This is a genomic window from Brachybacterium paraconglomeratum (assembly GCF_039541415.1).
In the GTDB taxonomy this organism is placed as follows: domain Bacteria; phylum Actinomycetota; class Actinomycetes; order Actinomycetales; family Dermabacteraceae; genus Brachybacterium; species Brachybacterium paraconglomeratum_A.
Genome location: NZ_BAABGE010000007.1, coordinates 454,087 through 510,627, shown reverse-complemented (window position 1 = coordinate 510,627; position 56,541 = coordinate 454,087). Strand labels below are relative to the sequence as shown.

The following is a 56,541-nucleotide window of genomic DNA, read 5'->3' as shown; positions in this document are numbered from 1 at the left end:
CGCGAAGCTGGTCTCGAGGGTCTCCCGTGCCCGGGCCAGATCGAATCGCTCCAGCAGGTTCACGGCCATATTCGGGGTGGGTCGGAAGGCCGAGCGCAAGGGATAGGTGCGCTTCGAGGCGAGAGAGGCCACGGCGGGAGCGTCGAACCGCGGGCCTGCCACGACCACCGCATGGCCCTCGGTGTCGATGCCACGCCGCCCTGCGCGCCCGGTGAGCTGCGTGAACTCCCCCGGCGTGAGGTCCGCATGATCGACTCCGTTGAACTTCACGAGCTTCTCGAGCACCACCGAGCGGGCAGGCATGTTGATGCCCAGGGCGAGGGTCTCGGTGGCGAAGACGACTTTGATCAGGCCCCGTGCGAAGAGCAACTCGACCACCGTCTTCAGCAGCGGCAGCATCCCTGCGTGGTGGGCGGCGAAGCCGTCGAGCACCGCGCGGCGGAAGGAAGCGATGCCGAGGACCTCTTCATCCTCGACTCCGATTCCGGCCAGCTGCTCGTCGAGCACCGCTCGGATCTCGCGCCGCTCCTGGTCGTCCGTGAGGTGCAGACGAGCTCGCGCGCACTGCTGCACCGCACCCTCGCAGCCGGCGCGGGAGAAGATGAACATGATCGCGGGCAGCAGCGCTGCCTGCTCCAGCAGCTCTACGACCTCGGGGCGCCGCATCGTGCGCTGGGGCATCCCGGGCCCGTGAGCCCCCTGGTTCCTGCTGTGCGTGCCCTCGCGCCCATCGTGGCGGCGGCTGTCGGCGCCGTGCTGGCCGCTTCCGCTGCTCCTGCCGTCGTGTCGACCGCCGTCGTTCCGTCCGTCTCGGCTGCCGCTGCCGCTGCCGCTGTAGCCGCTGCCGTCATAGGCGCTGGGGCCGCGCCCTCTGCGCTTGTGGGGAGGGCGATGCTGGCCGGAGCCGCGGGGGCGGTGGCGGCCGCCAGTGCCCTTCCTTCCTCGGTAGTCCTTGCCGCGGGCGCCTCCGGTGCGCTCGTCGATCGGCAGCGAGAACGAGGTGATGCGTTCGATCTCGGGGTTCACCTGGCGGTCGCTGCGGGCGCCGGGTCCCTGGGACACCACAGCTTCGCCATCGGCGTCGACGAAGAGGTCCAGGAGCTCGTCCCCGGCGATCACGTGCTGCCACAGCGGCACCGGGCGCGTCTCGGAGACGATGATCTCGGTGCTCCCCCGCACCTCCTGCAGCCAGGCGCCGAACTCCTCGGCATTGGAGACCGTCGCCGAGAGCGAGACCAGCTGCACCGAGCGGTCGAGGTGGATGATGACCTCTTCCCACACCGGTCCGCGCAGGCGATCAGCGAGATAGTGCACCTCATCCATCACCACGAATCCCAGTCCCTGCAGGAGGTCGGAGTCGGCGTAGAGCATGTTGCGCAGCACCTCGGTGGTCATCACGACCACGTCGGCATCGGGGCGGATCGACGTGTCGCCGGTCAGCAGGCCCACGCGTTCAGTGCCCAGCCAGTCCACCAGTTCACCGAACTTCTGGTTGGACAGCGCCTTGATCGGTGCGGTGTAGAAGACCTTGTGGCCGCGGGCCTGAGCGAGATGCACCGCGAACTCTCCGACCACGGTCTTCCCGGCGCCGGTGGGGGCGGCGACCAGGACCGAGGAGCCGCTCTCGAGTGCCCGCCCGCCGGCCAGCTGGAATTCATCGAGCTCGAAGGGGTAGCGGGCGGTGAAGGCGGTGAGCTCTCGGGAGGACTGTTCCTGCTGCTGTTCCAGCTTCCACTGGGCGTAGCGCTCGGAGGGAGAGGGAGAGGTCACTGAGCTCCTTCGTTGCTGTCGGCTTCGCTGCTGCCGTCGTCGTTGCTGTCGACGGCTTCCGTGGTGCCCGGCAGCTCGGCGAGCAGCCGTACCGCTCCGGGCAGCACTCGAGCCGTCAAGGGCAGCAGCGAGCGGGGTTCGCCGTCGGCGTAGGCGCGCAGCGATCGGCCATGGCGCAGGCCGAAGGTCACCTCGCGCACGGGCTGGATCTTCACGGCGTCCAAAGCCGTGTGGGTGCCCTGGTAGACACGGGGGAAGAAACGCAGCAGCTGGCTGCGGCCGATCCCGGCGACGGTGACCAGCTCGAGCATGCCGTCATCGATCCGCGACCCGGGGGCGATCCGCATCCCGCCGCCGAAGATGCCCGAGCTGCAGAGCGTCAGGATCGTCGCATCCAGCTCGATCCGCTCACCGCCGTCGATCTCCATCCAATATGGCAGGGGGGTGAAGGCAGGCAGCTCGCGCATCAGCGCGGCCGCATAGCGGATGGTGTGTCGGGCCCGCGAACTGTTGGCACGAGCGTTGACCAGGGCATCGAAGCCGAGATTGACATTGCCCAGAGCGAGCGAACGGTGCGGCAGCGCATGTTCACCGGCGGCGATGATCTCGATCGCGTCGATCGTCACCACCGGGCGGGACAGGGCATGCAGGAGTGCCCTGGTGGACTCCTCCGGGTCGTTGATCGACAGGCCGAGGGCGCGTGCGAAGTCATTCCCGCTGCCGGCCGGGACGATCCCGAGCCGCACCGGAGAGCCGGCCACGATCTCGGCGCCGAGTGAGACGGTGCCATCCCCGCCCACCACCACCAGCGCGGTCAGCGAGTCGCGGACCTCCTCGGCGCGGGCTCGCGCGAGGTGAGCGGAGGGGGCCGAGAGGTCGACCACGGAGATCCCGGCCAGCCGCAGCAGGTGACCGACCTGGCGGCCGACTCGATGCGCGGCTCCCTGCGCGGCGGTGGGATTGGCGAGCAGACCCACACGGAGTCTGCTCACCGCCCGTCCTCGTCGGCGGCATCGAGGCGGGACGGTCCGTCGACCTTCTCCACCTCGTCGTCGATGCTGCTGGCCTGGTCGTCATCGAGATCCTCGTCGCCCGAGGCTCGTCCCTTGCGACGATCATGGATCAGCGAGATCACGATCGCCCCGAAGAAGAGGCTGGCGATCGCTGCGGACATCGCGATCAGGGTGATCGGCTCCGGGGTGGGAACCATGACGGCGGTGAACGCGAAGCTCAGGAAGATGATCCAGCGCCACGCCTTGAGCATCGCCTTGCCGCTGACCAGCCCCATGAAGTTCAGCAGCACCATCACCACCGGCATCACGAAGGCGACGCCGAAGGCGAGCATCGTCTTGATCAGCAGGGCGAGATACTGGTCGTACGGAATGATCTGCGAGACCGAGCCCTCGGTGGGCGTGAAGCTCATCAGCACCGGCACCAGCTGGCTCACGGCCCAATAGCCGGCCACGCAGCCGATGAAGAACAGCGGGATCGCGGAGCCGAAGAACCCGATCGCGTACTTGCGCTCGTTCTTGTGCAGCCCAGGCATCACGAACAGCCAGATCTGCGCGATGAGCATCGGTGAGGACAGGATCAGGCCGATGTACGCGGCCATCTGCAGCTTGACATTCAGGCCCTGGCCCACGCCCTGGAAGTTGATCAGGGACTGGAGGTCGGAGTCCTCGCTGGCGGCCTCGATCGGCGCCTTGACGGCGTCGAAGACCCACGGGAACAGGAACCAGCCCAGGATGGAGAGCAGCAGCACGGTGATCGCACTGATCACCAACCTGTTGCGCAGCTCGACGAGATGCTCGCCGAGCGACATCCGCCCCTCGGGGTCCCTGCGTGACTTCTCCCCTGACTTCTCCGCGGGCTCCGATTCGGTCTGCCCGCGTCCCTGCGTATCACTCGCCACGGATCTGCTTCCTCCCAGCGCTCCGGGCCCGGACGGTCTCCCGCCCGGACCCGCTGTCGACGGCGCGTTCTGCGCCGAGATGCTCAGTCGCGACGGTAGGAATCGTCGTCATCGCGGGCGCGGATCGGCTCGCGATCGCGATCCGCGTCATCGCGGGGGTTGTACTCGCGGTCATCACGGGGTGCACGGTCGCGGTCGTCGCGGGGTGCCCGGTCACGATCCTCACGGGGGCGGGAAGCGCGGACGGGGCGGTCATCCTCGTCCTCGTCGTCGGAGGGCTTCTCCTCGCCGCGGAGCTCCTCGACCTCGCTCTTGAAGATGCGCATCGACTTGCCCATGTTTCGGGCCAGACCCGGGAGCTTGTTCGCTCCGAACAGAAGGATCACCAGCACGATCAGCAGAACGATCGCCCAGGGGTTGCGGAAGAAGTTCATGGAAGTCCCTTTCAACAGCGCCACGAGATAGCGCGGGCGCACCTATCATCCCACAGCGGACTGGGCGCCGGACGGGTCGCCACGGTGGCGGCTCGGCCCACCGCACGGCGGGTCGTCCCAGAGTAACGGCTTCTACGAGGTGTGACGTACCGCGCCGTCGCGCGCAACGGTCACGATCGTGTCTCTGAGGTCACGTGGCGCGAGCACCTCGGCCGCGCCGGCAGATTCCAGCACCGCATCCACCAGTGGTGCCAGCAGTGGCGCGTCCAGCCGGGCGAAGGCCTCACCGTCACCGCCGTCGCGCATCTCGGCGGCGCCGAACGATTCGGCGATCCACTGACCGGCGGGGGCGAGCCGCAGCCAGACCTCCCCCTCGACGCGTCCGGCCAGGGCCGGCTGCTCCCCTGCCTCGGCGCGCCCCATCTCGGTGTCGGGGGGCAGGATCTCGACCACCCGGTCCAGGCGGAATCGGCGCTCAGCGCCAGCGAGCTCGCAGTCCGCGAGCAGGTAGGAGCGCACTCCATCGCTCTCGATGCGCAGCGGCCGGATCCGGCGCACGCTGGTGCCCGGCCGGTCCGAGGAGGAGTAGCGGATGACGAGCTGCCCGCTGTCTGCGCCGCTCTCTGTCCCAGGGTCGGCGCGCAGCGCAACGTGCACTGCGGCCAGGACCGACTCCGCACGGTCCGCGGTGCGGGCGGCCATCTCATCGGCGGAGATCGCGTCAGCCAGGTCTGAGCGGGTGGGCACCGGCACGGACGCGGCGGGGTCCCCTGTCGCGCCGGCCAGCAGTTTGGCGCGCGCCGAGGCCACGGTCCGCTCGGCCTGGCCGGCGACGGGCTCGAGGGCCGCGAGGCCCGCCAGCAGCGCGGTGATCTCGACCGCGCTGAGGCTCAGTGCACGCCGCAGGGGCTCGGCGTTGCGCACCCGTACCGTGCCGTGCTCCCATTCCGCCTCGATGAGATCTTCCCAGCCATCCCCCATATCGCCGCAGACGAACAGCACCTGCAGATCTGTCACCAGCTGCTTCTCGGTGATGGCGAGGGCCTCGGCGAGCTCCGCCAGATCGGCTTCGCCACGGCTGAGCACATAGGAGGCCGCGGAGATCAGCCGCGAGAGATGGTCACCGCTCTGAGGGGTGAGCCTGATCCTGGGCGTCGGGCGACCGGTCGCCGCTTCCAGTCCCGAAAGCTGAGGCTCCTGGGCGTGCAGGTCAGCGATCGAGCTCAGCACCTGGGCGAGCTCCTCCCGCCATGCGGTCGGCTCGAGCAGCTGGACCCAGCGGATGTCTCCCAGCAGCAGGCGCCGCGCAGCAGGACGCGGGAGGCTCGGCAGGGTGAGGAGTTCAGCGTCGAGCGCTGCTCCCGCCCGGTCGCGCAGCGACAGCGCCTTGTAGGGCACCGCGCGCAGCACGGCGGAGTCCCGCTCGTCGCTGTCGAGCATCCGCTCGAGCACGCCCGAGAGATCCGTGTCCTCAGGCCGAGGCTGCTGGGCCGCAGCGATATCCGCTGGGAAGGACTCGATGCGGGAGGCGCGGAAGAGGCGCGGCGCCGCACGATCCAGGTCCCAGCCATAGACGTACCAGTGCCCTTCGTGCACCCCGACCACCCAGGGCTCGACCCGACGCTCCGACGGTGCGCCGTGAGTGGCGCGATAGGTGAACCGGACGGTCCTGCCGCCCACCACCGCATCCAGCAGCGGCGAGAGCACGGGCAGGGATTCCACCGCGCCGCGCGGGGTGCGTCGCAGCAGATCGGGGTCCGCGTCATGGCCGAGGCTCAGCAGCTTGGAGCGCACCCGGCGGGCCGCTCCTCCGGCCGCCGCCGCGTCCCAGGCACGGCTCGCCGCGAGCAGCACCGTGTACTCCTCGGTGGTGAGATCCAGCACCGCTCCGGAGCGCGCCGTCTCGATCCGGTAGTACACCGTGTTCTCGTCGAGCAGATCGCGCTCGGTCGCCAGAGGCAGGCCGAGCTCGAGGATCGCTGCCTTGTCCCGCTCGAACATCCGCTCCGCGGCCTGGTCGGAGACCGCATTCGCATAATCGGGGATGACGGAGAAGAGCTTGGCGCGATCGATCCGGCGCCGGGAGCCGATGGTCATGATGACGTTGAGGAGTCTCTCCACATTCTTCGAAGCCACCCGGTCAGACTATCCGGCCGAGCAGGCTGAAGGGGCCGCTTCCCCGCGACGGCTCTAGGCTGTGCTCATGCTGCGATGGGAACGGGGAACCGTGAAGGACGCGCTGAGCTCCTGGCACGGTGTGGATCGGCTCGAGATCGAGCTCGATGACGATGCGGGGACGGTCACCGCCATCGCCTATCGAGAGCTGACCGGCACGCCCCGGCCGGGCGAGCGGGTGCTGCTGAACACCAATGCGCTGCGCCGCGAGCTGGGCACCGGCGGGGACGCCATGGTGGTGGCCCGCCTGGACGTGCTGCCCGAGGCGACGGAGAGCAGCGGGCACATGGTCAAGGCTCGCTACACCCCGATGCAGACGATGGTGGATGCGCTCGATGATCCCGAAGGGGAGCACTACGAGACGGTGCGCGCCGCGAAGGACATCGCGGGAATGCCGGTCGTGGTCGCCGATCTCCACTCCTCGCTGCCCGCGATCATCGCGGGCATCCGTGCCGAGCGGCGCACTGCGAAGATCGCTTACGTGCATACCGACGCCGCCGCGCTGCCTGCCGCGTACTCCCGGATCGCCGCGCGGCTGCGGGAGGCTGATCTGCTGGCCTCCGTGATCAGCGCCGGGCAGTCCTTCGGCGGGGATCTCGAGGCGGTGACCGTGCATTCGGCACTGCTCGGTGCGAAGCACGTGGTCGGCGCCGACGTCGCGATCGTGATCCAGGGTCCCGGCAACCTGGGCACCGGCACCGGCTGGGGCTTCTCCGGGTTGCAGGCGGCCGAGGTGGTCCACGCGGCCGCAGTCCTCGGCGGCCGCCCGGTGGCGACGCTGCGGGTTTCCGGGGCTGATGAGCGGAAGCGGCATCGCGGTCTGTCTCATCACTCCTCGACCACCTTCGGTCGAGCCCTGCTCGCTCCGGTGCACCTGCCTGTGCTCCCCCGCAACGACAGTCGTTACAATGCTTTTCATGAGTCAGTCCGTAAACAGGTGAAGACGACGATCCTCAAGCCTGCGGAGAAGCGGGGGGTGCGCCATCAGCTCATCGAGGTCGATGCCAAGGGGCTGCGCGATGCGCTCGAGGAGATGCCGGTGCGGATGACCACGATGGGCCGCACCCTGGCCGAGGACCCCTCCGCCTTCCAGTACGCGGCGCTCGCGGGACGCTGCGCTGCATCCCTCGCACCGCGGGACTGACCGCAGCACCCGCGCACCGAGCGTCACCGCCTGCGGGCTGCGGCCCCGTGCGGCGAAGCGGGCTCAGTCTCCGACAGCCTCGCCCCGCTCCTGCACCAGCCTCCGCAGCAGATGCGCGGCGGCGATCGCACGGTCACCGTCGTAGCGCTGAATCGCCTGCAGGGCGAGGGTCGAACCGTCGGCCAGGTCCAGATGCGCCCAGGGATCGCCCATCGGGAAGCTGATTCCGATCACCTCGGCCCATTCCAGGGTGCGTGTGCTCATCAGATTCCGCACCACCAGCGCCTCGGGTCGCGCAGTGACCATGACCGAGGCCTCGAGATGGCAGAAGAGGAAGACCAGCACGCCGACGGCGACCAGACCGAGCCGACCGCCCCACTGGAAGCTCGTGATCAGCACCGCGCCCGCGATCATCCCCGCCATGACGATGACTGCGCTGAGGTAGGCGGCCACCCGTACCGCGCGGGGCCGCAGCACGATCGAGGCGCGGGCCTCCCCCGGCTGCGGGTCCGCTGCGGGGGTGCTCATCGCTCTCTGAGAGTCAGCAGATCAGATGCGGCAGGCCTGGATCGCGGTGACCAGGATCGCGCGGGCGCCGGCGTCGTAGAGGTCATCCATCATGCGGTGGGCGGAGCGGGTGTCCACCATGGCCCGCACCGCGGACCACTCGCCGCCGTGGAGCGGCGAGACCGTCGGGGACTGCAGCCCCGGGGTGATCTCGACGGCGCGCTCGAGCAGCGCTGAGGGGATGTCGTAGTCGAGCATCACGTATTCGCGGGCCACCAGCACGCCGCGGATGCGCCGCGCGAGGACCTCGAGGGCGTGGGTGCCGATCTCGTCGAGCTCCAATCCGGGGCGGGAGAAGAGCACCGCCTCGCTGGTCATGATCGCTTCGCCGAAGGGCTCGAGCCCTGCCTGGCGCAGCGTGCTGCCGGTCTCGACCACGTCGGCGATCACGTCGGCGACGCCGAGCCGGATCGAGGACTCCACTGCCCCGTCGAGGTGCACGACCTCGGCGGTGACGCCGCGTTCGGCGAGGTAGTCCTCGACGAGGTTCTCGTAGCTGGTGGCGATGCGGGCACCCTGCAACTCGGTGACATCGTGGCGGGTCCCCGCGGGTGCTGCGAAGCGGAATGTCGAGCGGGCGAAGCCCAGCGGGAGGATCTCGTCGGCCGGGGTGCGGGAGTCCAGCAGCATGTCCTGGCCGGTGATGCCGACGTCGACGGTGCCGGAGCCCACGTACACCGCGATGTCGCGGGGGCGCAGGTGGAACAGCTCGACGCCGTTCTCCTCGTCGACCACGACGAGCTCCTTGGCCGTGCCGCGGCGCCGGTAGCCGGCCTCCTGGAGTAGGTCGGCGGCGGGTTCGGACAGGGCGCCCTTGTTGGGGACGGCGATGCGGAGCACGGATCCTCCTCGGCCGCCGGAGCGGCCACGAGTGGGGGTGGGAGACGGGAGGGACAGGAATGAGGGGCCCGCTCACGGGGGAGATCGCGGCAGGCCGGTTCGATGCGGAGACCGGGGGCCAGCCCCGAGCGCAGACCGAGACCGGTCAGAGCTGTCGGTACACGTCCTCGAGCGAGATGCCCTTGGCGATCATCATCACCTGCACGTGATAGAGCAGCTGGCTGATCTCCATGGCGGCATCCTCGTCGGACTCGTACTCGCAGGCCATCCACACCTCGGCGGCCTCTTCGACGATCTTCTTCCCGATCTGATGGACTCCGCCATCGAGTTCGCGGACGGTGCCCGACCCCTCAGGTCGGGTCTGGGCCTTCTCAGTCAGTTCGGCGAACAGCGCCTCGAAATCCTTCACATCGACAGGATACGCGGTCCCGCAGGTGGCCCGTTCAGAGGACCACCTGCTGGAAGCCGCCTCACTCCCGGCGCACGGTGGGATCCAGATGCGCGGTCTCCACCGTCACCCGGGTCTCCTCGACCTGGCGCCGGCTGCGCACGCCCCACCAGACGAAGAACCCGATCAGGGTGAAGGCACCGTAGAAGACATACATGAAAGCGCTCGCGTAGTACCCGGCGTCGAGCAGCAGCGGGACACCGACGATGTCGACCGCGACCCAGATCAGCCAGAACTCGACCCAGCCCTTGGCCATGCCGAAGGTCGCCAGCAGGCTGCCCATGAAGATCCAGGCGTCGGCCCAGACCGGCTCGTAGGAGCCCAGCACCCGGAACAGCGGAGTCAGCGCGGCGGTCCCGCCCACCAGGGCGACCAGCAGCAGCACACGCGTCCCCCAGGAGGCCCACTCAGGCTCCACGGCGGTGCCGCCGTCGTGCTTGGCCTGCCGCCACCGCTGCCAGCCGTAGACGCTGGTGGCGATGAACATCACCTGCCGGCCGGCCTGGCCGAGCAGGTCCACGGAGTTCGGGTTGCCGAACACCGAGCCCATGAACACCGTCAGCAGCAGCACATTGCCGACGATGCCGATGGGCCAGGCCCAAACCTTTCGCCGCATGCCGCCCAGAGCGCTGAGCAGACCGAAGACGTTGCCGAGCACCTCGCGCAGAAGAAGGAACTGTCCGCCCGCGAAATCGATTCGCGCGTCGAAGAGCCACTGCAGAAAATCCATGTCGGTCCTTTCACCGTCGGATGCAGTGGCTCCGGGGGAAAAAGGTTCCGGCATGGCGCCGGGGAGCGCTGAGGGCGCCCGGCGACATGCAGGACGTGCGCCTCTCATCCAGGCTGTACTGTCGGTGCCGGAATTTCACCGGCTCCACCGCCGAAGCGGGTCGCGGACTGTCACCGCCGGCTCGGAATTTCACCGACCCCGGAGCACGTCACTGGTCGTGACTGGACCATCGTAGACCGTCGGCGCCGTCACCGGGCGATGCATGAACGCAGGTGACAGCCCCGGGAGCCGCCGCAGAAGAGGTTCCTGCTGATCAGTGCGCGGCGTGGCCCCGAGCGAGTTCGCGCAGGGCGGAGATCTCCTCGGCCGCATCCTGAGCGCGATAGATCGCCGAGCCCGCGACGAAGACGTTCGCACCGGCCTCGGCGCAGCGTTCGATGGTCTCGCGGCTGACCCCACCGTCGACCTGGATCGACACCTCGAGGTTGGACTCGCTGATCGCTGCACGCGCCCGACGGATCTTGGGGAGCATCGTCTCCAGGAAGCTCTGGCCGCCGAAACCGGGCTCGACGGTCATGATCAGCAGCATGTCGAACTCGCCGATGATGTCCAGGAGCGGCTCGACCGCGGAGGCGGGCCGGAGGCCGACACCCACCTGGACGTTCTTCTTGCGCAGGTCGCGGGCGAGCTTGACCGGGGCGCGGGCGGCCTCCAGGTGGAAGGTGACCGATGCGGCGCCGGCTTCGGCGTAGGCGGGTGCCTCGGTGTCGGCGTCAGCGATCATCAGGTGCGCATCGATCGGGATGGTGCTGCGCCGGACGATCTGCTCGACCATGGAGGGGCCGAAGGTCAGGTTCGGGACGAAGTGGTTGTCCATCACGTCGACGTGGACGCTGTCAGCGCTGGAGATCTTGTCCAGCTCGCTGCCGATGCTCATGAAGTCGGCGTTGAGGATGCTGGGGTGGATGTAGTGGCCGTCGGTCGAGTACGGGGTGATCATGCCGTCGGGTGTCCTTCCTCGGTGGGGGCGGGCTGCTTGCGCAGCAGGTGGATATACATCGCATCGGTGCCGTGGATGTGGGGCCACAGCTGGACCGCGGGGCCCTCGCCCAGCTCGACGTCCTGCTGAGCCGCGGGGAGCATCCCGGCGCGCACCGGGTCGCGCGCATCGAGCTGCTCGATGTCGTCGCGGCGCTTGAGCACGTCGGCGACGATCAACCGGGTCTCGGCAAGGTGCGGGGAGCAGGTCACATAGGCCACCACTCCCCCGGGGGCAACGGCGTCCAGGGCAGAGCTGAGCAGACCGCGCTGGATCCCACCGAGCTGACCGATGTCAGCGGGCGTGCGACGCCAGCGAGCCTCAGGGCGGCGGCGCAGTGCGCCGAGTCCGGAGCAGGGGACGTCGGCGAGGACGCGGGAGAAGCGGCCGGGCAGCTCCTCGCCGATGGTGGTGCCGTCGGCGGTGCGGGTGGTGATCTCGCAGCCAGCATCCTGCAGGGTCGCCACGGCGCGATCGACGAGCTCGGTGCGATGCTGCTGCAGCTCGACCGCCAGCAGGTCCGCATCGTGGCCGACGGTCAGCCCGCCCATCAGGGCGGCCTTCCCGCCGGGGCCTGCACAGAGGTCCAGCCAGTGGTGGTCCTCGGCGAGGACCAGGTCATCCGCGCCGAGCGCGAGGGCGAGGGCTGCGAGCTGGCTGCCCTCGTCCTGCACCGCGACGCGTCCCTCCTTGACCGGGTCCATGCCACCGGGATCCCCGGAGGGCCAGGACGCCGCGAAGATGCTCAGCCGGCCCTGGCTCGCGCCGTGGTCGATCAGCTCGTCGAGGTCGGTCAGGCCCGGTCGCATCACGAGGGAGACCGCCGGGGCAGCATTCTGGGCGGCCAGCAGATCCTCGATCTCGTCACGGGAGCGGCCGTGGCCAGCCAGCGCGTCACTCAGGGCACGCACCACCCAGCGCGGGTGGGAGTACACCACGGCGAGGTAGCCGGTCGGGTCCTGGTCACGGTCGGGGGCGACCTCGAGCAGCCACTGCTCGCGGTCCTTCTCCCCCACTCGGCGCAGTACGGCGTTGGCGAATCCGGCGGCTCCGGCGCCCACCACCGAGCGGGCCAGCGCCACGGTCTCGGAGGTCGCGGCGTGCCGGGCGACGGACATGTCCAGCAGCTGGTACGCGCCCAGTCGCAGGACGTCCAGCAGCGGGGGGTCGATCTTCTCCAGCGGGCGATCCACGCAGGCGGCGATGATCGCATCGAGCCGGCCCTGGGCACGCAGCGAGCCGTAGAACAGCTCGGTGGTGAAGGCGGCGTCACGGCCGGAGACCTGGTGGCTGCGCAGCAGCTTCGGCAGCACCAGGTTCGCATAGGAGTCCTCCTCGCGCACCATCCGCAGTCCCTCGAAGGCGACCTGCCGGGAGGGCGTGGAGCGGCGTGTGCGCTCGGCAGGACGGGACTCGGAGTAGCCGCGCCGAGGGCCTCCCTGCCCGCGCGATCCCGAACGGGAGCGGCCCTGATGGTCGCGCTGGGGGGTCTCGTCGCGTCGGCCGCGGTCCTGGTTGCTGCGTCGGTCCTGGTTCATGCGCTGGCTCCGTCCTGCGGCTGGCTGGTGAATCGGGCTTCGGGGGCGAGGTTCGCACCACGGGCCCAGTCCGCGGCGCGCATCGGCCTTTTCCCGGCCGGGGCGAGGGTGGCGAGGGCGACCGACTCGGTGCCGGTGCCCACGAGCATCTGACGCTTGGTCGCCATGATCTGTCCGGGCGCCAGCGGAGTCTGCTCCGAGCTCGGTTCCGGGGCCTGCTCGACGCCGAGGATCTTCGTGCGGGCGCCATCCAGCAGCGTCCACGCCCCCGGCTGCGGGCTCATCCCGCGGATATGGGCTTCGACCTGCTCCGCGGGGAGCCTCCAGTCGATCATCGCTTCGGCTGTGGTGAGCTTCGCAGCGTGGGTGGCGAGGGAATGCTCCTGCTGCGTGAACACGGCGGTGCCATCCTCGAGCGCGTTCAGCGCGTCCAGCAGCACCGGGGCGCCGTCGATCGCCATCCGCTCCAGCAGCTCGCCGGAGGTCTCGAACTCGCCGATCAGGGTGGGTGCCGTGGCGATCAGGTCCCCGGTGTCCAGCCCCTTCTCGAGGCGGAACACGCTCATGCCGGTCTCGCGGCGCCCGGACAGGACCGCCCGCTGTGCGGGCGCTGCGCCGCGCCAGGCGGGCAGCAGCGAGAAGTGGAGGTTCACCCAGCCGTGGCGGGGGATGTCGAGCGCGGCCTGCGGGATCAGGCTCCCGTAGGCGACCACCGGCGCCGCATCCGGAGCGAGCTCTCGGATCTGCTGCTGCACCGTCTCGTCCCGCAGCGTGGTCGGGTCCAGCACCGGGATGCCCGCCTCGAGGGCGAGGGTCTTCACCGGTGACGGCGTGAGCTTGCGCCCGCGCCCCGCGGGCGCGTCAGGCCGGGTGAGCACGCCGACGATCTCGTGGTGGGAGTCGAGCAGAGTGCGCAGGGAGGGAAGGGCGGCCTCGGGGGTGCCGGCGAAGAGCAGTCGCATGATGCGTCGAGTCTACGGTGGCGCCGCGGGGGTCTGGTCGCGGGTGATCTCTGCAACGAGGACGTCAGTAGACGAGACCGAACACCCATACCGCCAGACTCATCGTGGTAGCGGTGACCAGTACGATCCCGATCAGGTTCAGCCCCACTCCGGCCTTGGCCATCTGCGGGATCGTCACATAGCCGGAGCCGTAGGCGATCGCATTCGGAGGGGTCGCGACCGGGAGCATGAAGGCGCAGGTGGCCGCGATCGCGACCGGGACCGCGAGCAGCATCGGGTCGATCCCGATCCCCACGGCGACGGCCGTCGCGACCGGCAGGAAGGTCGCGGCGGTGGCGGTGTTCGAGGTCAGCTCGGTGAGGAAGAGGACGCCGGCGGCGACGATCGCCACGATCAGCACGACGGGCAGGCCGCCGACGCCTTCGGTGACCTCACCGATCCATGCGGTCAGGCCCGAGGAGCTGAACTGCGCGGAGAGGGCGAGGCCGCCACCGAACAGCAGCAGCACACCCCAGGGGAGCTTCACCGCAGATTCCCAGTCCATCAGTCGTACGCCCTTGGCGGCCCCGGCCGGCAGCAGGAACAGCAGCAGCCCCACCACCATGGCGATGCCGGCATCGGAGATCCACGGGTCCTCCCGCCCGAGCGCGTCGGAGATCAAGGGTATGAACACCCAGGACACTGCGGCGAGCACGAAGATCACTGCCACCCGAGTCTCTCCGGAGGAGATCCGGCCGAGCTTGCTGCGCTCCTCGCGGATCAACTCCTTGCCGCCGGGAATCTCGGTGATCTCGGGCTTGTAGAGCACCTTCGTCAGCAGCAGCCAAGCGATGATCATGAACACGATCGCGAGCGGTGCGCCCACCAGCATCCAGCGACCGAAGCCGATCGTGACCCCGAAGTCCTGGCTCATGTGCGCGGCGAGCAGCGCGTTGGGCGGGGTGCCGATGATGGTCGCGAGGGAGCCGATCGAGGCGGCGTAGGCGATGCCGAGCATCAATGCGGTGCCGAACTTCGAGGTGACTGGGGTGACGGCGCCGTCCCGCGCGCCACCCTCGGGATCAGGGTCCACACCCTCGCCGGGCTCCTCCCCCTTCGCGACGGCGTCCTCGAGCCGCAGCTTGTTCACGAGCATCAGCACCGACAGGCCGATCGGCAGCATCATCACCGCCGTCGCAGTATTGGAGACCCACATGGAGATGAATCCGGTGGCGACCATGAAGCCGAGGATCAGCAGCGAGGGGCTGGTGCCGATCGCCCCGACGATCGCGAGGGCGATTCGCTTGTGCAGGTTCCAGCGCTGCATGCCCAGCGCCAGCATGAATCCGCCCATGAACAGGAAGATGATGTTGTTGCCGTAGGACGCGCCGATGTCGTCGACGCCGACTTCGCTGTTCAGCACCGGGAACACGATCAGCGGCACCAGGGCGGTGGCGGGGATCGGCAGCGCCTCGGTCATCCACCACGTCGCCATCAGCACTGCCGTGGCGGCCGTGAGCTTCGCGGCATGGGGGACGTCGGCGGGCATCATGACGTAGATGAGCACAGCGACGACGAGCCCGAGCACCAGTCCGAGCAGGCGCACCCGCAGCGTGCGGGGGCTGCTGGCGGGGGCGCGTTCGCCCTCTGAGAGGTCCGGCCGGTCCTCCTCTGCGGTGGTGGTCGAGGCCTGATCGGGGGCGGAGGTCATCGGTGTTCCTTCCGTCGCAGCGGTGCAGTGACGTCGATCACCTTACGGTAAACGTGTTCTCCGCCAGGGAGGAATGCTCAGAACACGTCGGGCGGATCCAGTCGCACGCGCAGCGAGCCCCGCGCCTTGCGGGCGCTGCGGGCGGCGACACCGGCGCGCAGGGCGGCGGCGAGCTCTCGGGAACGAGCCGGTTCGATACGCACCACAGCGCGAGCGCGGTCAGCGGCGTCGGGCCCCTCGAGGTCGACCGGACCGAAGACGTCGGTGGCGTCGGGGAGCTCGACGCTCTCCAAGAATGCTCGGCAGGCTTCCCTGTCGCCCACGATCTCGGCGACCCGTCGGAACGGGGGCAGGTCCAGCTCCTGACGGTCCGCGAGCACCCGGTCCAGGAAGAACGAGGAGCGGTGGGCGACCAGGTCGCGGATCGCGGGGAGGGTGGAGGTGCCGACGATCAGCACCTCTCCCCCCTCGTCGGCACTGGCCACCAAGGAGATCGCGCCACGCCAGCGCCGCACCGCCTCGACATCCGCATCGAAGGCGGCGCGGCCCAGCAGCGCGTCCGCATCCAGCAGCAGGCAGGCGGCGTAGCGGGTGCGCGGGGCGGGCTCGGCGCCGGGGGTGGCGACGATGATCGCCCGGTCCGGGACCGCGTCGTCCTCGAGCGCTCCATGAGCGCCGCCGGCGACCTTCAAGGTGGCCTCGGGGAAGGCACGGTGCAGCTCCTCGGCGGTGCGGGTCGAGCCGATGACCATCGCGCGCACCTCGGTGCGATCGCATTCGGGGCAGCGGTAGCCGTCCTCCCGCCGGCCGCAGACCCGGCAGTGCAGGGGCCCGCCGCGACCGTTCTGCGACAGCGGCGCCGAGCAGTGCGGGCATTGGGCGCGGGTGCGGCAGAAGGTGCAGGCGATCGCCGGTGAATAGCCGGAGCGCGGCACCTGGACCAGCACCGAGCCTCTCTCCAGGCCACGCCGGATCACGCGCATCGCCTCCTGCGGGAGACGGGAGCGGCCGGAGGCTCCTTCACGCTCGCGCAGGTACTCATCCATCGCGACGATCCGCGGGCGGACGGCGGTGCCCGATGCGGGCAGCGGCTCGAGGCGCGCAAGATAGCCGAGGTCGCTGAGCGCGCGGAGCGTGACGGAGTCGCTCGCAGACAGGAACAGCAGCGCGCAGCGTTCTTCGGCGGAGCGGCACTGGAGGACGGTGCGGGTGTGAGGGTAGGGAGCGCGCGGTTCCTCGAGCAGGTCATCCGCCTCGTCCCAGCAGATCACCAGGGCGAGATCCTGGACCGGGGCGAACGCCGCCGAGCGATTGCCGAGCACCACCCTGGTGGAGCCCCTCAGAATGCGCCGGAAGGTGCGGTAGCGCTTCTCCGGTCCTTCGGTGCCGGCGAGGATCTCGTGGTCGATGCCGCGCTCGGTGAGCACCCGGGAAAGCCGGGCGACGTCGCGCTGGTCGGGGGCGATCGCGAGCGCTCCCTTCCCCGCGGCCAGATCGCCGATCGCATCGGCGGCGACCTCGGTCCAGCTGTCGGCGGCATCGAGGGTGATGCTCGCGCGGGGCACGGGGCCCTCCGAAATCCCAGCCCGGGTGATCAGCGCAGCCAGTCCCGGGTAGCGATCGCCGGGTCGGGGGTGGGCTGGCTGCTCGGCCCCGACCTCAGGCACAGCCGGCGCAGACTCTCCAGCGTCGAGCTCGACAGCCTCAGGCACGCCGGACTCGTCAGCGTCAGACGTGTCGGGCTCTGCGCCCCCGGGCTCCGCCTCCGCGAGCGATGCGGCCTCGCGCTCCTTCACCTCCACAGCACGATCGGCCTTCTCGGCGCGGGCGTGGCGCGGCGGCAGGGCCAGGCGCAGCACATCGCCGACGGTCCCGGCGGAGCGTTCGGCGACCTCCTCGCACACGCGCATCAGCGCGGGCGGGACCACGACGTCCTCGGAGACCAGGCGGTGCAGCGGGGCCAGCGCCCGATCGGTGGTCGGTGCGGCGTGCCGGCCGAGCACGATCCCCTCGGTGTCCTTGCCGGAGAACCGCACCCGCACCCGCATCCCCGGCCCGGCGGCGGCGGTCGCGGGAGTGACCGCGTATTCGAAGGGCCGATCCAGGTGGGGCAGCACCCCGACCAGGCGCACGCTCGCCACCGGGAGCTCCTCGACCACCTCGAATCCGGCCGTGGTGCGCAGGCCGGAGGCCCGGGCGGCGGCAGGGCGGCCCGGGTGGCTCGGCGCGGCGGCCGGCGGGGAGTGATCGGGAACAGGAACGGCGGGGGCCGCGAAGAGGGACTCCTGCCCTCCTGCGTGCTCCCCCGCCGCTCCTTCGGCGGTGCTGCTCAGCGCTTGTGCACCGCGACCAGGTCGCAGACGAAGATGAGCGACTCGTTCGGAGCGATCACCGGCGGGGCGCCCTGGGCGCCGTAGCCGAGGGACGCGGGGATGTCGAGACGGCGGCGGCCGCCGACCTTCATGCCCTGGACGCCCTGGTCCCAGCCGGAGATGACCTGTCCCACGCCGAGCTGGAAGCGCAGCGGCTCGCCGCGGTCCCAGGAGGCGTCGAACTGCTCGCCGGTGGAGTGGGAGACGCCCACGTAGTGCACATCCACGACGTCGCCGCGGCCTGCCTCCTCGCCGTCACCGACGATCTCGTCGGTGCTGATCAGCTCGGTGGGGGCGTCGCCCTCGGGGAACTCGACCTCGGGCTTGGTGCGATCGGTCATGCGGATTCCTCCTGTGGTGATGAATGGTCAGGAACGGTCAGAATGGTCGGGACGAGCGCGCAGGTCAAGCGTTGGTGTGGGCGGCGTCGAGGATGTCGACCACGAAGATCAGGGTCTCACCGGCGAGCTCGCCCTGGTCGCCGTAGGCCTCGGCGGCGGGGATCACCAGCATCACCTGCGAGCCGACCTTCAGGTCCAGGAGGTTCTCGTCCCAGCCCTGGATCACCTGACCCTGGCCCTGCGCGAAGGCGAAAGGAGCCCCGCGGTCCCAGGAGGAGTCGAACTGGGAGCCGTCGGACCACTTCCAGCCGGTGTAGTGCATGGTGAGGTAGTCACCGGCGCGGGTGGTGTCCGCGGTGCCGACGATGAGCTCTTCGCGGGTGGTCTGTGCGGGCGGCTCACCCTCGGGCGGGGCGTCCAGCGTGGGAGCCCCGTTCTCGGCGAGGGTGACGGTGGGGAAGCTGCCGGAGGGGTCTCCGGGCTCGCCCTCGGCGCGCAGCGGGGAGACGACGCGGTCGACGTCGGCGACCTGGAGCAGCGAGTAGGCCTGGCCGTCCCTCCCCTGCTGCCAGCCGGCCATCACGAAGCGGGAGCCGACGGGGACGGTGGTGAGGAACGAGAAGGCGACCTCTCCCGCACCGTCGGGGGTGACCTGCATGCCCCCGGCGGGCGCGCCCTGCCACCAGGACGAGAGCGTCTCCCCGGTGCTGGCGTCGACGAAGTGGCTGCGCCAGATGGCCGTGTCCCCCTCGGCGATCAGGGCGCCGTCTCCGGGGGTGATGATCTTCGCGTCGGCGGCGGTGATCTCGAGCGGGGCGGTGAATTCGACGGTGGGCTCAGCGCCCAGGTCATCGCTCACGGTGACTCCGGCCAGGACGTCGCCGCCGCCGTCGGAGCCGCCACCGTCGGATGGACCGGTGGAGCCCTCGTCGGTGCAGGCGGCGAGGCCGATGGCGGCGGTCGCGGCGAGGGCGGTGGTGAGCAACGTACGGCGGCGGATCAAGTCAGGGCCTTTCGGATCGGCGGCCCCGCAGGCGGGGGCAGGCACCAGGGTACGGGCAGGGGGATGACAGCGAGCTGGGGTGTGGTCCAGCGCTCAGGCGAAGGGAGCCGAATCGGCGCCGGTGCTGGTGCCCAGCTCCCGGATCTGTGCGAGCAGCTCGTCGACCGCGGGCAGCTCGGTGGCGAAGGGGTCCAGGACCTGCACCGGCATCGAGCCCGGGCGCGTGAGCCGCATCGTGGTCCAATCCACCACATGGTCCACGCCGTGCTGCGTGGCGGTGGTGACCACCTGGCCGCGCAGGTGCGCGCGGGTGGTGGTGGGGGCGGTGGTCCTGGCCGCCTCGATCCGTTCCTCGGGCAGGGATGACGGGGCCAGGCCCCGGCGCTGCAGGGTGGGGAAGATCCCCTGGGCCGGGTCGATGTCGTGATAAGCGAGATCCAGCCGTTCGATGGCGGGGTCCCCGAGGTCGATCCCGCGACGTTCCGTGACCTGCTGGAACAGTCGCTCCTTGATCGCCCAGTCCAGGTGTGTGGCGGCCCAGCTGCGGTCCCCGGTGCGGACGGCGTCGATCCCCTTCTGCCAGGTCTCGAGCACCTGCTGCTCGCTCTCGTCGGCCAGCGGCGTGACGTGGTCGAGCCAGCGCTGCTGCACCTCGATCGCGGTGGTGGTGCCGCCGTGGGCGAGCGGGATCGGGGCGCAGCCGCTGAGATCCCGGGCAACGGATCGGATGGCGGTGATGTCGTCGTGGAGGCTGAGCTCGGGCAGCGCGCGCCCGGTCTCGATCGCCCGCAGCACCAGGTCGGTGGTGGCGAAGCGGAGGTGGGTGGAGACCTCGCTCATCGTGGAATCACCGACGATGACATGCAGGCGCCGGAACCGGGTGGGGTCGCCGTGGGGCTCATCGCGGGTGTTGATGATGGGCCGGGTGCGGGTGGTGGCCGAGGAGACGGCCTCCCACATGTGGTCGCTGCGGCGCGAGAAGACGAACTGCGCCGGCTCCGGTGCGGTCCCGGCAGCGGCAGGTGCGGCGCCGGCCGGCGGCTGCGGGCGCACCACTCCCCCGGCGCCGGTGATGATCTGGCGGGTGACCAGGAAGGGCAGCAGGTAGCGGGGCAGACGGGTGAACTCGCCGCGGCGGTCCACCAGGAAGTTCTCGTGGGAGCCGAAGGCGTTGCCTGCGGAGTCCACGTTGTTCTTCAGCAGGTGGATGCGGGCGTCCTGCCCCTCAGCGGCCAGGCGCTCGTTGGCCTGGGCGGTGAGGTCGGCGAAGATCCGCTCGCCGGCGCGATCCTGGGCGACCAGCTCCCACCAGTCGTCGCATTCTGCGGTGGCGTACTCCGGGTGCGAGCCGACGTCCAGGTAGAGGCGTGCGGCGTTGCTGAGGAATACGTTCGAGGAACGACCCATCGCCACCACCGGGCGGAACAGCTCGCGCGCGGCGGCCTCGGGCTCGAGTGCCCGGGAGCCGTCGGCCCGCACGCACACCAGTCCGAACTCGGTCTCCAGACCTCCGACTCGGCGCTTCATCGGGTCACTGGCCGCCCTTCTGGACGAAGGAGCGGACGAAGGTCTCGGCGTTGGACTCGAGCACCGAATCGATCTCGTCGAGCAGGTCGTCGGCCGCCTGGGCGGAGGCGAAGACCTGGCCGCCGGTGACGTTCTCGGCGCCGTCGCCGGATTCCTCGGGGCCGTTGCCGGGGGCGTTCAGGGACTGCTGGGACATGGGTGCTCCTTCGTGGTCGGTTCAGTCGGTGACGGCTCGGCGCAGGGCGTCGAGGATCGTCGTGGTGTCGTCGGTGGGGTCGATGCCGTGCAGCGCGCACCAGGCGGCGGAGCCCAGGTGCGGATCGGCCAGGCGCAGCCGGTGGCCGCCCTCGGGGCCGGCCAGGGTGATCGCGTCCCAGCCGGCGGAGGGCACATTGCCGCGGTGGGCGGTGATCAGTCCGCCGCGCAGGTGCGCGCGGGTGCTGGTGGGCGCGGTGGTCATCGCGGCGTCGACCTCGTCCTGGCTCACCAGTGCGGGCACCGCACCGGCGGCGCGGAGCTTGCCGAACAGTCCCCGGCCCGGGCGCAGATCGGAGTACTGCAGGTCGATCATGAACAGTCGCGCATCGTCCCACTCCAGGCCGTGCCGGGCCCGATAGCGCTCCAGCAGCTGGAGCTTGGCGACCCATTCCACACGCTCGGCGGCGAGCATCGGATCCTGCTCGAGCAGGTCGAGGATCTCACCCCACGAGCGCAGCAACGTCGCCGTCTCCTCATCGGCCCGGTCGGCGACCGCGACGAGGGCGTCCAGGTGGGCACGCTGGATCTGCAGCGCGGTGAGCTCCCTGCCATCGGCCATCGGCACGGTGGCGGTCAGCGACGGGTCATGGCTGATGGTGCGCACCGCCGCCACGGGGTCGGCCAGGCGGAGGTCCGGCAGGATCGCGGTGCCGGTGCGGTGTTCCGCCTCGAGCGCGGCGAGCACCAGGGAGGTGGAGCCGAGCTTGAGGAAGGTGGACTCCTCGAGCAGGTTCGCATCACCGATGATCACATGCAGGCGCCGGAACCGGCTGGGGTCGGAGTGCGGTTCGTCGCGGGTGTTGACGATGGGCCGGTTCAGGGTGGTCTCGAGCCCCACCTCCGCCTCCATGAAGTCGGCTCGGGAGGAGAGCTGGTAGCCAGGACGCTCTCCGCGAGTGCCGCGTCCCACTCGTCCTGCGCCGACCATCACCTGGCGCGTCGCCAGGAACGGGAGCATCGCGGCGACCACGCGCTCGAAGGGGACCGCACGGTCCACCAGGAAGTTCTCATGGGTGCCGTAGGAGGCGCCCTTCCCGTCGGTGTTGTTCTTGTAGAGCGCGACCTCGGGGACGCCGTCGGCCGCGGCCAGCAGCGCCATGGCACGGCGCGCGATCTCTTCACCGGCCCGGTCGGCGACCACGGCCTCCCGGGCGCGCAGCACCTCGGGGGCGGCGTATTCGGGATGGGCATGGTCCACATACCAGCGGGCGCCGTTGCTGAGCACCGCGTTCCCGATCGAGCGCTGGGTCGCCCAGGTGAGCACCTCGGTGTCGTCCCCCTCCGGGGCGACCTCGGGCCCGCTGAGCGGGATGTCCAGCTCAACGCTGGGCACGTGGGCATCACGCACCTCATCGGTGAGCTGGGAGGGGTGGGCTGCGGCACGCTGGAGCTCGAAGCCGCGGGCATCTCGCAGCGGGGTCTCGTCTCCGTAGTCCCAGCGCACTCGACGTCCGCGCTCACCCTCCTGGGGGTCGAGCAGGGCATAGGCGCCGACCACGAGGTGGGAGAGCAGGATCGAGCTGCCGGCGCCGGCGCGGGTGCGGTCCTCGAGATCGGCGTGGGTCACCCCGAACTCGGTCTCGATGCCCATCACCCGCTCGGTGGTCAGGGCGACCGGGGGCTGCTGACCGGCGGTCTCGCTCATGAGGGGATCTCCTCCCTGGTCGCGGCGGCTGCAGCGGCGGCGTGGGTGCGTCCCTGCAGCGGGATGATCGCCTCGACGCGGCGGCGGCCGCTGCCGGGAAGGCCCGAGACCCGGGCCCAGTCCTCGGGGTGCGCGGCGGAGGGCATGTCCTCGTTCTCCACGAACTCCGCGGTGATCGCGTCCTGCAGGTGCTGCGCGCCGACGCCGATCTGCCCAGTGGCGAGCTGGTCCTTCACGGCGAGCTTCTTCGCGCGGTCCACGATGTTGCGCAGGGTCGCGCCGGAGACGAAGTCGCGGAAATGGAGCGTGTCCTCACCGCCGTCGGAGTATTCGACCCGGACGAAGGCGGAGGCCGGGCTGTCGTCGTAGATCTCGTGCATCGCGAGGTCCAGCAGCGTCTCGCGGTCCTCGCGCAGGGGCACCGACTCGTCGAGGTAGAGGCCGAGGATCTCGCGGCCTGCCCGCGCTCCGGGGCGGCGCACCCGGATCTTGACGTCCAGGCGGCCGGGGCGCAGGATCGCGGGGTCGATCATGTCCTCGCGGTTCGAGGCACCGATGACGATCACGTTGTCCAGGCCCTCGACGCCGTCGATCTCGGCGAGCAGCTGCGGCACGATCGTGGTCTCCACGTCACTGGACATGCCGGTGCCGCGAGTGCGGAACAGCGCCTCCATCTCATCGAAGAAGATGATGACCGGGTGGTCTGCGGCGGCCTTCTCGCGGGCCCGCTCGAAGACCAGGCGGATCGAGCGCTCCGTCTCGCCGACGTACTTGTTCAGCAGCTCCGGGCCCTTCACGTTGAGGAAGGCGGAGTTCTCCAGCGCCTCTTTCACGCTCACCCCGCGCACTTCGGCGCTGCGCAGCACGAGCTCGTGAGCGACTGCTTTGGCGATCATCGTCTTGCCGCAGCCGGGCGGGCCGTAGAGCAGCACGCCCTGCGGGGGCCGCAGTCCGTAGGTGCGGTAGAGATCCTGCTGGAGGAAGGGCAGCTCGACGGCGTCGCGGATCGCCTCGATCTGCTCGCCCAGCCCGCCGATCTGCTCGAAGGACACCTCCGGCACCTGCTCCAGCACCAGGTCCGTGATCTCCGCGCGGTCGATGCGCTCGAGCACCAGCTGGCTCTTCAGATCCACCAGCACGTGGTCGCCGGGGTGCAGCTGTTCGTCGGTGAGGGTGCCGGCGCGGCGCAGCACCCGGGTGTCATCGGGGGCGACGGCGACGAGGATGCGGGAATCGGCCAGGGACTCCACGACCGGCACCACATTGCCGGCATCGCTCGCGGGCACCGCGTCGACGGCGGCGAGAGCTTCGTTCAGCCGCAGCTCGGTGCCCGGGCGCAGAGCCTCCAGGTCGAGGCTCGCCGCGGTCGCGACCCGCAGCCGGCGGCCGTTGTGCAGCACGTCGATGGTGCTCCCCTCGCTGCGGCGCAGGAAGGTGGCGTAGGAGTTCGGCGGATCACCGACGCGCTCCAGATCGCTCTTGAGCTGGACGATCTGCTCCCGGGCGGCGCGGAGCCCGCCGACCAGGCGCTCGTTATGGGTCGCGAGCTGCTCGAGCTCAGCGGTCATCTCGGCGTACGTCTTCATCGTCATCGTCCCCTTTCCAGGCGGGATCAGCGATCGCGGCCCTGTCGGATATCGCGCAGGGCCCGCTTGAGCTTGCGGGGTGCCACCCCGCGCTCTCCCACGTCCTGCGGTCCCCACTCGCCGTCGGAGCCGCCGAAGCCCTCGTTATCGGGGTGGTTCAGCTCCTCTTCCAGCCGGGATCCGGGCGCCGGTCGGGTGACGCGGGTCAGCGCCGGCTGGCCATGCGCGGTGCGGCGGGCGGTGAGCAGGAATCCGGTGTGGGCGTTCATCCGGTGCTCCGGGCGCACGGCCAGGCCTTCGAGATGCCAGGGCCGCACGAAGGACTCCCAGGCATAGGGCTCGGTGAACTCGCCGTGGGCACGCAGGGCTTCGGCGGTGCGGGAGAGCTGTGTGACGGTGGCGACGTAGCAGAGGAAGACTCCGCCGGAGACGAGCACCTCCGCCGCCGAGTCCACGCACTCCCAGGGGGCGAGCATGTCCAGCACCACGCGGTCCACGGCGGGCTCGTCGGGCGCGAGAGTCGGGGCGACGTCCTGGAAGTCGCCGATCGACAGCTGCCAGGCCGGGTGCGGGCCGCCGAAGAACGTCTCCACGTTCTCGCGGGCGACCTCGGCGAAGTCCTCACGGCGCTCGATCGAGTGCACGGAGCCCTCAGCGCCCACGGCACGCAGCAGCGCCGTGGTCAGGCCGCCGGAGCCGACGCCGGCCTCGAGCACCCGGGCACCGGGGAAGATGTCGCCCCACATCAGGATCTGGGCGGAATCCTTGGGATAGATGATCGCGGCACCGCGCGGCATCGCGAGCATGTAGTCGGCGTACAGCGGCCGCAGCGCCTGGTACCGGATGCCGTGGGTGTTCTCCACGACCGTGCCGTCCTCCGCGCCGATCAGCTGGTCGTGGTGGAGCACGCCGCGGTGGGAGTGGAACTCTCCACCGGGCTTGAGGGTGATGGTGTGCAGGCGGTTCTTCGAATCCGCGAGCTGCACCTTGTCTCCCAGGGCGAAGGGTCCGGTGCGGTCCAGGCCGCGCTGCGGGGCCCGGGGGGCGGGCTCCTGCGCCCCGGGCTGGGCGGCGGGCTGCGGCTGTTCAGTCATGGGTTCCAGCATATGGCTCGCGCGCGCGCCCTGGCCGTGATGTTCACCGCCGGCGCAGGGGCGCGGTGCTGTTCACTGCTGGCGCAGGAGTGCCGTGATGCTCACCGCTGGCGCAGGACTGCGTTGACCTCCGCGCTCAGGAGCACCCCGTGGACGGCGCCGTCCTCGGCCAGGACCAGGTAGGCGGGGGCCGGGTGGGCCAGCATCGCCTCGATCAGCGCGTCGCCCTGCAGAGCGAGAGGAAGGCTGCCGAGGGGACCCACGGAGCCGGCCACGGCGCTTGCCGGCGTGGACGCCCGGTGCTCGGGAGGGACCGCTGCGGCGGCCTCGGAGTCGATCCGGTATCCCCGACCGATACCGCCCGGGAGGCTGGCGTCACGGTCGAGGAGCAGCACCTGGCCGAACTGATCAGGCGTGCCGAGCGCGGAGAGCGGAGTGTGCGCGGGGACGATCCGGAGGGGGACGGCGAGCGAGGCGGCGGCGAGGGTGTGGATGCGGCTCTGCAGGGTCGCTTCCTGCAAGGCACGGGTGGCGCCCTGCCAGAGCATCCCCGCGATCAGCATCGCCCACACCAGGGTGAGCAGGGAGAGGCTCCCGGCCCCTCCCGTGCGCATGATCTGCACCAGGGGGTAGGCCACCACCGCGACGGCGATGGCCCGGCCCAGCCAGGCGGTGATCTGCGTGGCGAGGACGGGCTTCTTCAGCACGGCGGCCAGCAGCGACTCGAGCGCCCTCCCGCCGTCCATGGGCAGCCCCGGCAGCAGGTTGAACAGGGCGAGGACGAGGTTCAGCCAGGCGCTGACGGAGAAGAAGACCGAGAGCGAGGTGCCCTCGCCCGCGACCTGCGTCGCGGCGGCCATCAGCGCGGCCAGCACGCCGTTCGCCGCCGGGCCGGAGAGAGAGACGAGCACCGAGCCGAGCGACGACATCTGCCGGGCGCGATACTGCGTGTGCCCTCCCCAGAGGGTCAGGGCGATGTGATCGACGGTGGCACCGAAAGCGCGCGCGGTCACGGCATGCGCGGCTTCATGCGCGAGCACCGAGACGATCATGAACAGCCCGATCCCGATGGCCAGAAGCACCACGAGACCCGTGTCCGCACTGCCCCGGCTCAGAGCCGGATACATCAGGACGGCCAGCAGCAGCACGGTGATGAGAGTCCCGGGGCTCACCTTGATCGGTGGCAGCGCGCCGAGGCGCAGCGTGGGGCTTCTCATGATCCATCTCCTCCGCCACCGGGGTGGCGGCTCCCTCTGGGCAGGCTGAGGATATCCGCTCACCCTGCGCCCCAGCTCGGAGTCCTGCGGTGCCTATGATGGAGGGATGAGTCGAATCGCCATCACGGCTTTCAGCGGATGGAACGATGCCGGCGAAGCCGCCACCGGGGTGATCGAGCATCTGCTCGAGGTCTGGCCCTCACGGCCCGTCGGCGCGGTCGATGCGGAGGAGTTCATCGACTTCCAGGTCAATCGTCCCGAGATCCGCACGGACGAGAGCGGGTTGCGGGTCATCGACTGGCCGGATACCCAGCTGCGACTGGTGACGCCACCGAACGGTCCCGAGCTGGTCACGGTCATCGGGCCGGAACCTTCCCTGCACTGGAAGCGGTTCTGCGACGAGGTGCTCGAGCAGCTCCAGACCCTGGATGTCACCGCGGTGGTGTCGCTCGGCGCGCTGCTCGCGGATTCCCCGCACAGCCGTCCGCTGCCGGTCACCGCCGAGGTCGAGACGCTTCCCGCCCAGGCGGCTGAGGGTGCCGAGCACTACTCGGGACCGATCGGCGTTCCCACGGTCCTCGCTCGCCGGACCGCGGCCGCCGGGCTCCGCACCACCAGCGCGTGGGTGCAGGTCCCCCACTACGTCTCCCAGAACTCCTCCCCCAAGGCGGTGCTGGGGCTGATGCGCGAGGTGCAGAAGGTGGTCGACGCCACGATCCCGCTGGATGAGCTGGTCGAGGATGCCGAGGCCTGGGAGCGGGGCGTGGATGAGCTCGCCCGCACCGATGAGGATGTGGCGGACTACGTGGCCAGGCTGGAGCGTGCCCAGGATGCCGCCGGTCTGCCGGAGGCCAGCGGCGAGGCCATCGCTGAGGAGTTCGAGCAGTTCCTGCGGCGTCGGCGCGAGCAGGGCTGAGCCGGTTTCCGAACCGCTCAGCCCTGCTCAGCGCGCTCAGACCAGCCCAGCGCACTCAGCCCAGCGCGAGGCCGTTCAGGCCTGCAGCGTGATCCCGAACAGGGCGTCCACCGCGGCCGCAACATCTCCGGGCCCGGCGGCCAGGTCGTCGGAGCGCGCAGAGATCCTTCCTTCGGCCCAGCTGTCCAGGGCGTCGAGCGCGCTCGCGGTGTCGAGGTCATCGCGCAGCGCGGCGCGCAGCGCCTCGACTGTCCCCGGATAGTGCCCTCCGCGCAGGGCCGCGGTGCGATAGCTCGCGAGGCGCGAGGCAGACAGCTCGAGCTCCTGCGCTGACCATTCCCAGTCGGAGCGGTAGTGATGCGCCATCAGCACCAGCCGGATCGCCATCGGATCCACGCCGTCGCGCACCAGGCGGTGCACGAAGACTAGGTTTCCGAGCGACTTGCTCATCTTCTCGCCCTCATAGCCGACCATCCCGCTGTGCGCGTAGGTGGTGGCGAACGGACGGCCGAGGGCGACCGAGTGGGCGGCGCTGAGGTCGTGGTGGGGGAAGATCAGGTCGCTGCCCCCGGCCTGGATGTCGAAGGGCAGATCCAGCGCGTCCTGCGCGATGCAGACGCACTCGACATGCCAGCCGGGACGGCCGCGACCGAGGACGCCTGCCTCCCAGGCAGGTTCGCCCGGACGCTCAGCACGCCAGAGCAGCGGATCGAAAGGACCGCGCTTGCCTTCCCGCTCAGGGTCGCCTCCGCGGTCGGCGAACACGTCGAGCATCTGCTGCTCGGACCAGCCTGAGACGTCGCCCAGTGCGCCGTCCATCGCGAGGTCGAGGTACCAATCCGGCCCCTCGGCATCGCTCGCGTCCACCGGATAGGCGCGGCCGCGCGCGTGCAGTGTGAGCACCATCGCGATGATTCCGTCCATCGCCTCGCTCACCGAGCGGAAGGTCTCCGGGGCAAGGATCCGCAGCGCGGCCATGTCTCCGGTGAACAGCTCGACCTGGGACGCGGCAAGCTCCTGCCAGTCCACTCCATCCCGGTCCGCCCGCTCCAGCAACGGATCGTCGACGTCGGTGATGTTCTGCGCCATCTCCACCTCGAGCCCGGAATCGTGCAGGGCGCGGCGCATCAGATCTGCGGCGTGATAGGTCGAGGCATGGCCGAGGTGAGTGGAGTCATAGGGCGTGATTCCGCAGACGTAGAGCCGGGCCCGTCCGGGGGTCAGCGGGGTGATCGGCGCGACCCTGCCGATGCGCGAGTCGAACAGGCGTAACGGCCTGCCGGAGGCAGGAAGCGGGTCGAGTGAGGGAGAAGTCCAGGATTGCACCAATCGATCATACGATCCGTCGGCGTCGGGTGGTTCAGGACCCGCCCAGCGGGTCGACCAGCCCCGTGCCGAGCAGTCCCAGCAGCACCAGCCCGGCGACGATCCGGTAGACGACGAAGATCAGATACGAGCGGTTCTCGATCAGACGCATGAACCAGACGATCACCGCATAGCCCACGGCGAAGGCCACCACGGTCGCGACCACGATCGCCACCAGCGACGGCTCCCCAGCCGCGGCGGCCGCAGCCCGACCGTCGGCCGTCAGCAGCACCGGGACCTCCTTGGCCGCCTTGTAAAGGCCGGAGGCGAAGACGGCGGGGATCGCGAGCAGGAAGGCGTAGCGGGCCGCGGCCTGACGGGTGTAGCCCATCAGCAGACCGGCGGTGATGGTGCCGCCGGAGCGGGAGACCCCCGGGATCAGGGCGAGGGCCTGGGCCAAGCCGAAGAGGATGCCGTCGCGAAGGGTGAGCTCCTTGAGCTCCTTGCGCTGCGGGGCGATGCGGTCCGCGATCCCCAGCAGCACGCCGAAGACGATCAGCATCGTCGCGGTGATGTAGAGGTTGCGCAGGCTGTGGTCGATCTGCGACTCGAAGAGCAGGCCCAGCACCCCGATCGGGATGGAGCCGAGGATGACCAGCCAGCCCATGCGCACATCGGGGTCCGAGTGCGGGATCTTGCCCGCGAGTGCCTTGAACCACTTGCCGATGATGCGGGTGATGTCGTTCCAGAAGTAGATGAGCACGGCAGCCTCGGTGCCCAGCTGGATGATCGCGGTGAACGCGGCGCCCGGATCCTCGCCGGGGTTCATCAGCTCCCCGACCACGCGCACATGGGCGCTCGAGGAGACGGGGAGGAACTCGGTCAATGCCTGGACCAGGCCCAGGACCACCGCCTCGATGAACGACATGGACACTCCTCGATGGATTCAGCGGATCTCCGGTGCCGCCTCGCAGCAGCACCGGACCCCGGACAGAGTACGCGGCGCCGGGCGGTGAGCCCGGCGCCGCGCAGCGGAGCAGTGGTGAAGACTGCGTAGAGGTTCTGAGACGTGTCCTCGAGGAGCTCAGCGCTCAGCGCGGAGCGTCCTCTTCGTCCTCTCCGTCGTCATCCTCATAGTCGTCGTCCTCGTCGTCCTCGTCGTCTTCGAAGTCGTCGAGATCGTCGAAGTCGTCATCGTCGTCCTCGTCGTCATCATCATCGTCGAAGACGATCAGAGGAGTCGCGACGTCGTACGCGTCGAAGAGCGCGTCGTCGTAGGTGTCGAAGGCGTTGGCGAGCCGCTCGGTGGCGGATTCCAGCGCGGGATCATCATCACCCCGCGAGCCGGCGGCGGCTTCATAGTGACGTTCAAGGGCAGCGATCAGCGCAGCAAGAGCGGAGCGAGGATCCGTGTTCATGGTTGGACCGTACATCCTCGAACAGCAGAATGAACAGTGGAAGCGTGCACACATTGGTCACGAATCCGCCGCAGTCCCTGCAGCTCCCCCGAGCGCTACTGTTGCAGGTCATCGACCACAGGAGGAAAACCGTTGATCCGACCCCGCACACCTCTCGTCGCCGGCGTCCAGCGCGTGAGCGATCCGCGCGGATGGCGAGACCTGCCCGTCGAGCGCGGACGCCGCGCAGCGGACTACGAATTCCAGATCATCACCGTGCCGCGGGGCACCTCCTTCGGCCAGGTGCGCGCCGAGCTGACCGAGCAGGCGGAGTACGGCCGGTGGGAGCACGCCCGCACCCGGCTGTACATCGGAGGCGGGCAGAAGGTGTGGATGCGCCGACGGATCATCCGGGTGGAGTCGACGCTCTAGCAGGGAAGGTCTGGCCAGCGGCGGTCTGGGGGTTGATGACGCGAGCGGTGTCGGCCCGAGCGGTGTGGGCTGGAGCAGGTCCTCTGTCCACAATCGGCGGGAGCGAGCAGCAGAGCCCCCACGGATCTGGTGCAATGGCCTGGTGTCCCTGAGCCTCCTGCTGCTGTGCGCTGTGCTGCTGGTCGTCTACCTGCCGCCTGCGCTCGTGCTGGCCTGGGTCGATGGCCGGGAGCAGCGGCTGCCGAATCACTGGGTCGCCCTGCTGACCGGCGCGGTCGGCCTGGCGCTGGCGTTGCTCGCCCTGGCGGTGCCCGCGCTGCGTCCGGGCATGAGCACCGCCGCACTCCTCGCGCTGGTGCTGGGGCTCGGCGCGATCGTGGTGGCCCTGCTGGCTCCGCCGCTGCTGGGGATGGGAGATGCCAAGACGTTTCCGGTGGTGGTCCTGATGTCCGCCGCCCTCGGCGGCGAGGTGCTGATCGCGGCACTGCTCGGGATCGCAGTGGTGGGAGGCGTGATCGGGATGCTGGTGCTCGGGGTGACCCGCCGTGCCGGGGTGCGTTTCGCGCTGGGTCCTGTGCTGCTGGCCGGGCCCTTCCTGGGGCTGCTGGGCGCGCCGCTGGTGCGTGCTGCGCTCGGCATGGGCTGACTTCGCGGGCCGGGGCGGCACTTAGTCCGACAGCACGTGCGTGACCTCAGCCGGCGACTGCGGCGCGGCGCTGACGCCGAGACTCATACAGCGCGATCGATCCCGCGACGGAGGCGTTCAGGGAGGAAGCGCTGCCGGTCATCGGAATCTCGGCGACCACATCGCAGGCCTCGCGCCAGCCGGCGCTCATCCCGATCGTCTCGTTCCCGACCACCAGCAGCGTGGGCCCGGTGAGATCTGTGTCTGCCAGCTGGTGACCGCCGGCCTCGTCGAGTCCGACCACGGTCCAGGGCTCCCCCTGGCTCCGACGCTCCTCGATCCACGCCATCACCTCGCGATGGGAGGGCAGGCGCAGCACCGGCATCGAGAACAGACTGCCGGTGCTGGCACGGATCGCAGCCGGGTCCCAGGCATCGGCGGAGTGCCCGGTGATCAGCAGCCCCGTCCCGCCGAGCGCGTCCACGGAACGGGCCAGCGAGCCGATGTTGCCCGGACCCGAAGGGCGATCGAAGACGACCAGCACGTCGTCGCGCTCGGGGAGCAGCCGCTCCAGGTCATCGGCGGGAAGCGTGGCGATCGCCAACAGCTCCGGGGTGCCTTCCTCGCGCTCCCCCAGTTCGGCCATCAGCTCCGGGGCGAGCACCACGACGGGTGCCGGGCTGCTGTGCAGCAGCTCCCGTGCCCACTGCGAGGGCTGCTCCCGCCCGTCGGTCAGCAGCGCCCGGATCTCGATGCCATGGGCGATCGCCTGCGAGATCGGACGCACGCCCTGGATGATCATCTCGCCTGCACGGGAACGTTTGGTGCGGTTGGTCAGCAGCGCCTGCCACTGCTGGAACAGGGCGTTGCGCCGGTCCAGCCGGGACGGCAGGCGCGAGCTGCCTCCTCGGACGGCGGGTGCTGCGGCAGCTGCGGAGCCGGGGGCAGGGCGACGGCTCATGCTCCGGCTCCGTCGTAGCCGAGCTGTCGCCAGGCCTCGTAGACCGCGATCGAGACCGCGTTGGCCAGGTTCAGCGAGCGCCGGGCAGGGAGCATCGGGATCCGCACCCGGGAGGTGATGCGCGGATGCGCCATGACCTCTTCGGGCAGGCCGGTCGGCTCGGTCCCGAACAGGAGCACGTCCTCCCTGGTGTACTCGATGCTCTCGAAGCTCACGTCGGTGCTCGAGGTGAAGGCGAAGACCCGTGCGCCGGGGACCGCGGTGAAGGCCTGCTCGATGCCGGGATGGATGCTGACATCGGCGAGGTCGTGATAGTCGAGTCCGGCCCGGCGCAGCTTCGCGTCCTCCAGATCGAAGCCGAGCGGCTCGATCAGGTGCAGGTGCGCGCCGGTGACGGCGGACAGCCGGATCGCATTGCCGGTGTTCCCGGCGATCGCCGGTTCGTGGAGGAAGACGTGGACCATGCTGCAGATTCTTCCACGCCGCGGTGCCTTCCCCGCCACCGCTCACGGCGAGATCGCAAGCAGCTCACCGGCGGGGGTCTCGAGCCGGTAGGGCCCGTGGCCGGTGGCGGGGATCACCACGCGGCGACCATGCAGGAGCTGGGACCGGCCCTCGAGGTCCTTCAGCACGGTCCCGTCGGCGTCGAGAGCGATCAGTTCGTCCTCCCGCCGCACCAGTGCCGGGGCATCCTGCGTGGGCAGCATGGTCAGTGCGGTGCGCCCGGCCCGTGCCGCCTCGAGGATGGCGCGGGGAGAGTTCTCCTCCGCCGCCACCCAGGTGGTGGGGGTGCCGGGGAGATAGCCGTGCCGAGGATGGTGGTAGTCGCTGCCGCCCAGCAGGACGGTCTGCTGCGGCCACTGCGCCATGAGCGCCCAGGGTGCGGTGTCCGTGCGGTGGAGGAACCAGCTGACGTGCCAGAGCTCCAGAGCAGGCGGCAGCGGGTCCAGCAGGTGCCCCCAGGAGGTGTCCTCGACCAGCGGGTGGTTGATGCTGAGCAGTCCGCCCTGGCGTGCCACGTCGGTGCGCCAGTGGGAGGGTTCGCGCCGGAAGTCGACCCAGGGGATCTCGCCGAAGGCATTGGCGTGGCCCTGGGGTGTGGTGACCTCCTGGCCGGGGAGCAGCGAGATCCCGTGGCGGGCCCCGACACCGGCGAGGTGCGGGAGATGGGAGACCGTGTTGTGCTCGGTGACGGCGAGGAAGTCGAGCCCGTGACCGGCCGCGAGCCCGGCCAGCTCGTCGAGGGACTGCTCGCCATCGGAGTGCGTGGAATGGCTGTGGAAGTCCCCGGCCAGCCAGACCAGGCCCGGCGCCGCCGGCAGCCCGCGAGCGCTCGCCCGGAGTCTGGAGCGGTGGGGGCGGGCGAGCAGCTCAGGCGGGAGCGGGGAGCGGGAGGGAAGATGGATCTCGACCGAGACGGGCAGTGGACGCTCGGGCATCCGGTACAGGCCGAGCTGGACGTCCCAGCGGCCCGGCTCTGGAGCACCGGGCAGATATCCGGGGGTGGCGTCCCCAGGCTGGATCACGAAGCTCTCGCGCGCCCCTCCGGACCAGCCGCGCCAGCCGGCGGGACCTTCGAGCCCGAGATCGATCGTGGCCGCCTTCCGGTCATGGACCAGGCGCACCTCCAGGCTCGTCGCGCCCGCCGGCACCTCGAAGGGGACCGTGAGCAGTGGCGTGGCCTGCTGGTGCTCGCGCCCAAGCACGAGACGGTGGACGATCCGCTGCCCGCTCACCACTCCTCCACCAGTTCGATGTGCTCGGTGCGCAGGGCTTCCAGCCAGTGCGGGTCGCGCAGCAGCCGCGCCTCCCAGACGCGGAGGGGTGGGACCCCCGGCCCGCCCGCCGACGGGTGCAGGAAGAGCTCGCTGGTGCCTGCGGGGAGGCGGCGCAGCCCGTGGATCAGCTCGCTGCGCAGGGCCTCATAGCCGCCGGAGGTGGTGACGGTGCGCCGAGTGGTGAGGATCGCTGCCGGGAGCCGCACGCCGAGCGAGTCGGCGAGCTCGACCGCCTGTCGATGGCGCATCTGCGTCTCCGTGCGCAGATCTGCTCCCAGGTACAGCTGGGGATCGCGAGGAAACCGGAAGCCGAGCCGGTGCTCGGCGCACCACTCCAGGGCCAGCGGAAGCAGCGTCTCTCCCCCACGCAGGCCATAGAGCACTCCCGCGTGGGAGTCCGCCGAGCGCGGGGTCAGACCGGCCTCGTACATCCAGGCCAGCTGTGCATCCAGCTCTGCGCGAGCCTGACCGAGGTCGAGCAGGCGCTCCACCCGCCAGGCATCGACGAGCAGGGTCCCGCGCTCATCGCGGAGCGTCCTGCCCGCGCTGAGCGGCCGCCACTGGGAGGACATCTCGTCACTGTTGAGCGTGAGATGAAGCTGCACGGCGAACCCGCTGCGACGAAACCTGGCAGCGGCCCGCTCCGACTCTGCGGAGACCGGCATCAGCGTGCACCGGGTGATCGCCCCCTCCGCACGCAGGGCGTGGATCATCTCGGTCCCCGCCGCATCACGACCCAGATCATCCGCCGTGATCACCAGGCGCCGCGTCATGAGGTGCGCCCGGGGCGATCCTGACGCCGCGAGGCGGATCCCAGCGGTGCTGCCGAGTCGGGGCCCGGCTCCGGGACGTGGATGAAGCGCGAGGCGATGGCGCCGACCGCGCAGAGCAGCAGCGGGTACAGGCACAGGTACACCCGGAAGGCCTGTCCCGGCTGGGATCCTGGGGTCTCACCGGAGTAATACCCGAACAGGAGCCCGAGCGAGGCCAGAGTCACACCGGTGACTGCACCGTTGAGCCTGCCGAATGCTCCGAAGGCAGAGAGGAACAGTCCCTCTCGGTGGACCCCATGCCGGGCGGCGTCGAGGTCCAGCACTCTGGCGATGACCAGGTCGTTGGTCGCCATCATGCCGGACCATCCCAGGCCCAGCACGGCGCCTGCACCGAGCGCGGTCGGCAGCGAGCCGGCGAAGTACAGCAGCCCGAAGGAGGCCCCCAGCACCAGGAACGCGACCCGCCAGGCGCGCAGGGCACCGATCCGGGCGATCAGACGCAGCCAGAGCGGGAGCCCGCCTGCCGCCACCAGGATGACGATCCCCTGCAGCACGAAGGCGTAGGCGACGGGCAGCGCGAGGGTGTAGCGGACGTAGAGCTGCACGCCGGAGAGCAGTATGGCGAGGGCGATGCCGTAGCAGGCGCTGGTCAGCCCCACCGCCCAGAACAGCGGGCTCCTCAGGATCTCGAGAACGCCGGGGAGCAGCCGCGGTCGCTGCTGGCGAGCATGATCGGGGTTCTCTTTCACCCCGAGCGCCATCACGGAGATGACTGCCACGGCGAGCAGGCCATAGAGCAGCGCGGTGAGCTGGAAACCGCCGGTGGTCTCCTCGGTCCCCAGGATCGAGGTGGTCAGCACCGGGGTGAGCGCGAGGGAGATGATCATCGCGATCAGCTGGAAACCCTGCCGCAGCGCGTTGGCGAGGCCGCGCCGCCGCTCGGTCGGGAAGAGCTCGGGCAGCAATGCACCGTAGTTCGCGTTCAGCAGGGAATCGAACAGCTCGCAGAGGATCGCGAAGACCGCGAACCAGAGCACCAGCGAGATTCCGTCGAGGTGTGAGGGCGGGCTGAACAGGGCGATCATCGATGCGGCCAGCAGTGGTGCGCCGATCAGCAACCAGGGCCGACGGCGGCCGAAACGGGTGCGGGTGCGATCCGAGAGATAGCCGAGGACCGGGTTGTCGATCGCGTCGATCACCGCGTAGATGATCATCACGATCGCGTAGGCCCGCACGTCCATTCCCAGGATGTCCACGTAGAAGAGCACGATCGAGCTCTTGATCATGGTGATCGGGATGGAGGTGCCGAACATGCCCAGTGCGTACCGCCACGGCGGGGTGCGCTCCGCCTGCGCCAGGGAGGTGGGTGGCGGGGCCTCAGGCGATGCTGGCACGACAGGTCCTCACCTCGGCGGATGTCGCTCGCATCGTAGCCGCGCGGAGCTCCCGCCGCCGGGGAATCGGGAATGCGAAGAGCCCCGCTCCACATTGTGGAGCAGGGCTCTTCCTGAGTGTCCGGAGGGGGACTTGAACCCCCACGCCCGATAAAGGGCACTAGCACCTCAAGCTAGCGCGTCTACCAATTCCGCCACCCGGACAGGTGATCGCCGTAGCGACTAGAGCAGATTAGCACGCAGTCGAGGATGGTTCGCACCCGAAAGCGGCACTGCCAGGGGGAACGTGAAGACAATCACGCCGGAGCGGCGATGCGGCCTTCCGCCATCAGGCCGTGCAGCAGAGCCAGGGCCGCCTCGACCCGCACCGACAGCACCCCGCCGGAGTCTGGAAGTCGTGCGGCGAGGTCCTGGAGGGCGGCGGCGCAGAGCACGGTCATCGTCGGATCTGGAGCATCCAGCAGCTCCGGGGGCCACTCCCCCATGGCGCCCAGCAGCGCGGAGAGCTCCTCTGTGGCAGCGCGGCGCCTCGGGGTGAGCAGCTCCACCCGGGCTCGGGCCGCGAGCGCCGTGCAGAGCCTCAGCATCGCGACCGACGACTCGGCGTCGATGCGGTCACGGAGCGGCTCCGCGAGAACCTCACGGCGATCACCGTTCGACAGCCCTGGGGCGATCTGGGCTGCGCCCTCGATCCATTCGCCCGCTTCGCGCTCCAGCTCCATGGGTCACTTCCCTCGCGCTCGACTCCCGGGCCTGGCGGCCCACTGCCTCCCCACCGACTTTACCGTTGCTTTACCCGCGACGACAAGAGCCTTTACCTACCGGTTGACGGCACCCGCGGAGGCCGCGGGGCCTGCTGAGGCCGCGCAGGGAATTTCGCGCGCCAGGAGGGCAGGGCTGAGGCTTTCGGGCCGCGTCAGCGCCGGGCCAGCTCCGTGCGCGCCGCGGCGAGCATCTCGGACACCGGCGCGGCAGGCACCCCCAGCATGGAGCGGACCTGCATGTCAGCCTGGTGCGCGAGCATCTCGAGTCCGTCCGCGACCTCGCCTCCGGCTCGCTGGATCACCTCGGCGATCGGCGCCGGCCAGGGGTCATAGAGCACATCCAGCAGCACCTCGGGCACTGCGAGCCCGGGCCGGGCGCGCCACTGCTCGGCGACCGCCTGGGCACCGTCGATCGCCAATGCACTGACCACGACCTCGGCCGTGAGCACCTCATGGTGCTCTGCCCAGGGGACCTGCTGCGTGCTCATCCCACGGCTCGCGGCGAGCTCTTCCAGCGGAGCGAGCTTCTGCGGGCTGCGAGCGGAGAGAAGCACCCTGTGCACCCCGAGCTCGGCAAGTGCGGCGAGGGCGCTCAGCGCCGTGGCACCGGAGCCGAGCACAGCGCCGGTGAGCGGGCGGTCGGCGCCGTGGTCCCGCAGCGCGGCGACGATGCCGTGGACGTCATGGTTCTCTGCACGCCATCCCTGTCCCGTGCGGAGCAGGGTGTTGGAGATGCCGAGCTGGCGCGATGTCTCGTCGGCCTCGGTGCCCAGCGCGTAGGCCTCGGGCTTGCCCGGCATGGTGACGCTGAGACCCTGCAGACCCCGCCCGGGCCCGTCACGGAGGAATGCCGCGAGCTCTCCCGAACGCACCTGATGGCGTTCATAGACGGCGTCCGTCATGCCGAGCGCCTCATAGGCGGTGAGATGCAGGATCGGCGAGAGGGAGTGCTCTACCGGAGAGCCGACGACGGCGAAACGGCGCGGGCTCATCCCTTCGCCTCTGACCAGTCCTGCCATTCCTTGACGTTCTTCTCGTGCTCGGCCCAGGTGTCCGCGAACTTCGTCTCCCCGGTATCGGTGTTCACGCTGACGAAGTAGAGCCAGGCTCCTTCGGGAGGCGCGTCCACCGCATCCAGGGCGTTGGACCCGGGTGCCGCGATCGGTCCGGGCGGCAGCCCCTCGTACTTGTATGTGTTGTAAGGGCTATCCGTGGCGCGCTCGGCATCGGTGGTCCCGACGCTGGCGGACTTCCCGGTCACGTAGTGAACGGTGGAGTCGAACTGGAGCTTCATCGGCGACCCCTTGGCCTCGCCCGCGCCTTCGAGTCGGTTCTCGATGGTCCGCACGACCTTGCCGTAGTCCTCAGGGTTGCGCACCTCCATCTCCGCGAGGGAGGCGATGGTCAGCGACTCATGCCACTGCTCCTGGGGGATGTCGCGAGCGGTCAGCTCGTTCTCCATCCGGTCCCACATCATCTGGATGACGTCCTCGGCGGTGGCGTCCTCGTTGATGTCGTAGCGACCGGGCCAGAGGTAGCCTTCGAGGGATTTCGCGGTGTTCTCGGGGATCCCGTAGCGGGTGTAGTCCTCGGCCGCCGCGGTGAACTCCTCCACCGGGATGTCGGTCTCCGCGGCCAGCTGCTCCCAGATCTGGGTGAGCCGCTTCCCTTCGGGGATGATCACGCGTTGGCCCGCGAGGTTCGAGGGGTCCAGCAGTGCCTGCAGCGCGTCCGAGGAGGTCATCTCCTGCTTGAGCCGGTAGATGCCGGGCTCGATGCGGGCGGCCTCGGGGGTGTTGGAGAAGACGGTGACGAACGGACCGGTGCTCTTGATCACGCCCATCTCCACGAGCGTCCCGGCGATGTCGGTGCCGGTGTCGCCTTCGGCCACCTCCACCACTGCCTCGCCGCTGCCGGGGCCGGGATAGTCCGCGGCCTCCTGCTCGACGTTGACGTTGGACGTGACCCAGCGATATCCCTGGACCCCGCCGACGATGAGGCCGCCCACCACCAGCAGGACCAGCAGCACCGGCAGCACGCCGCGGAGGAATCCGCCACGGCGACGCGGCCGCTGGGGACCCCTGCGACGACCATGCGCCGCACCTGGTCCTGCCGCTGCGGGCTCTTCGCCGTGAGAATCCGCCAGGTCGTCGAAGGAGAGCTCCTCGTTGTTCACCGGGTGTCCTCCTCGGTCGATGGCGGGGTGACGGTGGGCTGCACCCACTCGCCGGTGCGCGCTGCAGTGGACCGTTCGATATCCAGCGCCTGCTGGAGGATCATCACGGCGGCCACCTGGTCGACCACCTGACGGTGCTTCCGACTCTTCCGGCCGGAGCTGTGCAGCGCCTTGTGCGCCGAGACGGTCGTCAGCCGTTCATCGATGAGCCTGACTTCGATGTCCGGTGAGCCTGCAGCGAGCTCCACGGCGAACGTGCGCGCCTTCTGCGCTGCGACGCCTTCGGTGCCGTTCAACGACCGTGGAAGCCCCACCATGATGACATGAGCATCGAGCTCTTCGGCTTCGGCCAGGACCCGCGCCACCGCCGTGTCGCGGGCAAGGGTCTCGACCGGGGTCGCGATCATCCCATCGAGGTCACTGCGGGCCAGGCCTACCCGCACGTCCCCGACATCGACTCCGAGCCGTACCCCACGGGGCAACGACGGCGGCTGCTGCGGCTCCTCACCGGCGCCCTGGCTCATGCCTTCTGAATCGCTTCGATCGCCGAGTGCACCGCGGCCAGTGCCGCAGGCACCTGAGCGGGTTCGCCGCCGCCGCCCTGCGCCATGTCCGGCTTGCCGCCACCTCGACCACCCATCGCCTCGGAGGCGGTGCGGAGCAGCGCACCCGCGGCAAGACCGCGTTCCCGCGCGGCGGCGTTGGTGGCGATCACGAGGGCCGCCTTGCCGTTCTCGTGGCCGGCGACCGCGACGGTGACCGGCGAATCCTCGCCGAGCCGGGCGCGAAGATCGAGGGCGAGGGTGCGCAGGTCTCCTGCGGCAACGCCTTCGCCGGTGTCATGCGTCAGCACTCGGACCCCGGCGACCTCGATCGTGGAGTCGACGAGCCTTCCAGCTTCGGCCTGCAGCTGCTGTCCGCGCAGCGCCGCGAGCTGCTTCTCCATGTCCTTCATCCGCTGGGTCAGCGAGCGCACCCGCTCGGGCAGCTCGTCCGCGGCGCCGACCTTCAGCAGTTCGGAGAGCTGGGAGACCAGTGCATGCTCCTTGGCCTGGTGGCGGTAGGCGGAGAGTCCCACCAGCGCGTCGACGCGTCGCACCCCGCTGCCGATGGACGCCTCACCCATCAGCTGCACGGTGCCGATCGCGCCGGTGCTGGAGACGTGGGTGCCGCCGCACAGCTCACGCGACCAGTCACCACCGATGGAGACCACTCGCACGACCTCGCCGTACTTCTCGCCGAACAGCGCCTGCGCGCCGAGCGCCTTGGCCTCGTCCAGGGACATCTGCTGGTCGGTGACGGTCAGCTCGTCCTGCAGCAGCGTGTTGACGCGACCCTCGATCTGCTCGAGCACCGACTTCGGGACGGCCTGCCCGTAGCGGAAGTCGAAGCGCATCCGACCCGGGGAGTTCTCGGAGCCGGCCTGGGTGGCGTGGTGACCGAGCTCTTCACGGAGGGACTCATGGACCATGTGGGTGGCGGTGTGGGCGCGCGCGATCGCGCCGCGTCGCTCGCCGTCGATCGTCGCGATCGCCGAGGCGCCCTGCGCCACGGTGCCCTCGACCAGGCGTCCGCGATGGACGATCAGTCCGCGCACGGGCTTCTGCACGTCGTCGACCTCGATCAGACCGCCGCCGGTCAGGGCGATGCGGCCCTGATCGGCGAGCTGGCCGCCGGACTCGGCATAGAAGGGGGTGGAGGCGAGGACGACCTCGACCTGGGCCGGAGCCTCGACAGCCGTGACCAGCTTCCCGTCCACCAGCACCGACTCGACCGTGGTGGCGACGGTGTCCTCGGTGTATCCCAGGAAGGTCACCTCGCCGCCGCGCTCGGTGAGCAGTCGGTTGTAGATCGCGGTGTCGGTGTGTCCGGACTTCTTCGCGGCGGCGTCGGCCCGCGCGCGTTCGCGCTGCTCCTGCATCGCTCCGCGGAAGGCGTCGGCGTCGACCTGGAGTCCGACTTCCTGCGCCATCTCCATGGTGAGGTCGATGGGGAAGCCGTAGGTGTCATGGAGGCGGAAGGCGTCATCGCCGGCCATGACTCGGCCGCCGCCCTTCTTCACCTCGCCCGCGAGCTGCTCGAAGATGGAGGTACCAGTCTCCAGGGTGCGACGGAACGCTTCTTCTTCGGCGTAGACGATCTCGCTGATGCGCGCGAAGTCCGCCTCGAGCTCGGGATAGGACTCGACCATGAGGGCCTTCGAGATCGGCAGCAGCGCGATCATCGAGGGCTGTGAGTATCCCAGCAGCCGCATCGAGCGCACGGCGCGCCGGATCAGGCGGCGCAGCACGTAGCCGCGCCCTTCATTGCCCGGGCGCACCCCGTCGGACACCAGCATCAGCGCGCTGCGCACATGATCGCCGATGATGCGCAGGTGGACGTCATCGTCGCCGTCCGCGCCGTAGGCACGGCCCGAGAGCTCCTGGGCCTTCTCGATGACCGGGAAGATCTCGTCGATCTCGTACATGTTCTGCTTGCCCTGGAGCAGGTAGGCGACCCGCTCGACGCCGAGACCGGTGTCGATCGACTTCTGGTCCAGCTCGCCGAGGAGGGGGTAGTCCTTGCCCTTGCCCTCGCCGCGCAGGTACTGGTCGAAGACCAGGTTCCAGATCTCGATGTAGCGGTCCTCGCCCTTCTCATCCCCGGGCCATTCGGGGACGGTGCCGGTGACGGCATCGGGTCCGTATTCCGCACCGCGGTCGTAGTGCCATTCGCCGCACGGGCCAGCGGGCCCGGGCTGGCCGGTGTCCCAGAAGATCTCTTCCCGCGGCAGGCGCACGACGCGCTGCGGGTCCAGGCCCACGACCTCCGTGACGTGACGGTAGGACTCCTCGTCCTGCTCCCACAGGGTGAACCAGAGGCGCTCGGGGTCGAAACCGAAGCCGCCGTCCTCCTGGGACGTGGTCAGCAGCTCCCAGGAGAGGTCGATCGCTCCGGTCTTGAAGTAGTCGCCGAAGGAGAAGTTTCCGGCCATCTGGAAGAACGTTCCGTGGCGGGTGGTGCGGCCGACGTTCTCGATGTCATTGGTGCGAATGCACTTCTGGACGCTCGCCGCGCGGGGGTACGGCGCCTTCTCCGTCCCCACGATGTAGGGGATGAAGGGGACCATGCCGGCGATCGTGAACAGGATCGACGGGTCGGAGGACACCAGCGAGCTGCTGGGCACGATCTCGTGGTTCTTCTTCGCGAAGAAATCGAGCCAGCGATGACGGATCTCGGAGGTGCGCATGGTCGTGAGGTGTCCTTCCTGGAACAGCCGGGGTGGGCCCGCTCGGCGGGCGAAGTGCATCGACGGACACGAAGGCCCCGGTCAGGGTACCGGAGTACACCCGCCGGGGCCTGTCGCGCCGCGGTGAAGAAAGGTCAGCGAGCGTAGTACTCCACGACCATCTGGACCTCACAGGTCACGGGGACCTCAACGCGCTTGGGGCGGGCGACGAGCTGGGCCTTCAGCTCGGGAAGCTCGACCGTGAGGTACGAGGGGGTCTTGGCCAGGACGTCGGAGTTGCCGCCCTCGGCTGCGATCTGGAACGACTCCATCGCCTGCGACTTGGGCTTGACCTGAATGGTCTGGCCCGGGGAGACGCGGTACGAGGGACGGTCCACCAGCTTGCCGTCGACCAGGATGTGGCGGTGCACCACTGCCTGGCGGGCCTGGAGGGTGGTGCGGGCGAAGCCGGAGCGAAGGACGAGCGCATCCAGGCGCATCTCCAGCAGCTCGACCATGCTCTCACCCGTCAGACCGGGCTCCTTCTTGGCGTCCAGGTAGGCGCGGTGCATCTGCTTCTCGCGGATGCCGTACTGCGCGCGCAGACGCTGCTTCTCCTTGAGTCGCACGGCGTAGTCCGACTCGGTGCGGCGGCGAGCACGACCGTGCTCGCCCGGGGGGTACGGGCGCTTCTCGAAGTACTTGACAGACTTCGGGGTGAGCGGGAGCCCAAGGGCTCGAGAGAGGCGCGCCTGGCGGCGCGCACGGGTGACGTTGGTCACGAGGTATACCTCTTGTTCGCGTGTGTTGAATCCAGTCTTGCAGCCGCGGATTCAGCGACCCACATTACCGCAGCAAAGGCCCCAGGTCCACGACCGACGACGCTGGTCACGCCTTGCTTCCTGTGGAGTGCCTCACGCGAGCACCGGTCAGGCGCCGGAACTGCGAGGACGCGCTCGCCAGGAACACCCTCGGCGGGGCCTCACGGTCACGAGCGCAGGATCCGTCGCAGCGCCTCGACGCGGCCTCTGGTGCGCTCCTCGTTCCCATGTCCCTTGGGGTGGTAGTAGTCCACACCCACCAGGTCGTCGGGGGCGTACTGCTGTGCCACCACCCCGTGCGGGGCGTCATGCGCGTACTGGTACTCCACGCCGTGCCCGAGCTTCTTCGCCCCGGAGTAGTGCGCGTCGCGCAGGTGCGCGGGGATGCCCTGGCCCTTTCCGGCCCTCACGTCGGCGATCGCGGCATCGAGCGCCTGATAGGAGGCATTGGATTTGGGCGCGGTGGCGATGTGGACCACGGCCTGGGCCAGCGGGATCCGCCCTTCGGGCATGCCGAGCATCTGCACAGCCTGCATAGCGGCGACGGCGACCTGGAGGGCGCTCGGATCGGCCATGCCGACCTCTTCGCCCGCGGCGATCACCACCCGGCGTGCGATGAAGCGGGGGTCCTCCCCCGCCTCGATCATCCGTGCCAGATAGTGGAGGGCCGCGTCGACATCACTGCCACGCATCGATTTGATGAAGGCGCTGGTGACGTCATAGTGCTGGTCACCGGCCCGGTCGTAGCGCACGGCGGCCCGGTTGACGGCCTGGGCGAGCGTCGTGGCGTCGATCTCCCGCGATTCCTTCATCAGCGCCGCCGCCGCGGCCGCCTCGAGGGAGGTGAGGATCTTGCGGGCATCACCGCCGCCGAGCCGCAGCAGCGCCTCGCGCGCCTCGTCGGTCAAGGTCACGGAACCGGACAGGCCGCGCTCGTCCTCGAGCGCTCGGTCGACGAGTGCGTCGAGGTCCTCCTTCCCGAGCGACTCCAGGGTGAGCACGATCGAGCGGGACAGCAACGGCGAGATCACCGAGAAATACGGGTTCTCGGTGGTCGCGGCGATCAGCGTGACCCAGCGGTTCTCGACGCTCGGCAGCAGCGCGTCCTGCTGGGATTTGGAGAAGCGGTGCACCTCATCGACGAAGAGCACCGTCTCGCGTCCGATGGTGCGCAGCCGGGAGCGGGCCTGGTCCACGACCTCGCGGATGTCCTTGACTCCGGCGAGGACAGCCGAGACCTCGACGAACTCGCGGTCCCCGGACTGCGCGACGACGTAGGCGAGGGTGGTCTTGCCGGTGCCGGGCGGACCCCACAGGATCAGAGAGCTGGGCGCGGTGCGGGAATCGTCGGCCCCGACCAGGCGCCGCAGCGGGCTGCCGGGCTCGAGCGCGCTGTGCTGGCCCACGACTTCCTCGAGGGAGCGTGGTCGCATCCGCACCGCGAGCGGAGCGCGATGGTCGCGGTTGCGATCCGAGAGGGTGCGCGGCGCCGGTGCATCGCCGCTCAGCGAGAAGAGGTCCTCGTCCATCCCCCCAGCTTAGGCCGAGGTGCCGACGCGGGTGCGCCGGAGCTCAACGGCCGGTGCGCAGGAGCTCACCAATGTGGACCGAGTTCCCGCGCGAGGCGTCCGGGCCACGAGGGGCCTTCGTAGATCATCGCGGTGTACCCCTGGACCAGGTCTGCGCCGGCGTCGAGCCGGTCACGCACATCCTGCGCAGTGGTCACGCCGCCGCAGCTGATGATCACGGCGTCCTGCGGCAGGGTGGTGCGCAGCAGCTGCAGCACCTGCAGCGAGCGCTCGGTGAGCATCGGCCCGGAGAGACCGCCCGCACCGATCTGCTCGACCCTCGGGCGCGGTGTCACGAGCGAGTCCGGGCGGGCGATGGTGGTGTTGGTCGCGATCACACCGGCCAGCCCCACCTCGGCGGCGAGCTGGGCGACGGCACGCACGTCCCCGTCATGGAGGTCAGGGGCGATCTTCACCAGCACCGGCACGTCCCGCCGCAGCCGGATCTGCACGGCTGCGGCCTCTTCCGCGACTGCTTCGAGTATCGGGCGGAGCATCTCGACGCTCTGCAGATCCCGTAGCCCGGGGGTGTTCGGGCTGGAGACGTTGATGGCCAGATAGCTCGCATAGGGGGCGAGCAGGCGGGCGGAGAAGCGGTAGTCCTCGGCGGCGTCCTCCAGGGCTGTCACCTTGGACTTGCCGATGTTCACGCCGATCACGGCGCGCTGACCGCGCTCGGTGCGGCGTGCTCTGGCCAGGCGGTGGGCCAGGGCCTGGGCTCCGTGGTTGTTGAACCCCATGCGATTGATCAGGGCCCGGTCATCGATCAGCCGGAAGGAACGCGGCCGAGGGTTCCCGGGCTGCGCCTTGGCGGTGACGGTGCCCACCTCGACATGGCCGAAGCCGAGGTCGAGCAGGGCCAGCGACACTTCGCCGTCCTTGTCGAAGCCCGCGGCGAGGCCCAGCGGGCTGCGGTGCTCAGCGCCGAGCACCCGGCGGGTGGGTCCGGTGTCCTGCATCGGGTCTGCGCCGCCGAACAGGGTGCGCAGCAGCTGTGGGCCGCCCGGCAGGCGATGTGCACAGTCAAGGGCCCGCACCGTGAACCGATGCGCCTGTTCCGGATCGAGCCGGCTCAGCACGTGCCGGAAGAGCACGTCATAGGGCCCACGTCGAGGGGTGTCGTCATAGGTCACGGGGGATACCGTACGCGTTCCGGGGCGCTGCTCTCAGTCCGCAGGTCCCGAGCCCCGTGCTCGCGACATGTAGATCAGTGCGATCACGGGCAGCAGCAGCGGCACGAAGCCGTAGTCCTTGCCGTAGACACCCCAGACCGTGCCATCCGGGAACAGCGCCGGATCGAGCAGCGTGAGGGAGCCGACGATGACCACGCCCGCCAGCTCCGCGACGCACAGCATCCGGGCCACCGGTGAGCCTCGTCCGCGACGCACCAGGGCGATGGTGACGGCGATGTAGGTCACGGCGGCGAGCAGGGAGAGGCCGTACGCGACGGGGGCGAAGGAGAAGTCCCGCAGCACCTGCACCAGGCTGCGTGCGGTCGCCGACAGCGCGAAGATCCCGTACACCGCGATCAGCACGATCTCGAAGCCGCGCCCGGCGCTGCGGGGACGGTCCAGGCGCGAGGGGCGGGGACTGCTGCGGTGGGTCACGTTCTTCCTGTCCTTCACGTTCATGCGAATCCTCCCGGCCAGATCTGTTCGAGCCGCATCAGCAGCACGATGGAGACCGCCGCGCAGATCGCGATGACGAGACTCCCCCAGCGGCTGCGTTCGAACAGTCCTACCCAGCCCCCTCCGATGGTCATCAGCAGCGCCGTGGCGAGGTAGCCGTAGAGAGTGACCCGCTCCGGCGGATTCCCGCCGGCGAGGTCTTTCAGTCCCAGCGCGACTCCCAGCACGGCCCAGGCCGCAGCTGCCAGCGCGCAGGCGCCCAGCAGCACCAGATCCGCGCTCAGGTCGCGCGCTGCGTAGTAGATCCCGAGCAGGGCGGTCAGCCCGCCCAGCACCACGACCACGATGCTCAGCACCGTCATCTTCTTCTCCGCCCTCCTCCGTGGGAGGCCGACATCGCGTCCGGCCCGCCCCTACGATAGAGCCATGCCCACCATCACCATCACCGATGCATCTCTGCGCGACGTCACTGCGGACGTCCTCATCCTCCCGCTCCTCGCGGGCGCCGACGGCGCCCCCTCGACCGTGCCCGGCGCACCGGAGATCTCCGAGGCCATCGCCGGTCTCGACGCGTCCGCCGCGCGCGGCGATCTCCACCGGATCCCCTCCTACGGGCTGGCCTCTGCGGGCTCACTGCTCCTGGTCGGCGTCGGTGACGAGGATCTCGCCAAGGTCGAGGACGAAGACCTCCGGCTCGCGTTCGGCGCGGCCACCCGTTCGCTCGCCGGGGTGGAGCACGCCGCGATCGCCGTGCCCACCGCCACCACGGAGCAGCGCGCCGCTGCTCTGGAGGGTGCCGCCCTCGGCGCCTACACCTTCGTCACCTACAAGACCGGTACCGGTTCCGGCGCACCGAAGGCCGCCCTCGCGTCACTCACCCTGGCCGCCGAGGGAGACGCCGACGCCGCCCAGACCGCGGTCAACCGGTCCGGCGTGCTCGCCGAGATCCTCGCCATCGTGCGCGACCTCGTCAACACTCCCCCGAACCTGCTCCACCCCGCCGAGTTCGCCCGTCGCGCCGAGGAGCTCGTCGCCGAGCTGCCGATCACGGTGACGGTGCTGGACGAGAAGCAGCTCGCCGAGGGCGGCTACGGCGGCATCGTCGGCGTCGGGCAGGGCTCGACCCGTCCGCCCCGTCTCGTCCGCCTGGAGTACGCCCCCGCAGGCGCCACCAGCTCGGTGGCCCTGGTGGGCAAGGGGATCACCTTCGACACCGGCGGCATCTCGCTCAAGCCCGCCGCCGGCATGGACGACATGACCTCCGATATGACCGGTGCGGCCACCGTGCTCGCAGCAGCCATCGGGGCAGCCCGCCTCGACCTCCAGGTCAAGGTCACCACCTACCTCGCCCTGGCCGAGAACATGCCCGGCGGCGGGGCGCAGCGCCCCGGTGACGTGGTCACCATGCGCAACGGGAAGACCGTCGAGGTCCTCAACACCGATGCCGAGGGGCGAATGGTGATGGCCGACGCCCTGGTCGACGCCGTCGCCGACAAGCCGGACCTCGTGGTCGACGTCGCCACCCTCACCGGTGCGGCAGTGGTGGCGCTGGGCAAGCGCACCGCAGGCGTGATGGGAACCTCCGCGGGCCGCGATCTGGTGATGGCCGCCTCTGAGGCCACGGGCGAGCCGTTCTGGCCCCTCCCCTTCCCCCGCGAGCTGCGCGCCGACCTCAACGGGCGCGTCGCCGATCTCCGCAATATCGGAGACCGACCGGGCGGTGCGCTCTCCGCCGGCATCTTCCTGGCCGAGTTCGTGGGTGACACCGAGTGGGCGCACCTGGACATCGCCGGCCCGGGCTACGCCTCCTCTCCCCAGGGCTACATGGGCAAGGGCGCCACCGGAATGAGCACCCGCACCGTGCTGCAGCTCCTCGCGGACGTCGCTTCCCGCCCCGCAGCGTGATGTGCACCGCACCGCAGCACTGAGAGATCACGCGAAGCAGTCTGCCCGGCGCCGCCTCGTGGCCTAGCATGGGACACGCAGGCGGCGCCGTCGGCCATCCAGGTCCGGGCGGGTCGCGGAGAGACGTATACACCGAGGAGCACACAGGTGGCGGAGACAACCACTGACCAGTTCGACGTCGTGATCCTGGGAGGTGGCAGCGGCGGCTATGCGGCCGCGCTGCGCGGAGCCCAGCTCGGCCAGAAGATCGCGCTGGTGGAGAAGGACAAGCTCGGTGGCACCTGCCTGCACCGAGGCTGCGTCCCGACCAAGGCGCTGCTGCACGTCGGCGAGCTCGCCGACGCCCCGTCCGAGGCGGCCGACGCCGGCGTCGACCTCACCCTGAACGGCATCGACGCCACCAAGGTGCTCGGGTTCAAGGACAAGATCATCGGTCGGCTCCACAAGGGCCTCCAGGGCCTGGTGAAGTCGCGCAAGGTCGACTACGTCGAAGGCTTCGGCACCCTCACGGGCCCGAACACCGTCTCGGTCGAGACCGAGTCCGGCACCCGCACTCTGACCGGCAAGAACATCATCCTGGCCTCCGGCTCGTACTCGAAGTCCCTTCCGGGTATCGATCTCGGGGGCCGCTTCCTGGACTCTGAGGCCGCCCTGCAGCTGCCCGAGATCCCGAAGAACCCCATCATCCTGGGCGGCGGCGTGATCGGCGTCGAGTTCGCTTCGATCTGGAAGTCGCTCGGCGCAGAGTCCGTGACGATTATCGAGGGCCTCCCCCACCTGGTCGCCAACGAGGACGAAGCACTGTCCAAGGCGCTCGAGCGCGCTTACAAGAAGCGCGGCATCAAGTTCTCCCTGGGCATCTTCACCGAGAAGGCCGAGCAGACCGAGTCCGGCGTGAAGGTCACCCTCGCCGACGGCAAGGTCTTCGAGGGCGACTACCTGCTGGTTGCTGTGGGCCGTGGCCCGAGCACCTCCGGCATGGGCTACGAGGAGCAGGGTATCGAGATGGATCGCGGCTTCGTGCTCGCGAACAAGGAGACCTTGGAGACCAACGTCCCCGGCGTCTACGCCGTGGGAGACATCGTGCCTGGCCTGCAGCTCGCCCACCGCGGCTTCGCCCAGGGCATCTTCGTGGCCGAGCGGATCGGTGGCCTGAACCCCGCACCGATCATCGAGTCCGGCATCGAGCGGATCACCTACTGCGAGCCCGAGCTCGGCTCCGTGGGCCTCTCCGAGAAGCAGGCCAAGGAGCAGCTGGGCGAGGACAAGGTCGAGGCCTACGAGTACAACCTCGGTGGCAACGGCAAGTCCCAGATCCTCGGCACCACCGGCTTCATCAAGCTCGTCCGCGAGAAGGATGGGCCCATCATCGGCGTCCACATGATCGGCTCGCGCACTTCCGAGCTGATGGGCGAGGCGCTGCTCATCGTCAACTGGGAGGCCTACCCCGAGGATGTCGCCTCCCTCATCCACGGCCACCCCTCGCAGCACGAGGCCATGGGTGAAGCTGCGCTCGCCCTCGCCGGCAAGCCGCTGCACGCCCACGCCTGAATCTTCCAGGAGGAGAAACCCCCATGTCTGAAACCGTGAAGATGCCGGCTCTCGGCGAATCTGTCACCGAGGGCACCGTCACCCGCTGGCTCAAGGCCGTGGGCGACACCGTCGAGGTCGACGAGCCGCTGCTGGAGGTCTCGACCGACAAGGTCGACACCGAGATCCCCTCGCCCGTCGCGGGCACCATCGAGAAGATCCTGGTCGAGGAGGACGAGGACGCCGAGGTCGGCACCGATCTCGTCGTCATCGGCGACGGCTCCGGCTCCGAGAGCGCGGGGTCCGACGACTCCGGCGCTGCAGCTGAGTCCGCGGAGGAGGCACCCGCCGAAACCGAGGATCTCGCCTCCGACGAGACCGTCGCACCCTCCACCGACGAGGAGGCTCCGGCCGGCGAGTCCGAGAAGCCTGCCGAGGCCTCCGGCGATGCCGATTCCGGCACCTCCGGCGGCGCCGCCTCCGGTGAGGAGGTGACGATGCCCGCGCTCGGCGAGTCCGTCACCGAGGGCACCGTCACCCGTTGGCTCAAGGAGGTCGGCGACACCGTCGAGATCGACGAGCCGCTGCTGGAGGTCTCGACCGACAAGGTCGACACCGAGATCCCCTCCCCCGTGGCGGGCACCCTGCTCGAGATCAAGGTCCAGGAGGACGAGGACGCCGAGGTCGGCGCCGTGCTGGCCGTGGTCGGCTCGGGGGATGCGGCCTCCGCCCCCGCAGAGGAGCCCTCCGCCCCGGCACCGAAGGCCGAGGAGAAGAAGCCCGAGGCGCCGAAGGCTGAGGAGAAGCCTGCCGAGGCCCCCAAGGCTGAGGCTCCCAAGGCTGCAGAGAAGCCGGCCGAGGCTCCCAAGGCAGAGGCACCGAAGGCCCAAGCTCCTGCCGCTGCCGCCCCGAAGGCCTCCGATGCCGTCTCCGGTGCGGAGTCCTCCGGCTATGTCACCCCGCTGGTGCGGAAGATGGCGGCCGAGGCCGGCGTCGACCTGTCCGGCGTCAAGGGCTCCGGCCTGGGCGGGCGCATCCGCAAGCAGGATGTCCAGCAGGCGATCGACGCGCAGAAGTCCGCCGCGTCGGCACCTGCTGCCGCCGCAGCGCCCGCAGCCGCCAAGGCAGCACCCAAGGTCGAGATCTCCTCGAAGCGTGGCACCGAGGAGAAGATGCCGCGCATCCGCAAGGTCATCGGCCAGCGGATGACGGAGTCGCTGCATGGGATGGCCCAGCTGACCACCGCGGTCGAGGTCGACCTGACCCGTGTCGCGAAGCTGCGCGCCCAGGCCAAGGAGGACTTCGCCGCTCGTGAGGGTGCGAAGCTCACCTTCCTCCCGTTCCTGATGTTGGCAGCGGTGGAGGGTCTGAAGACCTACCCGCAGCTGAACTCCACCATCGATGGCGACAAGATCATCTACCACGGCTCCGAGAACATCGGCATGGCTGCGGACACCGAGCGCGGTCTCGTGGTTCCCGTGATCCGCAACGCCGGTGATCTGAACCTGGCGGGCCTGGCTCGTCAGATCGGTGATCTGGGTGGCCGCGCCAAGGGCAACAAGCTGGTTCCGGATGATCTCGCCGGTGCTACGTTCACCATCACCAACACCGGCTCCGGCGGTGCGCTGTGGGATACCCCCATCGTCCCCGCACCGCAGGTCGGCATCCTGGGCACCGGCACCATCACCAAGCGTCCGGCGGTCGTGCAGAACGCCGAGGGCGATGACTCCATCGCCATCCGCTCGATGATGTACCTGTTCCTCTCCTACGACCACCGCATGGTCGACGGCGGCGACGCCGCCCGCTTCCTCACCTTCATGAAGAAGCGCCTCGAAGAGGGCGCCTTCGAGGCGGAACTGGGATTGTGAGCCGCTGAGCACATGAGATCCTCCGCCGCTTCGGCGTGAGGCAGCTCGTGCGCTGAACGGCGAGGGGCCCCGACATCTGTTCGCTGATGTCGGGGCCTTTCGCTGTCCGTGGCCGTTCAGCTCGCTCCGTCGCTGTCCGTGGCCGTTCAGCTCGCTCCGTCGCCGTCCGCCGCCGGCGTCACCACATCCGCCGTCTCGATCAGCCATCGCTCACCGTCCCAGCGGAGGGTGAGCCGGACTTCCTGCGGCACGGTGGCGGGGATGTCAGTGAGTGTGCCGGCCTGGTCCTCCAGCTGATGCTCGGTGGTCGAGGTCACCGCGCGCAGCACTGCTGTGTCTTCCCCATCCGGTCCTTCGAGCAGCTCCGCCTCATGGACCACCGGCCCACCGCCATGCACCTGATAGGACCGGTAGGCGAGGCGGGTCTGTTCGTCGGCCGTGAACGCCTCGCTGCCCGGAACTGCTGCCGGTTGCTCGGACACTCCGGTCACGTAGGCATGCCGGGCGCCGGCGACGTCCGCGACGAGCACCCAGGGGTCCTCGATCTGGGGCACCTCGCGGGAGGAGGCTGAGGTCTGGGCCAGCGGCTGTTCATGGTCGGGCGCCTGCGCGGGACGCTCGCTGGCCCACCAGGCACCTACTGCGGCGGTAGACCCCAGCAGCAGGACGACCAGAGCGCTCCCTACAGCAACCCGCCTCAGCGGTGGCTGGCCCAGGACCTGACGGATCGCTGAGAGTCCCCGGCTCCAAACACCGGCCGGTACTGCAGAGGGGAGCAGAGCGGGGTGTTCGTGCGCGTGCTCCGTTGCTCGCTCTGCCTCCTTCCGGCGCCGGATCCTGCGCGGTGAGGGCAGCGCAGGCCCTGCCTGCTTCTCCTCCCGATGGCCTTCCGCAGGCTCCACCCCTCCGACCTCCGGCTCCTGCTCTGCCTCCGCCGGGGCTGCTCGCTCGCGCTCCTCGGCGGCAGGTTCGGGTTCACGCAGAGAACTTTCCCGCACGGGCCAGGAGGGGGCGACCTGATCGATGCGCCGGCGGAGGGTGCGTTCCTGGTCCTCGAGCACCGAATCGACCCAGCGGCGGTCTCCCTGCCGTGCGGAGAGCGTCTCTCCGCGCTGCAGCCCATCCAGGTCGAGGGCGACCACGCTCCCGTCGGCGCGAACGCCGAGCCCCAGCCCCGGCTCTGCTCCCAGCACCCAGCCCCGCTGGTGGAGGGCTTCGATCAGGTCATCGAGATCGTCCCGGGCACGGGCCAGGGCCAGACGTTCACCCGTGGGCGGGGCACCGCCCTCGGCGGCCCGCCGGCCAGAACGATGATGCAGGGGCGGTGCGGCCTCCCGCAGGTATCCGTCCTCCTCGATCTCGAGCACGCCGGGGGCCGCCGAAATTCCCGCGACCTCGAGCGCTGCCAGCAGCTGGAGCTCCTCGCGGATGCGGCGGCGAGAATCGGGATCCAGTCCTTCGACCTCCACCCGGAGCCCTGTCCCGTCCGTCCCTCGGCGCGTCTCCCGCCGCCCTGTTCCTCCCCGAGCTGAGGCCGCGCCGGGATTGAACCCACCCGGTCCGCGGCGGAAGCTCTCCTCGTCGATCTCGTCCATGACAGCAGTGAACCGCATCCGAGAGGGCTCCCCGCGATTCATCCACAACGCGCAGGTGAGGGGCGGAGTAGCCTATGCCAATGCTCGATGTGATCCGCCTCGGTTTCAGCGAACCCCTCCCTGAGGGAGACCGCCATGAGGAGTTCGGCCTGCCCCCGGGCCCGGTCGAGTACCGCGCCGCCTGGGCACTGCAGCGCCAGCTGCATGCCGAGGTCGTCTCCGGGGAGCGGCCCGATACCCTGCTGCTGCTCGAGCATCAGGCGGTGTACACCGCCGGCAAGCTCACCCAGGATCATGAGCGGCCCCGCGATGGCGCGGAGGTCGTGGACATCGACCGCGGCGGGAAGATCACGTGGCACGGGCCCCAGCAGCTGGTCGGCTACCCGCTGGTGAAGCTGCCGATCCCGATCGATGTGGTCGGTTTCGTGCGTGACCTCGAGCGGACTCTGATCGACGTCTGCACTGCCGTCGGCGTCGCGACCGTCCCCGTCGAGGGTCGCAGCGGCGTCTGGGTCGCACCCGAGGGGGAGGAAGCGCGGAAGGTGTGCGCGATCGGCATGCGGGTCTCGAAGCGTGCCACCATGCACGGATTCGCTCTGAACTGCGCGAATGATCTCTCCTGGGCGGCGAACGTGATCCCCTGCGGCATCGATGATGCCGGGGTCACCAGCCTCAGCCACGAGGCCGGTCGCCGGATCGCCGTCGCTGATGTGGTGGAGATCGCCGCGACGGCGATGACCGAGCTCGTGGCGCACCGCACTTCGCCCCGCGTGGGCTGAGTGTCCCTGGGGCCTGGCCAGGTCGATAGACTCCATGAAACGTCGAGATGAGGAGGCATCAGGGTGACATCAGCCCCCGAAGGCCGGCGCTTGCTGCGCATCGAGGCACGCAATGCCGAAGTTCCGATCGAGCGCAAACCGGAATGGATCAAGACCCGGGCCGTGATGGGCCCGGAGTACACGGCGATGAAGAAGCGCGTGCATGGCCAGGGTCTCCATACAGTCTGTGAGGAAGCTGGCTGTCCGAACATCTTCGAGTGCTGGGAGGATCGCGAGGCGACCTTCCTCATCGGCGGTGACACCTGCACGCGGCGCTGCGACTTCTGCAATATCGCCACCGGCAAGCCGATGGCCGTCGATCCGATGGAGCCCTTCAAGGTGGCCCAGTCGGTCAAGGAGATGGGCCTGCGCTACTCGACCATCACGGGCGTGGCTCGTGATGATCTCGAGGATGGCGCAGCCGGCCTGTTCGCCCGCACCTGCGAGCAGATCCATGCGATGAACCCGGGCACCGGGGTCGAGCTGCTGATCGATGACATCAAGGGCAATGGCCAGCATCTGAAGCAGGTCTTCCAAGCGAAACCCGAGGTGTTCGCCCATAACCTCGAGACGGTCCCGCGGATCTTCAAGCAGATCCGCCCCGCCTTCCGGTACGAACGCTCGCTCGACGTGATCTCGATGGGCAAGGACGCCGGCATGATCACCAAGTCCAACCTCATCCTCGGCATGGGTGAGACCGATGAGGAGATCCTGGAATCGTTGCAGCGCCTGCGCGACGCCGGCTGCGACATCATCACCATCACCCAGTACATGCGCCCCTCCAAGCTGCACCATCCGATCGACCGCTGGGTCAAGCCCCAACAGTTCGTCGCGCTGTCCGTGGCCGCCGAGGAGATGGGCTTCCTCGCAGTGATGGCCGGGCCGATGGTCCGATCCTCCTACCGCGCCGGCAAGCTCTGGGCGCAGTCGATGCGGAAGCTCGGCCGCGAGATCCCTGAGAACCTTCGCCATCTCGATTCGAACCAGCCCGCCCGTCAGGAAGCTGCGAGCGTCGTCGCCCGCAGCCAGCAGGCCGCCGCGAGCTGACGCCCGCCCGGCCCCGAGAGGACCCACCCCCTATGGCTCGCACGTCCGAGACCAAGCCCGAGAAGGGCTCGAAGAAGAAACAGAAGCTGAACGCCGACGGCTCCAAGAAGCAGGGTCGGATCAAGCAGATCATCGAGGTGTACAAGTACACCCAGGAGACCGACCGCACCACCTTGCCGTGGATGCTCGGCGCGATCCTCGCTGCGATCGCCCTCGGCGTCCTGGTGAGCTGGCTGGTGCTGAACAGCCCCTGGTACGGCATCTTCATGGGTCTGGCGATCGGTGTGCTGATCGCGATGATGATCCTGGCCCGCAAGGCCGAGCGTGCCGCCTTCGGGCGCATCAAGGGTCAGCCCGGTGCGGCGCTCGCGGCGATGCAGTCGATCCGCCGCGGCTGGAACGTCGACGAGGAGCCGGTCCAGATCGACCCTCGCAGCCAGAAGATGCTCTTCCGCGCCTCCGGTCGGGCAGGCATCGCGGTGGTCGCGGAGGACTCCACCTCGACCTCGATGAAGCTGCTCGAGAAGGAGCGTCGCAGCATCCGCCGCGTGCTCCAGCACGACAACGTCCCGGTCCATCAGATCGTGGTCGGCGACGGAGACGGCGAGGTCCCGCTGCACAAGCTGCCCAGCCATATGCAGCGGATGAAGAAGCAGCTCACGAAGGACGAGGCCGCCCAGGTGACGAAGCGGCTGAACGCTCTGCGTCGGTCGTTGCGGCAGTCGATCCCCAAGGGCGTCGACCCGATGCGCGCCCGCCCGAACCGCAAGGCGATGAAGGGCCGCTGAGCCCCGTTCGCCGCTGGAGAAGCCCCCGTCTGCACATCGTTCAGGCGGGGGCTTCCTCGTGCCCGCTCGGCGCGGGTGCCCGCAGAGCCCGAGGCCGTCCGGCGTGCCTGCGCGCGAGAACCAGGGCCGTCACCGTTTCGTGACCTCCGTGACCGTTTCGTGACAATCGACATCGTCGCAGGTCAGCAGTGCAAGATGGGCGAGGTGCACGAGGCGGAGAAGGGCGCATGCGGCGCCGCTGCGACGCCACGAGGGGTGGATCCAGAGGCTCAGACGGTGATGACAGCCGTGCCCGCGGCCACGTCATGCAAGGGCTGCGCATCCTTGTTCCAGACCACCGCCGGAAGCAGCAGCAGGATCATCACCGTGCGCACGATGGACCGCAGCAGCATCGGGCTGCGCCCGCGCACGGGTCGCACTCGCAGCTTCAGCACGAACTGCCCCACGGTCGCTCCGAAAAGCGTCAGGAACAGCACGTTCATCACCACGAAGAGCACCAGGTTCGCCAGCGCATCACCGTCGAACACGAGCGCCGAGGCCAGCATGCACAGTCCCCAGTCGATCACCATCGAGAGCGGCCGGCGCCAGAACGGCGCGACGGAACCGGGTCCCTCAGCGGGCAGCCCGATGGAGGAGCCCTTGACGTAGCCGGTCTCGTGGGGGGCGCCTTCGAGCCAGGCACCGAGGTCCTTGCGTTCGATCACGAGCATGACCATAGTGCGCCGGTCTGGGAGTGGCATTTCCCGGAGTGCTGCGCGCCACAGCATTAGGATTGGGCTCACCCGAGCTCGGGTCCCTTGCGGATCGTACGAGCTCACCAGGTGACGCCCATCGGGGTCAGACAGCACAACACGCGCCCAGAGCGCGGATGGAGGGCATGTGTTCAACAATCCCAGCGAGGTCGTGAAGTACATCGAGGAAGAGGGTGTCGAGTTCATCGACATCCGGTTCT

At 69.7% G+C, this 56,541-nt stretch carries 53 protein-coding genes, 1 tRNA gene and 1 riboswitch (2 of these 55 cut by a window edge); of the genes, 11 read left to right on the top strand and 43 right to left on the bottom strand.

Going from position 1 to position 56,541, the window contains the following annotated elements; all coding sequences use genetic code 11:
- The 5 genes from ABD893_RS11590 to ABD893_RS11570 form a co-directional block, all read right to left on the bottom strand.
- Positions 1–1,770, bottom strand: partial view of a DEAD/DEAH box helicase gene (locus ABD893_RS11590; protein WP_345080045.1) — the 5' portion only. The gene continues 1,332 nt to the left of window position 1, outside the view; only the first 1,770 of its 3,102 coding nucleotides appear in the window; the start codon lies at positions 1,768–1,770; the stop codon falls past the left edge of the window.
- Positions 1,767–2,762, bottom strand: coding sequence for a diacylglycerol/lipid kinase family protein (locus ABD893_RS11585; protein WP_345080042.1), 996 nt, complete (start codon positions 2,760–2,762; stop codon positions 1,767–1,769). The genes ABD893_RS11590 and ABD893_RS11585 overlap by 4 nt, the downstream gene beginning before the upstream one ends.
- A complete protein-coding gene (gene tatC, locus ABD893_RS11580; protein WP_345080038.1) occupies positions 2,759–3,682 on the bottom strand; it encodes a twin-arginine translocase subunit TatC in 924 nt (307 codons plus the stop codon). The genes ABD893_RS11585 and tatC overlap by 4 nt, the downstream gene beginning before the upstream one ends.
- Positions 3,683–3,765: 83 nt before the next feature.
- On the bottom strand, positions 3,766–4,116 hold the full coding sequence (tatA, locus tag ABD893_RS11575) for a Sec-independent protein translocase subunit TatA (protein WP_345080035.1): 351 nt from the start codon (positions 4,114–4,116) through the stop codon (positions 3,766–3,768).
- A gap of 132 nt (positions 4,117–4,248) precedes the next feature.
- Positions 4,249–6,252, bottom strand: coding sequence for a WYL domain-containing transcriptional regulator (locus tag ABD893_RS11570; protein ID WP_345080032.1), 2,004 nt, complete (start codon positions 6,250–6,252; stop codon positions 4,249–4,251).
- Between the two features lie 67 nt (positions 6,253–6,319).
- On the opposite strand from ABD893_RS11570, the gene ABD893_RS11565 reads away from it, so the two are divergent.
- Entirely contained in the window at positions 6,320–7,435 is a 1,116-nt protein-coding gene (locus ABD893_RS11565) for a DUF3866 family protein (RefSeq protein ID WP_345080029.1), read from the top strand.
- Positions 7,436–7,498: 63 nt separating this feature from the next.
- On the opposite strand, the gene ABD893_RS11560 is transcribed toward ABD893_RS11565, so the two are convergent.
- The 17 genes from ABD893_RS11560 to ABD893_RS11480 form a co-directional block, all read right to left on the bottom strand.
- Positions 7,499–7,963, bottom strand: a complete 465-nt coding sequence (locus ABD893_RS11560) for a PH domain-containing protein (RefSeq protein ID WP_345080026.1) — start codon at positions 7,961–7,963, stop codon at positions 7,499–7,501.
- A gap of 21 nt (positions 7,964–7,984) precedes the next feature.
- Positions 7,985–8,842, bottom strand: a complete 858-nt coding sequence (gene hisG, locus ABD893_RS11555) for an ATP phosphoribosyltransferase (RefSeq protein WP_345080023.1) — start codon at positions 8,840–8,842, stop codon at positions 7,985–7,987.
- 145 nt (positions 8,843–8,987) lie between these two features.
- Positions 8,988–9,251: a phosphoribosyl-ATP diphosphatase gene (locus ABD893_RS11550; RefSeq protein WP_345080019.1), complete on the bottom strand. Its 264-nt coding sequence runs from the start codon at positions 9,249–9,251 to the stop codon at positions 8,988–8,990.
- 61 nt (positions 9,252–9,312) lie between these two features.
- A complete protein-coding gene (pnuC, locus tag ABD893_RS11545; protein WP_345080016.1) occupies positions 9,313–10,020 on the bottom strand; it encodes a nicotinamide riboside transporter PnuC in 708 nt (235 codons plus the stop codon).
- Between the two features lie 92 nt (positions 10,021–10,112).
- A riboswitch (FMN riboswitch) is annotated at positions 10,113–10,230 on the bottom strand.
- Between the two features lie 103 nt (positions 10,231–10,333).
- Complete coding sequence (gene rpe / locus ABD893_RS11540) at positions 10,334–11,020, bottom strand: ribulose-phosphate 3-epimerase (RefSeq protein WP_345080013.1); 687 nt, start codon at positions 11,018–11,020, stop codon at positions 10,334–10,336.
- Positions 11,017–12,597, bottom strand: a complete 1,581-nt coding sequence (locus tag ABD893_RS11535; protein ID WP_345080010.1) for an RsmB/NOP family class I SAM-dependent RNA methyltransferase — start codon at positions 12,595–12,597, stop codon at positions 11,017–11,019. Before ABD893_RS11535 ends, rpe begins: the two co-directional genes overlap by 4 nt.
- A complete protein-coding gene (gene fmt, locus ABD893_RS11530) occupies positions 12,594–13,559 on the bottom strand; it encodes a methionyl-tRNA formyltransferase (protein ID WP_345080007.1) in 966 nt (321 codons plus the stop codon). Before fmt ends, ABD893_RS11535 begins: the two co-directional genes overlap by 4 nt.
- Before the next feature lie 64 nt (positions 13,560–13,623).
- Positions 13,624–15,249 (bottom strand): SLC13 family permease, encoded by a 1,626-nt coding sequence (locus tag ABD893_RS11525; RefSeq protein WP_345080004.1) that lies wholly within the window; start codon positions 15,247–15,249, stop codon positions 13,624–13,626.
- Positions 15,250–15,326: 77 nt separating this feature from the next.
- Positions 15,327–17,390 carry a primosomal protein N' family DNA-binding protein gene (locus ABD893_RS11520; protein WP_345080001.1) on the bottom strand — a complete coding sequence of 688 codons (2,064 nt, stop codon included), beginning with the start codon at positions 17,388–17,390 and terminating at the stop codon, positions 15,327–15,329.
- Between the two features lie 188 nt (positions 17,391–17,578).
- Positions 17,579–17,962, bottom strand: a complete 384-nt coding sequence (locus ABD893_RS11515) for an FKBP-type peptidyl-prolyl cis-trans isomerase (protein WP_345079998.1) — start codon at positions 17,960–17,962, stop codon at positions 17,579–17,581.
- A 64-nt stretch (positions 17,963–18,026) separates the two neighbouring features.
- Positions 18,027–18,965 (bottom strand): FKBP-type peptidyl-prolyl cis-trans isomerase, encoded by a 939-nt coding sequence (locus tag ABD893_RS11510; RefSeq protein ID WP_345079995.1) that lies wholly within the window; start codon positions 18,963–18,965, stop codon positions 18,027–18,029.
- A gap of 93 nt (positions 18,966–19,058) precedes the next feature.
- Positions 19,059–20,492, bottom strand: a complete 1,434-nt coding sequence (pafA, locus tag ABD893_RS11505; protein ID WP_345079992.1) for a Pup--protein ligase — start codon at positions 20,490–20,492, stop codon at positions 19,059–19,061.
- Positions 20,493–20,496: 4 nt separating this feature from the next.
- Positions 20,497–20,688 (bottom strand): ubiquitin-like protein Pup, encoded by a 192-nt coding sequence (locus ABD893_RS11500; protein WP_345079989.1) that lies wholly within the window; start codon positions 20,686–20,688, stop codon positions 20,497–20,499.
- Between the two features lie 21 nt (positions 20,689–20,709).
- Entirely contained in the window at positions 20,710–22,395 is a 1,686-nt protein-coding gene (gene dop, locus ABD893_RS11495) for a depupylase/deamidase Dop (protein ID WP_345079986.1), read from the bottom strand.
- Positions 22,392–23,981 (bottom strand): proteasome ATPase, encoded by a 1,590-nt coding sequence (arc, locus tag ABD893_RS11490; RefSeq protein WP_425548377.1) that lies wholly within the window; start codon positions 23,979–23,981, stop codon positions 22,392–22,394. Before arc ends, dop begins: the two co-directional genes overlap by 4 nt.
- A gap of 26 nt (positions 23,982–24,007) precedes the next feature.
- Positions 24,008–25,075 carry a tRNA (adenine-N1)-methyltransferase gene (locus tag ABD893_RS11485; protein WP_345079981.1) on the bottom strand — a complete coding sequence of 356 codons (1,068 nt, stop codon included), beginning with the start codon at positions 25,073–25,075 and terminating at the stop codon, positions 24,008–24,010.
- A gap of 101 nt (positions 25,076–25,176) precedes the next feature.
- A complete protein-coding gene (locus tag ABD893_RS11480; protein ID WP_345079979.1) occupies positions 25,177–26,292 on the bottom strand; it encodes a site-2 protease family protein in 1,116 nt (371 codons plus the stop codon).
- A 106-nt stretch (positions 26,293–26,398) separates the two neighbouring features.
- On the opposite strand from ABD893_RS11480, the gene ABD893_RS11475 reads away from it, so the two are divergent.
- Complete coding sequence (locus ABD893_RS11475; protein ID WP_345079976.1) at positions 26,399–27,208, top strand: PAC2 family protein; 810 nt, start codon at positions 26,399–26,401, stop codon at positions 27,206–27,208.
- 75 nt (positions 27,209–27,283) lie between these two features.
- On the opposite strand, the gene mshC is transcribed toward ABD893_RS11475, so the two are convergent.
- From mshC to ABD893_RS11460, 3 genes are all read right to left on the bottom strand, one after another.
- A complete protein-coding gene (mshC, locus tag ABD893_RS11470) occupies positions 27,284–28,534 on the bottom strand; it encodes a cysteine--1-D-myo-inosityl 2-amino-2-deoxy-alpha-D-glucopyranoside ligase (protein WP_345079973.1) in 1,251 nt (416 codons plus the stop codon).
- Between the two features lie 34 nt (positions 28,535–28,568).
- Positions 28,569–29,441, bottom strand: coding sequence for an undecaprenyl-diphosphate phosphatase (locus tag ABD893_RS11465; protein ID WP_345079970.1), 873 nt, complete (start codon positions 29,439–29,441; stop codon positions 28,569–28,571).
- Between the two features lie 163 nt (positions 29,442–29,604).
- Positions 29,605–29,931, bottom strand: coding sequence for a DNA primase (locus ABD893_RS11460; protein ID WP_345079967.1), 327 nt, complete (start codon positions 29,929–29,931; stop codon positions 29,605–29,607).
- A 132-nt stretch (positions 29,932–30,063) separates the two neighbouring features.
- Between ABD893_RS11460 and ABD893_RS11455 the strand changes: the two genes are divergently transcribed.
- Positions 30,064–30,342 (top strand): DUF5703 family protein, encoded by a 279-nt coding sequence (locus tag ABD893_RS11455; protein WP_345079964.1) that lies wholly within the window; start codon positions 30,064–30,066, stop codon positions 30,340–30,342.
- A 142-nt stretch (positions 30,343–30,484) separates the two neighbouring features.
- Complete coding sequence (locus ABD893_RS11450; protein ID WP_345079961.1) at positions 30,485–30,988, top strand: hypothetical protein; 504 nt, start codon at positions 30,485–30,487, stop codon at positions 30,986–30,988.
- Between the two features lie 46 nt (positions 30,989–31,034).
- On the opposite strand, the gene ABD893_RS11445 is transcribed toward ABD893_RS11450, so the two are convergent.
- From ABD893_RS11445 to ABD893_RS11370, 16 genes are all read right to left on the bottom strand, one after another.
- A complete protein-coding gene (locus ABD893_RS11445; protein WP_345079958.1) occupies positions 31,035–31,928 on the bottom strand; it encodes an RNA methyltransferase in 894 nt (297 codons plus the stop codon).
- Positions 31,925–32,392, bottom strand: a complete 468-nt coding sequence (locus ABD893_RS11440) for a tRNA (cytidine(34)-2'-O)-methyltransferase (protein ID WP_345079954.1) — start codon at positions 32,390–32,392, stop codon at positions 31,925–31,927. The genes ABD893_RS11445 and ABD893_RS11440 overlap by 4 nt, the downstream gene beginning before the upstream one ends.
- Positions 32,393–32,434: 42 nt before the next feature.
- Entirely contained in the window at positions 32,435–33,664 is a 1,230-nt protein-coding gene (locus ABD893_RS11435) for a CehA/McbA family metallohydrolase (RefSeq protein WP_345079952.1), read from the bottom strand.
- On the bottom strand, positions 33,661–34,479 hold the full coding sequence (locus ABD893_RS11430; RefSeq protein ID WP_345079950.1) for a ChbG/HpnK family deacetylase: 819 nt from the start codon (positions 34,477–34,479) through the stop codon (positions 33,661–33,663). Before ABD893_RS11430 ends, ABD893_RS11435 begins: the two co-directional genes overlap by 4 nt.
- Positions 34,476–35,873, bottom strand: a complete 1,398-nt coding sequence (locus ABD893_RS11425) for an MFS transporter (RefSeq protein ID WP_345079948.1) — start codon at positions 35,871–35,873, stop codon at positions 34,476–34,478. The genes ABD893_RS11430 and ABD893_RS11425 overlap by 4 nt, the downstream gene beginning before the upstream one ends.
- A gap of 118 nt (positions 35,874–35,991) precedes the next feature.
- Positions 35,992–36,077: transfer RNA gene (locus tag ABD893_RS11420), tRNA-Leu, on the bottom strand.
- Between the two features lie 92 nt (positions 36,078–36,169).
- Complete coding sequence (locus tag ABD893_RS11415) at positions 36,170–36,595, bottom strand: hypothetical protein (RefSeq protein ID WP_345079946.1); 426 nt, start codon at positions 36,593–36,595, stop codon at positions 36,170–36,172.
- 194 nt (positions 36,596–36,789) lie between these two features.
- Positions 36,790–37,629: a shikimate dehydrogenase gene (locus ABD893_RS11410; RefSeq protein ID WP_345079943.1), complete on the bottom strand. Its 840-nt coding sequence runs from the start codon at positions 37,627–37,629 to the stop codon at positions 36,790–36,792.
- Positions 37,626–38,813 (bottom strand): endolytic transglycosylase MltG, encoded by a 1,188-nt coding sequence (mltG, locus tag ABD893_RS11405; RefSeq protein ID WP_345079940.1) that lies wholly within the window; start codon positions 38,811–38,813, stop codon positions 37,626–37,628. Before mltG ends, ABD893_RS11410 begins: the two co-directional genes overlap by 4 nt.
- On the bottom strand, positions 38,810–39,337 hold the full coding sequence (gene ruvX, locus ABD893_RS11400) for a Holliday junction resolvase RuvX (protein ID WP_345079937.1): 528 nt from the start codon (positions 39,335–39,337) through the stop codon (positions 38,810–38,812). Before ruvX ends, mltG begins: the two co-directional genes overlap by 4 nt.
- Positions 39,334–42,042, bottom strand: a complete 2,709-nt coding sequence (gene alaS, locus ABD893_RS11395; RefSeq protein ID WP_345079934.1) for an alanine--tRNA ligase — start codon at positions 42,040–42,042, stop codon at positions 39,334–39,336. Before alaS ends, ruvX begins: the two co-directional genes overlap by 4 nt.
- Positions 42,043–42,176: 134 nt before the next feature.
- Positions 42,177–42,803 (bottom strand): 30S ribosomal protein S4, encoded by a 627-nt coding sequence (rpsD, locus tag ABD893_RS11390; protein WP_345079931.1) that lies wholly within the window; start codon positions 42,801–42,803, stop codon positions 42,177–42,179.
- A 206-nt stretch (positions 42,804–43,009) separates the two neighbouring features.
- Positions 43,010–44,371: a replication-associated recombination protein A gene (locus ABD893_RS11385; RefSeq protein WP_345079928.1), complete on the bottom strand. Its 1,362-nt coding sequence runs from the start codon at positions 44,369–44,371 to the stop codon at positions 43,010–43,012.
- A 65-nt stretch (positions 44,372–44,436) separates the two neighbouring features.
- Positions 44,437–45,543 (bottom strand): quinone-dependent dihydroorotate dehydrogenase, encoded by a 1,107-nt coding sequence (locus ABD893_RS11380; RefSeq protein ID WP_345079925.1) that lies wholly within the window; start codon positions 45,541–45,543, stop codon positions 44,437–44,439.
- A gap of 33 nt (positions 45,544–45,576) precedes the next feature.
- Positions 45,577–46,041 (bottom strand): hypothetical protein, encoded by a 465-nt coding sequence (locus tag ABD893_RS11375; RefSeq protein ID WP_345079922.1) that lies wholly within the window; start codon positions 46,039–46,041, stop codon positions 45,577–45,579.
- Complete coding sequence (locus ABD893_RS11370) at positions 46,038–46,400, bottom strand: hypothetical protein (protein ID WP_345079919.1); 363 nt, start codon at positions 46,398–46,400, stop codon at positions 46,038–46,040. Before ABD893_RS11370 ends, ABD893_RS11375 begins: the two co-directional genes overlap by 4 nt.
- Positions 46,401–46,464: 64 nt before the next feature.
- Here ABD893_RS11370 and ABD893_RS11365 point away from each other — a divergent pair, with 64 nt between their 5' ends.
- From ABD893_RS11365 to sucB, 3 genes are all read left to right on the top strand, one after another.
- Complete coding sequence (locus ABD893_RS11365) at positions 46,465–47,943, top strand: leucyl aminopeptidase (RefSeq protein ID WP_345079916.1); 1,479 nt, start codon at positions 46,465–46,467, stop codon at positions 47,941–47,943.
- A gap of 147 nt (positions 47,944–48,090) precedes the next feature.
- Positions 48,091–49,494 carry a dihydrolipoyl dehydrogenase gene (gene lpdA / locus ABD893_RS11360; RefSeq protein ID WP_345079913.1) on the top strand — a complete coding sequence of 468 codons (1,404 nt, stop codon included), beginning with the start codon at positions 48,091–48,093 and terminating at the stop codon, positions 49,492–49,494.
- 23 nt (positions 49,495–49,517) lie between these two features.
- Positions 49,518–51,341, top strand: a complete 1,824-nt coding sequence (gene sucB / locus ABD893_RS11355; RefSeq protein WP_345079910.1) for a 2-oxoglutarate dehydrogenase, E2 component, dihydrolipoamide succinyltransferase — start codon at positions 49,518–49,520, stop codon at positions 51,339–51,341.
- 146 nt (positions 51,342–51,487) lie between these two features.
- Here the strand turns inward: sucB and ABD893_RS11350 are convergent, their stop codons facing one another.
- A complete protein-coding gene (locus ABD893_RS11350) occupies positions 51,488–52,936 on the bottom strand; it encodes a hypothetical protein (RefSeq protein WP_345079907.1) in 1,449 nt (482 codons plus the stop codon).
- Positions 52,937–53,016: 80 nt separating this feature from the next.
- Here ABD893_RS11350 and lipB point away from each other — a divergent pair, with 80 nt between their 5' ends.
- The 3 genes from lipB to ABD893_RS11335 all read left to right on the top strand — a co-directional run bounded on the left by lipB (position 53,017) and on the right by ABD893_RS11335 (position 55,589).
- Positions 53,017–53,715, top strand: a complete 699-nt coding sequence (gene lipB / locus ABD893_RS11345) for a lipoyl(octanoyl) transferase LipB (RefSeq protein ID WP_345079904.1) — start codon at positions 53,017–53,019, stop codon at positions 53,713–53,715.
- Between the two features lie 63 nt (positions 53,716–53,778).
- Positions 53,779–54,801, top strand: a complete 1,023-nt coding sequence (lipA, locus tag ABD893_RS11340) for a lipoyl synthase (RefSeq protein WP_345079901.1) — start codon at positions 53,779–53,781, stop codon at positions 54,799–54,801.
- Between the two features lie 32 nt (positions 54,802–54,833).
- Positions 54,834–55,589: a DUF4191 domain-containing protein gene (locus ABD893_RS11335; protein ID WP_345079898.1), complete on the top strand. Its 756-nt coding sequence runs from the start codon at positions 54,834–54,836 to the stop codon at positions 55,587–55,589.
- A 269-nt stretch (positions 55,590–55,858) separates the two neighbouring features.
- Here the strand turns inward: ABD893_RS11335 and ABD893_RS11330 are convergent, their stop codons facing one another.
- A complete protein-coding gene (locus ABD893_RS11330; protein WP_345079895.1) occupies positions 55,859–56,299 on the bottom strand; it encodes an RDD family protein in 441 nt (146 codons plus the stop codon).
- Between the two features lie 169 nt (positions 56,300–56,468).
- Between ABD893_RS11330 and glnA the strand changes: the two genes are divergently transcribed.
- Positions 56,469–56,541, top strand: the start of a protein-coding gene (gene glnA / locus ABD893_RS11325; protein ID WP_345079892.1) for a type I glutamate--ammonia ligase. It continues 1,358 nt past the right edge of the window; the window shows 73 of its 1,431 coding nt (coding positions 1–73); it begins with the start codon at positions 56,469–56,471; its stop codon lies off the right edge, out of view.

What these genes read in the sequence shown, in the direction of transcription:
- ABD893_RS11330 (WP_345079895.1), bottom strand. Translation starts at nt 56,299, where the DNA reads ATGCTCGTGATCGAACGCAAGGACCTCGGTGCCTGGCTCGAAGGCGCC.
- ABD893_RS11365 (WP_345079916.1), top strand. Translation starts at nt 46,465, where the DNA reads ATGCCCACCATCACCATCACCGATGCATCTCTGCGCGACGTCACTGCG.
- ABD893_RS11525 (WP_345080004.1), bottom strand. Translation starts at nt 15,249, where the DNA reads ATGACCTCCGCCCCCGATCAGGCCTCGACCACCACCGCAGAGGAGGAC.
- ABD893_RS11375 (WP_345079922.1), bottom strand. Translation starts at nt 46,041, where the DNA reads ATGAACGTGAAGGACAGGAAGAACGTGACCCACCGCAGCAGTCCCCGC.
- dop (WP_345079986.1), bottom strand. Translation starts at nt 22,395, where the DNA reads ATGAGCGAGACCGCCGGTCAGCAGCCCCCGGTCGCCCTGACCACCGAG.
- lipB (WP_345079904.1), top strand. Translation starts at nt 53,017, where the DNA reads ATGCTCGATGTGATCCGCCTCGGTTTCAGCGAACCCCTCCCTGAGGGA.
- ABD893_RS11535 (WP_345080010.1), bottom strand. Translation starts at nt 12,597, where the DNA reads ATGAACCAGGACCGACGCAGCAACCAGGACCGCGGCCGACGCGACGAG.
- ABD893_RS11475 (WP_345079976.1), top strand. Translation starts at nt 26,399, where the DNA reads ATGAGTCGAATCGCCATCACGGCTTTCAGCGGATGGAACGATGCCGGC.
- tatA (WP_345080035.1), bottom strand. Translation starts at nt 4,116, where the DNA reads ATGAACTTCTTCCGCAACCCCTGGGCGATCGTTCTGCTGATCGTGCTG.
- alaS (WP_345079934.1), bottom strand. Translation starts at nt 42,042, where the DNA reads ATGCGCACCTCCGAGATCCGTCATCGCTGGCTCGATTTCTTCGCGAAG.
- ABD893_RS11500 (WP_345079989.1), bottom strand. Translation starts at nt 20,688, where the DNA reads ATGTCCCAGCAGTCCCTGAACGCCCCCGGCAACGGCCCCGAGGAATCC.
- pafA (WP_345079992.1), bottom strand. Translation starts at nt 20,492, where the DNA reads ATGAAGCGCCGAGTCGGAGGTCTGGAGACCGAGTTCGGACTGGTGTGC.
- ABD893_RS11460 (WP_345079967.1), bottom strand. Translation starts at nt 29,931, where the DNA reads ATGAACACGGATCCTCGCTCCGCTCTTGCTGCGCTGATCGCTGCCCTT.
- ABD893_RS11440 (WP_345079954.1), bottom strand. Translation starts at nt 32,392, where the DNA reads ATGGTCCACGTCTTCCTCCACGAACCGGCGATCGCCGGGAACACCGGC.
- ABD893_RS11515 (WP_345079998.1), bottom strand. Translation starts at nt 17,962, where the DNA reads ATGACCGATCGCACCAAGCCCGAGGTCGAGTTCCCCGAGGGCGACGCC.
- ABD893_RS11350 (WP_345079907.1), bottom strand. Translation starts at nt 52,936, where the DNA reads ATGGACGAGATCGACGAGGAGAGCTTCCGCCGCGGACCGGGTGGGTTC.
- ABD893_RS11560 (WP_345080026.1), bottom strand. Translation starts at nt 7,963, where the DNA reads ATGAGCACCCCCGCAGCGGACCCGCAGCCGGGGGAGGCCCGCGCCTCG.
- ABD893_RS11410 (WP_345079943.1), bottom strand. Translation starts at nt 37,629, where the DNA reads ATGAGCCCGCGCCGTTTCGCCGTCGTCGGCTCTCCGGTAGAGCACTCC.
- ABD893_RS11415 (WP_345079946.1), bottom strand. Translation starts at nt 36,595, where the DNA reads ATGGAGCTGGAGCGCGAAGCGGGCGAATGGATCGAGGGCGCAGCCCAG.
- pnuC (WP_345080016.1), bottom strand. Translation starts at nt 10,020, where the DNA reads ATGGATTTTCTGCAGTGGCTCTTCGACGCGCGAATCGATTTCGCGGGC.
- ABD893_RS11565 (WP_345080029.1), top strand. Translation starts at nt 6,320, where the DNA reads ATGCTGCGATGGGAACGGGGAACCGTGAAGGACGCGCTGAGCTCCTGG.
- ABD893_RS11465 (WP_345079970.1), bottom strand. Translation starts at nt 29,441, where the DNA reads ATGTCGTTCATCGAGGCGGTGGTCCTGGGCCTGGTCCAGGCATTGACC.
- fmt (WP_345080007.1), bottom strand. Translation starts at nt 13,559, where the DNA reads ATGCGACTGCTCTTCGCCGGCACCCCCGAGGCCGCCCTTCCCTCCCTG.
- ABD893_RS11385 (WP_345079928.1), bottom strand. Translation starts at nt 44,371, where the DNA reads ATGGACGAGGACCTCTTCTCGCTGAGCGGCGATGCACCGGCGCCGCGC.
- ABD893_RS11480 (WP_345079979.1), bottom strand. Translation starts at nt 26,292, where the DNA reads ATGAGAAGCCCCACGCTGCGCCTCGGCGCGCTGCCACCGATCAAGGTG.
- ABD893_RS11445 (WP_345079958.1), bottom strand. Translation starts at nt 31,928, where the DNA reads ATGAGCCGTCGCCCTGCCCCCGGCTCCGCAGCTGCCGCAGCACCCGCC.
- arc (WP_425548377.1), bottom strand. Translation starts at nt 23,981, where the DNA reads ATGAAGACGTACGCCGAGATGACCGCTGAGCTCGAGCAGCTCGCGACC.
- rpe (WP_345080013.1), bottom strand. Translation starts at nt 11,020, where the DNA reads ATGATCACCCCGTACTCGACCGACGGCCACTACATCCACCCCAGCATC.
- ABD893_RS11370 (WP_345079919.1), bottom strand. Translation starts at nt 46,400, where the DNA reads ATGACGGTGCTGAGCATCGTGGTCGTGGTGCTGGGCGGGCTGACCGCC.
- ABD893_RS11485 (WP_345079981.1), bottom strand. Translation starts at nt 25,075, where the DNA reads ATGACTGAACAGCCGCAGCCCGCCGCCCAGCCCGGGGCGCAGGAGCCC.
- ABD893_RS11430 (WP_345079950.1), bottom strand. Translation starts at nt 34,479, where the DNA reads ATGACGCGGCGCCTGGTGATCACGGCGGATGATCTGGGTCGTGATGCG.
- ABD893_RS11335 (WP_345079898.1), top strand. Translation starts at nt 54,834, where the DNA reads ATGGCTCGCACGTCCGAGACCAAGCCCGAGAAGGGCTCGAAGAAGAAA.
- ruvX (WP_345079937.1), bottom strand. Translation starts at nt 39,337, where the DNA reads ATGAGCCAGGGCGCCGGTGAGGAGCCGCAGCAGCCGCCGTCGTTGCCC.
- sucB (WP_345079910.1), top strand. Translation starts at nt 49,518, where the DNA reads ATGTCTGAAACCGTGAAGATGCCGGCTCTCGGCGAATCTGTCACCGAG.